This is a genomic window from Streptomyces sp. NPDC001922 (assembly GCF_042891165.1).
Classification (GTDB): Bacteria; Actinomycetota; Actinomycetes; order Streptomycetales; family Streptomycetaceae; genus Streptomyces.
Window position 1 is genome coordinate 1 of the sequence record NZ_JBIASV010000007.1, and the last position, 52,838, is coordinate 52,838.

Annotated in this window: 51 protein-coding genes and 1 riboswitch; of the genes, 24 read left to right on the forward strand and 27 right to left on the reverse strand. The window is 71.8% G+C overall.

The window, feature by feature from the left end:
- The first annotated feature begins 193 nt into the window (after positions 1-193).
- The 10 genes from ACFYYR_RS13815 to ACFYYR_RS13860 all read left to right on the forward strand — a co-directional run bounded on the left by ACFYYR_RS13815 (position 194) and on the right by ACFYYR_RS13860 (position 10,698).
- Positions 194-802 carry a CDP-alcohol phosphatidyltransferase family protein gene (locus tag ACFYYR_RS13815; RefSeq protein WP_388851421.1) on the forward strand — a complete coding sequence of 203 codons (609 nt, stop codon included), beginning with the start codon at positions 194-196 and terminating at the stop codon, positions 800-802.
- A 135-nt stretch (positions 803-937) separates the two neighbouring features.
- Complete coding sequence (locus ACFYYR_RS13820) at positions 938-3,433, forward strand: sugar phosphate nucleotidyltransferase (RefSeq protein WP_388851424.1); 2,496 nt, start codon at positions 938-940, stop codon at positions 3,431-3,433.
- Positions 3,434-3,543: 110 nt separating this feature from the next.
- Complete coding sequence (locus tag ACFYYR_RS13825; protein WP_388851427.1) at positions 3,544-4,464, forward strand: DUF881 domain-containing protein; 921 nt, start codon at positions 3,544-3,546, stop codon at positions 4,462-4,464.
- Positions 4,461-4,793 carry a small basic family protein gene (locus ACFYYR_RS13830; RefSeq protein WP_019708255.1) on the forward strand — a complete coding sequence of 111 codons (333 nt, stop codon included), beginning with the start codon at positions 4,461-4,463 and terminating at the stop codon, positions 4,791-4,793. Before ACFYYR_RS13825 ends, ACFYYR_RS13830 begins: the two co-directional genes overlap by 4 nt.
- 227 nt (positions 4,794-5,020) lie before the next feature.
- On the forward strand, positions 5,021-6,109 hold the full coding sequence (locus tag ACFYYR_RS13835) for a DUF881 domain-containing protein (protein WP_388852485.1): 1,089 nt from the start codon (positions 5,021-5,023) through the stop codon (positions 6,107-6,109).
- A gap of 191 nt (positions 6,110-6,300) precedes the next feature.
- Entirely contained in the window at positions 6,301-7,080 is a 780-nt protein-coding gene (locus ACFYYR_RS13840; RefSeq protein WP_388851430.1) for an FHA domain-containing protein, read from the forward strand.
- Positions 7,081-7,098: 18 nt separating this feature from the next.
- Complete coding sequence (locus ACFYYR_RS13845) at positions 7,099-7,854, forward strand: MerR family transcriptional regulator (RefSeq protein WP_388851433.1); 756 nt, start codon at positions 7,099-7,101, stop codon at positions 7,852-7,854.
- A gap of 52 nt (positions 7,855-7,906) precedes the next feature.
- The gene (locus ACFYYR_RS13850) at positions 7,907-8,380 is read left to right on the forward strand and encodes a bifunctional nuclease family protein (RefSeq protein WP_030364453.1); all 474 of its coding nucleotides are present in this window, start codon (positions 7,907-7,909) and stop codon (positions 8,378-8,380) included.
- 167 nt (positions 8,381-8,547) lie between these two features.
- Entirely contained in the window at positions 8,548-9,156 is a 609-nt protein-coding gene (locus ACFYYR_RS13855) for a MerR family transcriptional regulator (RefSeq protein ID WP_388851436.1), read from the forward strand.
- 66 nt (positions 9,157-9,222) lie between these two features.
- On the forward strand, positions 9,223-10,698 hold the full coding sequence (locus ACFYYR_RS13860) for a DNA polymerase IV (RefSeq protein ID WP_388851439.1): 1,476 nt from the start codon (positions 9,223-9,225) through the stop codon (positions 10,696-10,698).
- Here the strand turns inward: ACFYYR_RS13860 and ACFYYR_RS13865 are convergent.
- Complete coding sequence (locus ACFYYR_RS13865) at positions 10,662-11,039, reverse strand: PRC-barrel domain-containing protein (RefSeq protein ID WP_388851442.1); 378 nt, start codon at positions 11,037-11,039, stop codon at positions 10,662-10,664. The genes ACFYYR_RS13860 and ACFYYR_RS13865 overlap by 37 nt on opposite strands.
- 114 nt (positions 11,040-11,153) lie before the next feature.
- A riboswitch (glycine riboswitch) is annotated at positions 11,154-11,249 on the forward strand.
- A 188-nt stretch (positions 11,250-11,437) separates the two neighbouring features.
- On the opposite strand from ACFYYR_RS13865, the gene gcvP reads away from it, so the two are divergent.
- Positions 11,438-14,323 (forward strand): aminomethyl-transferring glycine dehydrogenase, encoded by a 2,886-nt coding sequence (gene gcvP, locus ACFYYR_RS13870; RefSeq protein WP_388851445.1) that lies wholly within the window; start codon positions 11,438-11,440, stop codon positions 14,321-14,323.
- Positions 14,324-14,493: 170 nt separating this feature from the next.
- On the opposite strand, the gene ACFYYR_RS13875 is transcribed toward gcvP, so the two are convergent.
- Both ACFYYR_RS13875 and ACFYYR_RS13880 read right to left on the reverse strand, forming a co-directional pair.
- A complete protein-coding gene (locus tag ACFYYR_RS13875) occupies positions 14,494-14,700 on the reverse strand; it encodes a DUF5999 family protein (RefSeq protein WP_351512137.1) in 207 nt (68 codons plus the stop codon).
- A gap of 305 nt (positions 14,701-15,005) precedes the next feature.
- The gene (locus tag ACFYYR_RS13880) at positions 15,006-15,599 is read right to left on the reverse strand and encodes a hypothetical protein (RefSeq protein WP_388851449.1); all 594 of its coding nucleotides are present in this window, start codon (positions 15,597-15,599) and stop codon (positions 15,006-15,008) included.
- A gap of 486 nt (positions 15,600-16,085) precedes the next feature.
- Here ACFYYR_RS13880 and ACFYYR_RS13885 point away from each other — a divergent pair, with 486 nt between their 5' ends.
- The gene (locus ACFYYR_RS13885) at positions 16,086-17,588 is read left to right on the forward strand and encodes a glutamate-cysteine ligase family protein (protein ID WP_388851452.1); all 1,503 of its coding nucleotides are present in this window, start codon (positions 16,086-16,088) and stop codon (positions 17,586-17,588) included.
- 379 nt (positions 17,589-17,967) lie between these two features.
- Positions 17,968-18,711: a CPBP family intramembrane glutamic endopeptidase gene (locus tag ACFYYR_RS13890; protein ID WP_388852488.1), complete on the forward strand. Its 744-nt coding sequence runs from the start codon at positions 17,968-17,970 to the stop codon at positions 18,709-18,711.
- Between the two features lie 84 nt (positions 18,712-18,795).
- Here ACFYYR_RS13890 and ACFYYR_RS13895 read toward each other — a convergent pair whose 3' ends face one another.
- A complete protein-coding gene (locus tag ACFYYR_RS13895; protein WP_388851455.1) occupies positions 18,796-19,617 on the reverse strand; it encodes a PhzF family phenazine biosynthesis protein in 822 nt (273 codons plus the stop codon).
- 154 nt (positions 19,618-19,771) lie between these two features.
- Positions 19,772-21,115, reverse strand: coding sequence for an MFS transporter (locus tag ACFYYR_RS13900; protein ID WP_388851458.1), 1,344 nt, complete (start codon positions 21,113-21,115; stop codon positions 19,772-19,774).
- A 38-nt stretch (positions 21,116-21,153) separates the two neighbouring features.
- On the opposite strand from ACFYYR_RS13900, the gene ACFYYR_RS13905 reads away from it, so the two are divergent.
- Complete coding sequence (locus ACFYYR_RS13905) at positions 21,154-21,777, forward strand: CGNR zinc finger domain-containing protein (protein WP_388851461.1); 624 nt, start codon at positions 21,154-21,156, stop codon at positions 21,775-21,777.
- A gap of 207 nt (positions 21,778-21,984) precedes the next feature.
- Here the strand turns inward: ACFYYR_RS13905 and ACFYYR_RS13910 are convergent, their stop codons facing one another.
- The 6 genes from ACFYYR_RS13910 to ACFYYR_RS13935 form a co-directional block, all read right to left on the reverse strand.
- The gene (locus tag ACFYYR_RS13910) at positions 21,985-22,614 is read right to left on the reverse strand and encodes a dihydrofolate reductase family protein (protein WP_388851465.1); all 630 of its coding nucleotides are present in this window, start codon (positions 22,612-22,614) and stop codon (positions 21,985-21,987) included.
- Between the two features lie 347 nt (positions 22,615-22,961).
- Complete coding sequence (locus ACFYYR_RS13915) at positions 22,962-23,753, reverse strand: ABC transporter permease (RefSeq protein ID WP_388851468.1); 792 nt, start codon at positions 23,751-23,753, stop codon at positions 22,962-22,964.
- Complete coding sequence (locus ACFYYR_RS13920; protein WP_388852491.1) at positions 23,750-24,772, reverse strand: ATP-binding cassette domain-containing protein; 1,023 nt, start codon at positions 24,770-24,772, stop codon at positions 23,750-23,752. Before ACFYYR_RS13920 ends, ACFYYR_RS13915 begins: the two co-directional genes overlap by 4 nt.
- Positions 24,773-24,879: 107 nt before the next feature.
- On the reverse strand, positions 24,880-25,728 hold the full coding sequence (locus tag ACFYYR_RS13925; RefSeq protein ID WP_388851471.1) for a DUF4097 domain-containing protein: 849 nt from the start codon (positions 25,726-25,728) through the stop codon (positions 24,880-24,882).
- Positions 25,729-25,838: 110 nt separating this feature from the next.
- A complete protein-coding gene (locus tag ACFYYR_RS13930; protein ID WP_388851474.1) occupies positions 25,839-26,357 on the reverse strand; it encodes a hypothetical protein in 519 nt (172 codons plus the stop codon).
- Positions 26,358-26,909: 552 nt separating this feature from the next.
- Positions 26,910-27,329, reverse strand: a complete 420-nt coding sequence (locus ACFYYR_RS13935) for an SgcJ/EcaC family oxidoreductase (RefSeq protein WP_388851477.1) — start codon at positions 27,327-27,329, stop codon at positions 26,910-26,912.
- Positions 27,330-27,674: 345 nt separating this feature from the next.
- Between ACFYYR_RS13935 and aac(3) the strand changes: the two genes are divergently transcribed.
- Positions 27,675-28,523: an aminoglycoside 3-N-acetyltransferase gene (gene aac(3) / locus ACFYYR_RS13940; RefSeq protein WP_388851480.1), complete on the forward strand. Its 849-nt coding sequence runs from the start codon at positions 27,675-27,677 to the stop codon at positions 28,521-28,523.
- 600 nt (positions 28,524-29,123) lie between these two features.
- On the opposite strand, the gene ACFYYR_RS13945 is transcribed toward aac(3), so the two are convergent.
- The gene (locus ACFYYR_RS13945; RefSeq protein WP_388851482.1) at positions 29,124-29,246 is read right to left on the reverse strand and encodes a hypothetical protein; all 123 of its coding nucleotides are present in this window, start codon (positions 29,244-29,246) and stop codon (positions 29,124-29,126) included.
- A gap of 232 nt (positions 29,247-29,478) precedes the next feature.
- Between ACFYYR_RS13945 and ACFYYR_RS13950 the strand changes: the two genes are divergently transcribed.
- Positions 29,479-30,072, forward strand: a complete 594-nt coding sequence (locus ACFYYR_RS13950; protein ID WP_388851485.1) for a PadR family transcriptional regulator — start codon at positions 29,479-29,481, stop codon at positions 30,070-30,072.
- 278 nt (positions 30,073-30,350) lie between these two features.
- On the opposite strand, the gene ACFYYR_RS13955 is transcribed toward ACFYYR_RS13950, so the two are convergent.
- The gene (locus ACFYYR_RS13955) at positions 30,351-30,785 is read right to left on the reverse strand and encodes an SRPBCC family protein (RefSeq protein WP_388851488.1); all 435 of its coding nucleotides are present in this window, start codon (positions 30,783-30,785) and stop codon (positions 30,351-30,353) included.
- A gap of 232 nt (positions 30,786-31,017) precedes the next feature.
- Between ACFYYR_RS13955 and ACFYYR_RS13960 the strand changes: the two genes are divergently transcribed.
- The 3 genes from ACFYYR_RS13960 (at position 31,018) to ACFYYR_RS13970 (ending at position 33,854) form a co-directional block, all read left to right on the forward strand.
- Positions 31,018-31,548, forward strand: coding sequence for a Clp protease N-terminal domain-containing protein (locus tag ACFYYR_RS13960; RefSeq protein ID WP_388851491.1), 531 nt, complete (start codon positions 31,018-31,020; stop codon positions 31,546-31,548).
- A gap of 211 nt (positions 31,549-31,759) precedes the next feature.
- Positions 31,760-32,740 carry a DMT family transporter gene (locus tag ACFYYR_RS13965; RefSeq protein WP_388851494.1) on the forward strand — a complete coding sequence of 327 codons (981 nt, stop codon included), beginning with the start codon at positions 31,760-31,762 and terminating at the stop codon, positions 32,738-32,740.
- Between the two features lie 157 nt (positions 32,741-32,897).
- Positions 32,898-33,854, forward strand: coding sequence for an EamA family transporter (locus ACFYYR_RS13970; protein WP_388851497.1), 957 nt, complete (start codon positions 32,898-32,900; stop codon positions 33,852-33,854).
- A gap of 54 nt (positions 33,855-33,908) precedes the next feature.
- On the opposite strand, the gene ACFYYR_RS13975 is transcribed toward ACFYYR_RS13970, so the two are convergent.
- Positions 33,909-34,568, reverse strand: a complete 660-nt coding sequence (locus ACFYYR_RS13975; protein WP_388851500.1) for a pyridoxamine 5'-phosphate oxidase family protein — start codon at positions 34,566-34,568, stop codon at positions 33,909-33,911.
- A gap of 34 nt (positions 34,569-34,602) precedes the next feature.
- Between ACFYYR_RS13975 and ACFYYR_RS13980 the strand changes: the two genes are divergently transcribed.
- Entirely contained in the window at positions 34,603-35,934 is a 1,332-nt protein-coding gene (locus ACFYYR_RS13980) for an aminotransferase class I/II-fold pyridoxal phosphate-dependent enzyme (RefSeq protein WP_388851503.1), read from the forward strand.
- On the opposite strand, the gene ACFYYR_RS13985 is transcribed toward ACFYYR_RS13980, so the two are convergent.
- The gene (locus ACFYYR_RS13985; RefSeq protein WP_388852494.1) at positions 35,925-36,908 is read right to left on the reverse strand and encodes a DMT family transporter; all 984 of its coding nucleotides are present in this window, start codon (positions 36,906-36,908) and stop codon (positions 35,925-35,927) included. The two genes, ACFYYR_RS13980 and ACFYYR_RS13985, sit on opposite strands and share 10 nt — an antisense overlap.
- Before the next feature lie 73 nt (positions 36,909-36,981).
- On the opposite strand from ACFYYR_RS13985, the gene ACFYYR_RS13990 reads away from it, so the two are divergent.
- Positions 36,982-37,884, forward strand: a complete 903-nt coding sequence (locus tag ACFYYR_RS13990) for a LysR family transcriptional regulator (RefSeq protein WP_388851506.1) — start codon at positions 36,982-36,984, stop codon at positions 37,882-37,884.
- Between the two features lie 85 nt (positions 37,885-37,969).
- On the opposite strand, the gene ACFYYR_RS13995 is transcribed toward ACFYYR_RS13990, so the two are convergent.
- Complete coding sequence (locus ACFYYR_RS13995) at positions 37,970-38,431, reverse strand: pyridoxamine 5'-phosphate oxidase family protein (RefSeq protein ID WP_388851509.1); 462 nt, start codon at positions 38,429-38,431, stop codon at positions 37,970-37,972.
- A gap of 193 nt (positions 38,432-38,624) precedes the next feature.
- Between ACFYYR_RS13995 and ACFYYR_RS14000 the strand changes: the two genes are divergently transcribed.
- The gene (locus tag ACFYYR_RS14000; protein ID WP_388851512.1) at positions 38,625-39,260 is read left to right on the forward strand and encodes an isochorismatase family protein; all 636 of its coding nucleotides are present in this window, start codon (positions 38,625-38,627) and stop codon (positions 39,258-39,260) included.
- A 25-nt stretch (positions 39,261-39,285) separates the two neighbouring features.
- Here ACFYYR_RS14000 and ACFYYR_RS14005 read toward each other — a convergent pair whose 3' ends face one another.
- Together ACFYYR_RS14005 and ACFYYR_RS14010 are read right to left on the reverse strand one after the other, a co-directional pair.
- Entirely contained in the window at positions 39,286-39,729 is a 444-nt protein-coding gene (locus ACFYYR_RS14005; protein WP_388851515.1) for a Rieske (2Fe-2S) protein, read from the reverse strand.
- Positions 39,730-39,818: 89 nt separating this feature from the next.
- The gene (locus ACFYYR_RS14010; protein WP_388851518.1) at positions 39,819-41,888 is read right to left on the reverse strand and encodes a prolyl oligopeptidase family serine peptidase; all 2,070 of its coding nucleotides are present in this window, start codon (positions 41,886-41,888) and stop codon (positions 39,819-39,821) included.
- A 120-nt stretch (positions 41,889-42,008) separates the two neighbouring features.
- Between ACFYYR_RS14010 and ACFYYR_RS14015 the strand changes: the two genes are divergently transcribed.
- Positions 42,009-42,488, forward strand: a complete 480-nt coding sequence (locus ACFYYR_RS14015; protein ID WP_388851522.1) for a nucleoside deaminase — start codon at positions 42,009-42,011, stop codon at positions 42,486-42,488.
- 53 nt (positions 42,489-42,541) lie between these two features.
- Here ACFYYR_RS14015 and ACFYYR_RS14020 read toward each other — a convergent pair whose 3' ends face one another.
- Positions 42,542-42,964: a RidA family protein gene (locus tag ACFYYR_RS14020; RefSeq protein ID WP_388851525.1), complete on the reverse strand. Its 423-nt coding sequence runs from the start codon at positions 42,962-42,964 to the stop codon at positions 42,542-42,544.
- A 231-nt stretch (positions 42,965-43,195) separates the two neighbouring features.
- Between ACFYYR_RS14020 and ACFYYR_RS14025 the strand changes: the two genes are divergently transcribed.
- Positions 43,196-44,335: a GDSL-type esterase/lipase family protein gene (locus tag ACFYYR_RS14025; RefSeq protein WP_388852497.1), complete on the forward strand. Its 1,140-nt coding sequence runs from the start codon at positions 43,196-43,198 to the stop codon at positions 44,333-44,335.
- Positions 44,336-44,444: 109 nt separating this feature from the next.
- Here the strand turns inward: ACFYYR_RS14025 and ACFYYR_RS14030 are convergent, their stop codons facing one another.
- The 8 genes from ACFYYR_RS14030 to ACFYYR_RS14065 all read right to left on the reverse strand — a co-directional run bounded on the left by ACFYYR_RS14030 (position 44,445) and on the right by ACFYYR_RS14065 (position 52,273).
- The gene (locus tag ACFYYR_RS14030; RefSeq protein WP_388851528.1) at positions 44,445-45,587 is read right to left on the reverse strand and encodes a tetratricopeptide repeat protein; all 1,143 of its coding nucleotides are present in this window, start codon (positions 45,585-45,587) and stop codon (positions 44,445-44,447) included.
- Positions 45,584-46,834, reverse strand: coding sequence for an ATP-binding protein (locus ACFYYR_RS14035; RefSeq protein WP_388851531.1), 1,251 nt, complete (start codon positions 46,832-46,834; stop codon positions 45,584-45,586). The genes ACFYYR_RS14030 and ACFYYR_RS14035 overlap by 4 nt, the downstream gene beginning before the upstream one ends.
- 202 nt (positions 46,835-47,036) lie before the next feature.
- Positions 47,037-47,885 carry a hypothetical protein gene (locus ACFYYR_RS14040; protein ID WP_388851534.1) on the reverse strand — a complete coding sequence of 283 codons (849 nt, stop codon included), beginning with the start codon at positions 47,883-47,885 and terminating at the stop codon, positions 47,037-47,039.
- A complete protein-coding gene (locus ACFYYR_RS14045) occupies positions 47,872-48,219 on the reverse strand; it encodes a hypothetical protein (RefSeq protein ID WP_388851537.1) in 348 nt (115 codons plus the stop codon). The genes ACFYYR_RS14040 and ACFYYR_RS14045 overlap by 14 nt, the downstream gene beginning before the upstream one ends.
- Positions 48,219-48,899, reverse strand: coding sequence for a hypothetical protein (locus ACFYYR_RS14050; RefSeq protein ID WP_388851540.1), 681 nt, complete (start codon positions 48,897-48,899; stop codon positions 48,219-48,221). The genes ACFYYR_RS14045 and ACFYYR_RS14050 overlap by 1 nt, the downstream gene beginning before the upstream one ends.
- A gap of 77 nt (positions 48,900-48,976) precedes the next feature.
- On the reverse strand, positions 48,977-49,738 hold the full coding sequence (locus tag ACFYYR_RS14055) for a methyltransferase domain-containing protein (RefSeq protein WP_388851543.1): 762 nt from the start codon (positions 49,736-49,738) through the stop codon (positions 48,977-48,979).
- Entirely contained in the window at positions 49,728-50,954 is a 1,227-nt protein-coding gene (locus tag ACFYYR_RS14060; protein WP_388851546.1) for a cytochrome P450, read from the reverse strand. Before ACFYYR_RS14060 ends, ACFYYR_RS14055 begins: the two co-directional genes overlap by 11 nt.
- 32 nt (positions 50,955-50,986) lie before the next feature.
- Complete coding sequence (locus ACFYYR_RS14065) at positions 50,987-52,273, reverse strand: MFS transporter (protein WP_388851549.1); 1,287 nt, start codon at positions 52,271-52,273, stop codon at positions 50,987-50,989.
- Positions 52,274-52,838: the final 565 nt, after the last annotated feature.

Sequence of the window (52,838 nt, forward strand, 5' to 3'; positions counted from 1 at the left end):
GTCGGCCCCCCCCTAAAAATTATTTACTACGGCTCCTACCCCCCCGCCGTCATGGTTCCGGGGACCACGACTTTTTTGTGTTTCCGGGGAGTTTTCCGTATTCGGATGCTCAGACCCCCTCTGTGCACTCCACCGAGCCCGACGGGTAAGGTCGGGGGGCATCGTCGGTCCGTTCCCCCCAGGAGGCACCCGGGTGGAGGTTCAGGAGACACGCGTTCAGACGGACCGTGTCCTCACCATCCCGAACATCCTCAGCATGGCGCGGCTGCTCGGCGTACCGCTCTTCCTGTGGTTGATCCTCCGGCCCGAGTTCGGCGGCCCCCAGAGCGACGGCTGGGCCCTGCTCGTGCTGGCCCTGAGTGGCGTCACCGACTACCTGGACGGCAAGCTCGCTCGCCGCTGGAACCAGATCAGCAAACTGGGCCGGCTCCTCGACCCGGCAGCCGACCGGCTCTACATCCTCTCCACCCTGGCCGGGCTCACCTGGCGGGGGATCCTTCCCTGGTGGCTCACCGGCATCCTCCTCGCCCGTGAGCTGATGCTCCTGGTCATGGTCTGGATCCTCCGCCGTCACGGCTACCCGCCGCCCCAGGTGAACTTTCTCGGCAAGGCGGCGACGTTCAACCTCATGTACGCCTTCCCCTTGCTGCTGCTGAGCGACGGGAGCGGCTGGCTGCCCTCACTCGCTGCTGTCTTCGGCTGGGCATTCGCCGGTTGGGGTACAACCCTGTATTGGTGGGCAGGAATCCTCTACGTGGTGCAGGTCCGCCGTCTTGTCCGGGCGGACACCGCGGCCGGCTGAACCGCCTCATTTCGGCACCACTGCTGTGGCGGCGGTCCTGGCCCGTGAACCGGGTGCCCATGTGCGGGGGCAGTGGGTCATCCGGACGGGTGCGGTCGGGGTGACAGTCATCTCTCCGAGGAGGACGCTTCCGACATGAAGGCCGTCGTGATGGCCGGTGGTGAGGGCACCCGCCTTCGCCCCATGACCTCGAGCATGCCCAAGCCGCTCCTGCCGGTGGCCAACCGGCCGATCATGGAGCATGTGCTGAGGCTGCTCAAGCGGCACGGTCTCACCGAGACCGTGGTGACCGTCCAGTTCCTCGCCTCCCTCGTCAAGAACTATTTCGGCGACGGCGAGGAGCTCGGTATGGAGCTCACCTACGCGAATGAGGAAACGCCACTCGGCACCGCCGGGAGCGTCAAGAATGCCGAGGAAGCGCTGAAGGACGACGCTTTCCTCGTCATTTCCGGGGATGCGCTGACCGACTTCGACCTCACTGAGCTGATCAATTTCCACAAGGAAAAGGGTGCGCTCGTCACGGTGTGCCTGACGCGGGTGCCCAATCCGCTGGAATTCGGCATCACCATCGTCGACGAGAACGGCAAGGTCGAGCGCTTCCTGGAGAAGCCGACCTGGGGCCAGGTCTTCTCGGACACCGTCAACACGGGCATCTACGTCATGGAGCCCGAGGTCTTCGACTACTTCGAGCCCGGCGTCTCCGTGGACTGGTCCGGTGACGTCTTCCCTCAGCTGATGAAGGAGGGCAAGCCGATCTACGGCTATGTCGCCGAGGGCTACTGGGAGGACGTCGGCACCCACGAGAGCTACGTCAAGGCGCAGGCCGATGTGCTCGAGGGCAAGGTGGACGTCGAGCTCGACGGGTTCGAGATCTCGCCCGGCGTCTGGGTCGCCGAGGGAGCCGAGGTCCACCCCGACGCCGCCCTCCGCGGACCGCTGTACATCGGTGACTACGCCAAGATCGAGGCCGGTGCGGAGCTGCGGGAGCACACCGTCGTCGGATCCAATGTCGTGGTGAAGAGCGGTGCCTTCCTGCACCGGGCCGTCGTGCACGACAACGTCTACATCGGCCAGCAGAGCAACCTGCGGGGCTGCGTCGTCGGCAAGAACACCGACATCATGCGGGCCGCCCGCATCGAGGACGGGGCCGTCATCGGCGATGAGTGCCTCGTCGGCGAAGAATCGATCATTCAGGGCAATGTGCGGGTCTACCCGTTCAAGACCATCGAGGCCGGCGCCTTCGTCAACACCTCGGTCATCTGGGAGTCCCGCGGCCAGGCCCACCTCTTCGGTACCCGCGGCGTCTCCGGCATCCTCAACGTCGAGATCACTCCCGAGCTCGCGGTGCGTCTGGCGGGTGCCTATGCGACCACGCTGAAGAAGGGCTCGACGGTCACCACGGCGCGTGATCACTCACGTGGTGCCCGGGCCCTGAAACGAGCCGTCATCTCGGCGCTCCAGGCGAGCGCGATCGATGTCCGGGACCTGGAGAACGTGCCGCTGCCCGTGGCCCGGCAGCAGACGGCGCGCGGCAGTGCCGGCGGCATCATGGTCCGGACCTCACCGGGCGTCCCGGACTGCGTCGACATCATGTTCTTCGACGAGCGCGGCGCCGACCTCTCCCAGGCCGGCCAGCGCAAGCTCGACCGGGTCTACGCCCGGCAGGAGTACCGGCGCGCCTTCCCCGGCGAGATCGGCGACCTGCGGTTCCCCGCCAGCGTCTTCGACTCCTACACCGGGACCCTGCTGCGGGACGTGGACACCGCGGGCGTCGAGGAGGCCGGACTCAAGATCGTCGTGGACGCCTCCAACGGCAGCGCGGGCCTCGTCCTGCCCAGCCTGCTCGGAAGGCTGGGCGTGGACTCCCTGACCATCAACCCCGGACTGGACGAGTCCCGGCCCACGGAGACCGCCGAGACCCGGCGGGCCGGGCTGGTGCGGCTGGGCGAGATCGTCGCCTCCGCCCGCGCCGCGTTCGGCGTCCGCTTCGACCCGGTGGGCGAGCGGCTCTCCCTCGTCGACGAGCGCGGCCGGATCATCGAGGACGACCGTGCGCTGCTGGTCATGCTCGACCTGGTCGCCGCCGAGCGGCGGAGCGGCCGGGTGGCGCTGCCGGTGACCACCACCCGGATCGCCGAGCAGGTCGCGGCGTACCACGGCACCCAGGTGGAGTGGACGACCACCTCGCCGGACGACCTGACCCGGGTCGGCCGCGACGAGGCGACGATCTTCGGCGGCGACGGGCGTGGCGGCTTCATCGTGCCCGAGTTCAGCAGCGTCTTCGACGGAACGGCCGCCTTCGTCCGGCTGCTCGGTCTGGTGGCGCGCACCCAGCTGACGCTCAGTCAGATCGATGCCCGGATTCCGCGGGCCCACGTCCAGCGGCGGGACCTGGCCACCCCGTGGGCGGTCAAGGGACTCGTCATGCGCAGTGTGGTCGAGGCGGCGGGTGACCGGTCCGTCGACACCACGGACGGCGTCCGGGTCGTCGAGGCGGACGGGCGCTGGGTGATGGTGCTGCCCGATCCGTCGGAGGCCGTCACCCATCTGTGGGCCGAGGGCCCCGACGCCACCTCCGCCGAGGCGCTGCTCGACGAGTGGGCCGCGGTCGTCGAGGGCGCCGGCCGCTGAGCCGTTACCGGCCGCCGGCCGCTGTGGGGTACCGTGCCCGCGGTGCCCCACAGCGGCGCGCCGGTGGGGCCATTCGGCGGTAGCAGCCGCGACGTGCGACGATGTGCGGCATGTCGCAGCAGCACCCCGTTCGGAGCACCGCTTCGCCGCCTTCGCGCCCCGACGCCTCGATGTCGCTGCTGACCAACGTGATGGACCACAGCCTCGACGACGGATACGCCGAGGCGGCGGCCCGGCGCAGCGCCGGCAGCGGCAAGGGACTCCCGAAGACACTCCGTGCCAAGCTGGGCCTCGCCGCGGGGCTGGTCCTGGCGGCGGCCGTGGTGACCGTCGGAGCGGCGCAGGCGCAGATATCGGCACCCGCCATCGCCAAGGAACGGCAGGAACTGATCGACCGGATCGAGGCGGAGAACTCGTCCGTCGACAGTCTCCAGAAGAGCGTGGACCGGCTGCGCGACGACGTGGGGGACCGCCAGCGCGAGGCCCTGCTGAAGCACGGTGGGGAGAAGGGCCGGCAGCTCGGTCTGCTGGCCGCCGCCACCCCGGTCCACGGCCCCGGTGTGAAGCTGGTGGTCAACGACGCCAAGAAGGCGGAGTCGAGCGGCGGCGGCCCGCGGGAGAGCAGCGGCTTCTCCGACACGGGGCGGGTGCGCGACCGGGACCTCCAGCGGGTGGTCAACGGCCTCTGGGAGTCCGGGGCGGAGGCGATCGCGGTCAACGGCCAGCGGCTGACCGCCCTCTCGGCGATCCGGGCGGCGGGCGACGCCATACTGGTCGACAACAAGCCGCTGGTGCCGCCGTACACGGTGCTCGCGGTGGGGGACGGGCAGCGCCTGGCGACCACGTTCCAGGACAGTGCCGACGGGCAGTACCTGCACGTGCTGCAGGAGAACTACGGGATCCGGACCAGCATTTCCGCGCAGGAAGAGGTGCGGCTCCCCGCCGCGCCGAGCCTGATCGTGCGTTACGCGGAGCCGGTTGCCGGGGGCGCGGGCAGAAGCGCCGATGACACAGGGAAGGGCACATCGTGATCGCCGTACTGGGCCTCGTCGTAGGAGTCGTGGTGGGACTGCTCGTCCGACCCGAAGTTCCGGCGGTGGTCGAGCCCTATCTGCCCATCGCCGTCGTCGCTGCGCTCGACGCGGTCTTCGGCGGTCTGCGGGCCATGCTGGACGGCATCTTCGACGACAAGGTGTTCGTCGTGTCGTTCCTCTCCAATGTGGTCGTCGCCGCGCTGATCGTGTTCCTCGGTGACAAGCTCGGGGTCGGCGCGCAGCTGTCCACCGGTGTCGTCGTGGTGCTGGGCATCCGCATCTTCTCCAACGCCGCGGCGATCCGCCGGCACGTGTTCCGGGCGTGAGGCCGATGAGCAACGACGAGACGCCGGAGAACCCGAGGACGCCGGACTCCCCGGAGGAGCCCGGAGAGCCGAGGGAGCCGGAGCAGTCGGGTCCGCATGAGGCCGGGGAGACCCAGGAGCCCACCGGGGCCCAGGAGTCCACCGGCGCCCAGGAGCCCACCGGGGCCCAGGAGTCGGAAGAGACTCCGGAGCCGGAGGGGACCCCGCAGGAGCGGGAGACGCCTGAGGTGCCTGAGGCCCCGGAGACGCCGGGAGCGGCGGCCGGGCCGCACCCTCCGGCCCGGGATGCGAAGGACGGCACCGCCGAGGGAGCCGACGCAGGCGCGTCGGAGCCCCCGCGGCGCCCTGGTCCCTCGGAGAGGGGCGACGCGGACCGGCCGCAGCCGAAGCCCCGGCCGACGCCGCAGCCGCGGTCCGGGCCTGGTCCGCAGCCTGCGGAGGGGCCGGCAGCGGGGCCGCAGGGCGGCCCCGGGAGAAGCGGTCCGGGCCCACGCCCGCAGGACGCGTGGGCCGCGGAGCCGGCTGCACCCGAACCAGGCCCCGAACGAGGCTCAGAACCAGGCCCCGAGCCGGGTCGGGAGCAGGGCGAGGAGCCGCTCACCGGCCGCCGGCGGCTGGTCGCGGGGCTCTGGCCGCCGCGGGTCACCCGGGCCCAACTGACCGTCGCCCTGCTGCTGTTCGTCCTCGGGCTGGGTCTGGCCATCCAGGTGAGTTCCACCAGCGACAACAGCGCGCTGCGGGGAGCCCGCCAGGAGGACCTGGTGCGCATCCTGGACGAACTCGACGACCGGACCCAGCGTCTGGAGGACGAGAAACGCCGCCTGGAGAACCAGCGCACCGAGCTGGAGAACAGCTCGGACCAGGCGGAGGAGGCCCGCAAGCAGACGGTCCAGAAGGAGCAGCAGCTCGGCATTCTGGCCGGTACGGTGCGGGCTCAGGGTCCGGGGATCACGGTCACCGTGCGCGACAGCAAGCGTGCGGTGCAGGCGGACATGCTGCTCGACGCGATCCAGGAACTGCGCGCCGCCGGGGCGGAGGCCATCCAGATCAACGGAGTCCGGGTGGTCGCCGACACCTATGTCTCGGATGCCGTGGGAGGGGTGCGGATCGACGGGAAGAGAATCGCCCAGCCGTACCGTTTCAAGGTCATCGGGAAGCCGCAGGATCTCGAACCGGCGCTGAACATCCCCGGTGGGGTGGTGCAGACGCTGGAGAAGGAGCAGGCCACGGTGTCCGTCGAGGCTTCCAGCAAGGTCACGGTGGACGCCTTGCGGCCGGCGAAGCGGCCTGACTACGCTCGGTCGTCCTCGCAGTGACATGTCCGCGCATGGCGGGCACAGGGCGGGGCAAGAGGTTGCGGGGGGTCGGCGTACCAGTGGTGTGGTGTGTGGTGGAAACTGTCTGACGGTCACGGACGTTGTGTGGATGTCCGGGTCGGCCGGTGTGTGCAGCGAGGTTGTTCATCCTGCCCCACGGGCGGGTCTGTTTCGGTCAAGGGGAATCGCCCGTGAAGTTGTTTGGAAAGTTGTTCGGTAAGAGCGCACGTGAGGACGGCGGCAGCGAGGCACGCCACCGCGCGGGGCGCACCGCGGACGAGAGCGCCGCGGGTGAGGAGCGCCCGCTGTTCCGCGACGAGGTCGCGGGCGCCGAGGGCGGTATTTCCGGAGGGCACGGCGCGTCTGCTGTTGACCCTGCGGGTGCGGGCCGCATAGGTTCCCAGGAACCAGCAACCTCAAGTACGGGTGGAGGGTTTGCCGCTTTGCCTGTTTGTGCGAGGTGTGGTCACCGGAACGCGGAGTCCAGCCGGTTCTGCTCCAACTGTGGCGCTCCGCTGCGTGCCGGCGCCCAGCCCGAGCGGCCGTCGGAGACGACGTCCACCATTTCGATCTCGGGCCTGGAGGCCTACGAGTCCGAGAGCACGGGGCAGACGGCGCCGCCGCTCTCCCCCGAGGCGCAGGCCGCGGTCGACGCGCTGCCGATGGGCTCGGCGCTGCTCGTGGTCCGCCGCGGGCCGAATTCGGGCAGCCGCTTCCTGCTGGACGGCGACCTGACCACGGCCGGGCGTCATCCGCAGAGCGACATCTTCCTGGACGACGTGACGGTCTCACGTCGGCACGTGGAGTTCCGCCGCGGTCCGGAGGGCGGGTTCACCGTCTCCGACGTCGGCAGCCTGAACGGCACGTACGTCAACCGGGAGCGGATCGACTCGCTTCCGCTGGCCAACGGCGACGAGGTGCAGATCGGCAAGTACCGTCTCGTCTTCTACGCGAGCCAGCGGGGCGTCTGACCCGTCAGGGAAGGAGCCATGGCGCAGACACCGTCGGGCGGTGCCGGTGCCGGTACCGGCACCGCCACAGCGGCAGGCAGGCTCATGAGCATCGGCGCGGTGCTGAACCGGCTGCGCGAGGAGTTCCCCGAGATCACCATCTCCAAGATCCGTTTCTTGGAGTCGGAGGGGCTCGTCGAGCCGCGCCGCACGCCCTCCGGGTACCGAAAATTCACCCCGGAGGACGTGGAGCGGCTCGGGTACGTCCTGCGCATGCAGCGGGATCTCTACCTGCCGCTGAAGGTCATCCGGGAGCAGCTCGACGCGCTGGCCCGGGGCGAGCGCGTCGAGCTCCCGGCCCCCTCCCGGCCCCGTGAGCTGCTCGACGGGGCGCTGGAGGACTCCGAGGCGGAGAGCACCGCCACCGCGGCCCGTATCGGCCGTGCGGAGCTCCTGGCGGCCGCCGAGGTGGACGAGGGGCGGCTCGCGGAGTGGGAGTCCTACGGCCTGATCGGGCCGGCCGAGGACGGTGTATACGACATCGAGGCGGTCCAGGTCGCCAGGCTCGTCGGCGACCTGGGCCGTTTCGGGCTGGAGCCGCGGCATCTGCGGGTCATGAAGGCCGCCGCCGACCGGGAGGCGGATCTGGTGGAACAGGTGGTGGCGCCGTTGCGGCGGCACCGCAATCCGCAGACGAGGAACCACGCCGAGCAGACCGCGCGGGAGCTGGCGACCCTGTCGGTGCGGCTCCACGCGGCGCTCGTCCAGGCCGCGCTGCGGACCCGTCTGCACTGATGAAGCGGTGCCCGACTACCCAAACCGGCCGGGCACGTCCTAGGGTTACTGTGTGAACGAGCTCGACGTCGTGGGTGTCCGGGTGGAAATGCCCTCCAACCAGCCGATCGTGCTCCTGCGTGAAGTGGGAGGCGATCGGTACCTCCCCATCTGGATCGGTCCCGGGGAGGCCACCGCCATCGCCTTTGCCCAGCAGGGCATGGCCCCGGCCAGGCCGCTGACGCACGACCTGTTCAAGGACGTGCTCGAGGCGGTCGGCCAGCAGCTGACCGAGGTCCGGATCACGGACCTGCGGGAAGGTGTCTTCTACGCCGAACTGGTCTTCGCCAGTGGTGTCGAGGTGAGTGCCAGGCCCTCCGACGCCATAGCGCTGGCGCTGCGCACCGGAACGCCGATCTACGGCAGCGACGGTGTGCTGGACGACGCGGGGATCGCGATCCCGGACGAGCAGGAGGACGAGGTGGAGAAGTTCCGCGAATTCCTCGACCAGATCTCGCCCGAGGACTTCGGATCCAGCAGCCAGTAGCGGCCGTGCGCCGGCGCTTCCGGGCCATCCGGTCAGCCTTTCCCCGAAGAGGGCACGGAAAACCACTCTCAGGGTGATTATCACTCGGCGTGCCGAGTGTGGCGATCGTTGACGCACCCGGGGTCACTGCCTACCGTCGAGAAGGCAGGTCAAGGACGGAGGTCGGCGTGAGAAGCACCGGCGACGGTACAGCGGCGGGCGGCCCTTTTCCGCTCCACGGAGGTGCGGTCGACCCCGCCACCGGGCACACCGCCGCGGCAGCCGCCGTGCCGGGTGAGCCGTCCGACGAGGTCGGTTATCGCGGCCCGACCGCCTGCGCGGCGGCCGGCATCACCTACCGCCAGCTGGACTACTGGGCGCGCACCGGGCTCGTCGAGCCGAGCGTGCGGCCCGCCTACGGCTCCGGCACCCAGCGGTTGTACAGCTTCCGGGACGTCGTCGTCCTGAAGATCGTGAAGCGTTTCCTGGACACCGGCGTCTCGCTGCAGAACATCCGCGCCGCCGTCCAGCACCTGCGGGCCCGTGAGCGGTCCGATCTCGCGCAGATGACGCTGATGAGCGATGGCGCGACGGTCTACGAGTGCTCGTCCCCGGACGAGGTCGTGGACCTGCTCCAGGGCGGTCAGGGCATCTTCGGCATCGCCGTGGGGGTGGTGTGGCGGGACGTGGAGAGCGCCCTGTCCCAGCTCCACGGAGAGCGGATCGACACCGGCGAGACCCTGATCGGGCACAACCCCGCGGACGAGCTCGCCCGCCGCCGGAACCGCGCCGGCTGATCCCGCGGACGCGCCGCGCCGCCCGCCCGTGGGCCGTTGTCAGTGCCGTACGGCAGCATCAGGGGTGTGAGAGGCGCACCGACCATCCTCCATCTCGACATGGATGCCTTCTACGCCGCGGTCGAACAGGCGGCGAAGCCGAGCCTGCGCGGGAAGCCGGTGGTCGTCGGCGGGCTCGGGCCGCGGGGTGTGGTCGCCACCGCGTCCTACGAGGCGCGGGTCTTCGGGGTGCACTCGGCCATGGCGACGGCCCAGGCCCGGCGGCTCTGCCCGAACGCGGCCTATCTGACGCCGCGCTTCTCGCTGTACCGCCAGGTCAGCGACGCCGTCATGGAGCTGCTGCACGGCCTCTCGCCCCTGGTGGAGCCCCTCAGCCTGGACGAGGCGTTCGTCGACCTGGAGGCGGAGGGGGCGGCGGACTCGGAGGCCTCCGCGCGGGCCGTGGGCGAGCGGCTGCGGGCCGACATCAGGGCCGCCACCGGGCTAAGCGGCTCGGTGGGCCTGGCGGGGTCCAAGATGCTGGCCAAGATCGCCTCCGAGCAGGCCAAGCCGGACGGACTGACACTGATAGCCCCGGGCACCGAACGCGAACTGCTGGCACCGCTGACGGTGCGTACCCTGCCGGGCGTCGGCCCGGCCACTGCCGAACACCTGCGCCGGTCCGGCATCCACACGGTCGGGGAGATCGTGGAAGCCGGTGAGGAGGAGATGGTGCGGCTGCTGGGGCGGGCGCACGGCAGCTCGCTCCACACGATGGCGAGCGGGCGGGACGACCGTCCCGTGATCGCCGAGCGGGACGCCAAGTCCGTGTCCGTCGAGGACACCTTCGACGTCGACCTCCACGACCGGGCACAGGTGAGGGCCGAGGTGGTGCGCCTGGCGGAGCGCTGTGTGCAGCGGCTGCGCGCGGCCGGGCGGTCCGGCCGCACGGTCGTCCTCAAGGTGCGGCGGTACGACTTCTCCACGCTGACCCGGTCCGAGACCCAGCGCGGCCCCACCGACGACCCCGCGGTCATCCGGGACGCCGCCGCGCGGCTCCTGGAGCTCGTGGACACCACCGGGGGCGTGCGGCTGCTGGGTGTCGGGGTCACGGGGCTGGCCGACTTCACGCAGGAGGACCTGTTCGCCCAGGCAGCCACGGCCGAGGCCGCCGCTGCGCTGGAGGCGGCCGCGGCCGCCGCGGACGCGGAGCGGGCCGAGGAGTCGCCGACGGGGCCCGCCCCGGTGGCACCGGAGGCCGGGGAGACCGCGGTGGAGCAGACGCGTCGCTGGGCGCCGGGGCACGATGTGCGCCATGCGGAGCTGGGGCCCGGCTGGGTGCAGGGCAGCGGCGTGGGCCGGGTCACCGTGCGGTTCGAACAGCCCTGGTCGGCGCCCGGCCGGGTGCGGACCTTCCCGGTCGACGACCCGGCCCTGGAGCCGTCCGAGCCACTGCCGCTGAAGCCCGGCGGCCCGGGGGAGACCGGTGCCGGGGAGGGCCGGCCGGAGGCGACCGGTGCGGGCGGTCAGTCGTCGTTGCCCGCCAGCCGCCCGAAGTCCTGATCGTCGGGGTCGGGCCCGTCCTCCGGGGACGTGGCGTCGAGCCCGTAGTGGTGGTAGAGCTGCAGCTCCTGCTCCGGCGAGAGGTGGCGGCCGACGCCGAAGTCGGGTGCGCGCTTGATCAGCGCGCGGCGGTAGGGGACGCGCAGGGTGTCGTCGACGATCTCGCTGGGCTCCAGCGGGACGAAGGCGTCACGCCCGAACAGGCCGGTGCGCACCGCGGCCCATTCCGGGAGGCCGGTCGCGTCGTCCAGATACACCTCGTCCACGGTGCCGATTTTCGCTCCGTCGAGGTCGAATGCCTTGCGGCCGATCAGGCTCCGCGGATCGATATCGGTCTGCACGGTCCCTCCCGCTGTTCGCAGATCCTCTACGAGAACTACGAAAGGGCACATTCCGCCCCTCGGCCACTCGAGCGACCGGCCCTGAGAGCCACTGGTACGCTGGCAAATGGCTGCAGACCCCGTGCGGGAGAGTCCTCCAGCAGCAATAGGAGGCGCCGAAGGAGCAAATCCTCCCCGGAATCTCTCAGGCACACGTACCGCACGGACGAGGTCACTCTGGAAAGCAGGGCGGGCATCGGCCGTGTATTGCGCCGGAACCCCTCCTCACCGACGGTGAAAACCGGACCGCCCCGGCGGACCGGTGAAGCTCTCAGGTCGAGATGACAGAGGGGGAGGCCGTCCGGGCACCCGTGCCGTGGTGCCCCTCGCAGGTCGCGTCGACCAGGAGGCCTCCGCAGATGACCGCCGATCGCATCCCACTCTCCCAGCTGGAACGTGGCACTCCCTTCGAGCAGCGCCACATCGGACCCGACAGCGCGGCGCAGGCGAAGATGCTCGCCCAGGTGGGCTACGGCTCCCTGGACGAGCTCACCGCCGCCGCCGTCCCCGACGTGATCAAGAACGCCGGGGAGCTGGACCTGCCGGACGCCCGCACCGAGGCGGAGGTCCTCGCCGAGCTGCGCGGCCTCGCCGAGCGCAACGAGGTGCTGGCGCCGATGATCGGTCTCGGCTACCACGGCACCTTCACCCCGCCGGTGATCCTCCGCAACGTGATGGAGAACCCCGCCTGGTACACGGCGTACACGCCGTACCAGCCGGAGATCTCGCAGGGCCGCCTCGAGGCGCTGCTGAACTTCCAGACCGTCGTCGCGGACCTGACCGGGCTCCCCACCTCGGGCGCCTCGCTGCTCGACGAGGGCACCGCCGCCGCCGAGGCCATGGCGCTGTCCCGCCGGGTCGGCAAGGTGAAGAACGGCGTCTTCCTCATCGACGCCGACTGCCTGCCGCAGACCATCGCCGTCATCGAGACCCGCGCCGAGCCGACGGGTGTCGAGGTCGTCGTCGCCAACCTCTCCGAGGGCATCCCGGCGGACGTCGCCGAGCGCGGTGTCTTCGGTGTGCTGCTCCAGTACCCGGGCGCTTCCGGGCAGGTGCGCGACCTGCGCCCGGTCATCGAGCGGGCCCATGAGCTGGGCGCGATCGTCACGGTCGCCGCCGACCTCCTCGCCCTCACCGTGCTCACCTCGCCCGGCGAGCTCGGCGCGGACATCGCGGTCGGCAACAGCCAGCGGTTCGGCGTTCCCATGGGCTTCGGCGGCCCGCACGCCGGCTTCATGGCGGTGCGCGACACGTTCGCCCGCAGCCTCCCCGGCCGACTGGTCGGGGTCTCCGTCGACGCCGACGGCACCAAGGCGTACCGGCTGGCGCTGCAGACCCGTGAGCAGCACATCCGCCGGGAGAAGGCGACGAGCAACATCTGCACCGCGCAGGTCCTGCTCGCCGTCATGGCCGGGCTGTACGCCGTCTACCACGGTCCGGACGGGCTCGCGGGCATCGCCCGCCGTACCCACCGCTACGCCACGCTGCTCGCGGCGGGCCTGCGGGCCGGGGGTGTGGAGATCGTGCACGGCGCGTACTTCGACACCGTGACCGCCCGGGTGCCGGGCCGCGCCGCCGAGGTCGTGGCCGCTGCCCGCAAGGCCGGGGTCAACCTGCGGCAGGTCGACGCCGACCTCGTCGGCATCGCCTGTGACGAGACCACCCTCCGTGACCAGGTGGCGGCCGTCTGGGGCGCCTTCGGCGTCGAGGCGGACATCGAGGCCCTGGACGCCACGGCGGAGGACACCCTCCCCGCGGCCCTGCTCCGCCGGGACGAGTACCTCACCCACCCGGTGTTCCACCAGCACCGCTCCGAGACCGCGATGCTGCGCTACCTGCGCCGCCTCTCCGACCGGGACTACGCGCTGGACCGCGGAATGATCCCGCTCGGCTCCTGCACCATGAAGCTCAACGCGACCACGGAGATGGAGCCGGTCACCTGGCCGCAGTTCGGGGCGCTGCACCCGTTCGCGCCGGTCGAGCAGGCCGGGGGCTATCTGACCCTCATCCGTGAGCTGGAGGAGCGGCTCGCCGAGGTCACCGGGTACGACAAGGTCTCCCTGCAGCCCAACGCGGGCTCCCAGGGCGAGCTGGCCGGTCTGCTGGCCGTCCGGGCGTACCACCGGGCCAACGGCGATGATCAGCGCACCGTCTGCCTGATCCCCTCCTCGGCGCACGGCACCAATGCCGCCAGCGCCGTGATGGCCGGGATGAAGGTCGTGGTCGTCAAGACCCGCGAGGACGGCGACGTCGACGTCGAGGACCTGCACGCCAAGATCGAGAAGCACGGCGACGAGCTCGCGGTGCTGATGGTGACCTACCCGTCGACGCACGGCGTGTTCGAGGAGCACATCACCGACATCTGCGCGGCCGTGCACGACGCGGGCGGCCAGGTCTACGTGGACGGCGCCAACCTCAACGCGCTGGTGGGCCTCGCCAAGCCGGGCCGGTTCGGCTCGGACGTCTCGCACCTGAACCTGCACAAGACGTTCTGCATCCCGCACGGCGGCGGCGGTCCGGGCGTCGGCCCGGTCGGCGTGCGCGCGCATCTGGCGCCGTACCTGCCGAACCACCCGCTCCAGCCGGCCGCCGGACCGGAGACCGGGGTCGGCCCGATCTCCGCCGCGCCGTGGGGCTCCGCCGGAATCCTGCCGATCTCCTGGGCGTACGTCCGGCTGATGGGTGCCGAGGGGCTGCGGCGGGCCACTCAGGTGGCGGTGCTCGGTGCCAACTACATCGCCAAGCGGCTGGAGCCGCACTACCCGGTGCTCTACACCGGTCCGCACGGCCTGGTCGCCCACGAGTGCATCGTGGACCTGCGCCCGCTGACCAAGGCGACCGGGGTCACCGTCGACGACGTCGCCAAGCGGCTCATCGACTACGGCTTCCACGCGCCGACCATGTCGTTCCCGGTGGCCGGGACGCTGATGATCGAGCCGACGGAGAGCGAGGACCTCGTCGAGCTGGACCGCTTCTGCGAGGCGATGATCGCGATCCGCGCGGAGATCGAGCGGGTCGGCTCCGGCGAGTGGCCGGCGGACGACAACCCGCTGCGCAATGCCCCGCACCCGGCGTCCACGCTGGGCGGGGAGTGGGAGCGTCCGTACAGCCGGGAGACGGCGGTCTTCCCGGAGGGTGTCTCGGCGGCGGACAAGTACTGGCCGCCGGTGCGGCGGATCGACGGCGCCTTCGGCGACCGGAACCTGGTCTGCTCGTGCCCGCCGCTGGACGAGTACGACCAGTGAGGCGCTGAACCCCGGGGACGGCTGCCCTGAGAAGGGGCCGTGCCTCGACGGGACTGTGCCGGGGCCGGTTCGGCGGTGAGCGCCGGGCCGGCCCCTTGGTGTCCCCGGAGCGGTGTCCTGGGAGTGGTGCGGGTGGAGCGGTGACGGTGGTGTGCCGGGACCGGTGAAGGTCAGGCGGCCGTCGCCACCCGCCCCGTGCCGAGCGGCCGGCGCGGGCCGATGATCCGGCCGTCCGGCAGCAGCTCGCCCGTGTCCTCGAAGAGCAGGACGCCATTGCACAGCAGGCTCCAGCCCTGCTCCGGGTGGTGCGCCACGGGATGGGCGGCCTCCCGGTCGGCGGAGTCGGCGGTCGGGCAGGGAGGCTGGTGCTGGCACATGGTCGGGATCTTTCGCTGAGATGGGGCGGGTGTCCTGCGGCTCGGAGCAGAGTTCATGGTGCCGTCCCCCGTATCGGATCGGTCGGTCCCAGTGTTGCCCCACGCGTGGAATTCCGCAGGGATTTCCCGGGAGCTGTCGTCACTGCTTGATGACGCGTCACTCGTGCGGACGGTTCACCGCAACGGGACCGTCACTTCGGGTGGTTGAGGAATGGCCGGAGTGGGCCATGGCCCGCTCCCGGGCAGGGGAGCGCCCCGCGGCCCCCGGGCCGCGGGGCGCACACATGCCGTGCGTCCCGGAGCGGTCAGGCCGGCGTGCCCATGCCCATCAACGGGGTCGGCGCGACCCGGAGGGTGAGCACCGGCAGCAGATCGGCGACCCGGTGTGCGCGATGCGCCGCGATGCCCGGAGGGGCCGGCGCGAGCGGCACCAGAAGGTCACTCGGCGCGGGACGGCCCTTGGTGGCGTCCGCGCCGGCGTCCCCGTGCAGCCACAGCGTGAGCATGTAGAGCTCCGGCACGGAGAGCAGGCGCGGCTGGTACGGCGCGGTCAGTGCCTCCGCCTGCCGCAGCGCCAGTTCCGTGGAGGCCACGTACGGGCCCTCGAAGAAATGGGAGAACGCCCAGCCGTCCGGGGTGAGCATGGTCTCGGCCGCCGCCACGGCGCGGTCGCCGCTGCGGATCAGGAAGCGCCACCCGGCGAGCCGGGTGCGCGGAGTGCCGCCCCGTGAGGTGACGCGGTCCAGGACGTGGACGGGCAGCGGAAGATCCGGGGTCAGCGGGCCGGTGACGGTGCGCAGGGCCGGGGTGCGCGGATCGCGGACCGCGGTGGGGGAACCGAGGGCCGTGAGCGCGCTGCGCAGGGCGGGCTGGGGTGCCGGGGGGACATGCAGCGGCATGGTGGGTCGCCTCTCACTTCGGAGACACGTGGAGCGGGGCTGTGCGGACGGCGGTGTCAGCAGCGGGGTCAGAGGGGGCCGGGAATCCGTTTGTCCGGCGGCGCACACTCTCTGCCTCGTTCGCGAAGTTTATACGACGGGTGTTCACGCAGTGTTTCGCCTAGCCGACCCGGGCATTGCGGGCAAGTCCGTATTCGGTCTTTACTGCGAGTGGGTTGTACCCATTCTGTCCGCATGGCCCGGCCCGCGGCCTTGCGTTATGTCCCGGGAACGGTAGGCCGATTTCCGTCGGCGTTTCCCACGTGCGCAATGCATCCGGACCGGGACACCACGTTATGCCCATGGAATGTGCCGCATGGTGTGTACGGAGGAGCTTACTGGGCATGCGGTGTCCGCCGGGCGTTATCGATCACATTGCCTGGGCATCATCGACCGTGACACCGGCGGCCGGCGCCGTCGGCGACCCACTCGAGGAGGGACCCTTCGATGGGGGAGAAGGTCGAGGCAGGCGGGTTCGACCTGTCCGATCGGCAGCACTACCGCCGCAAGCTGCAGCGGTGCCTCCAAGCGCTGGACAGGCTGCTGGAGGAGAGGCGGTTCGACCGCCCGAAGAATTTGATGGGCCTGGAGATCGAGCTGAATCTCGCCGGGGCCGACGGGATGCCGCGCATGATGAATGCGGAAGTCCTGGACCGGATCTCCAGCGGGGATTTCCAGACCGAGCTCGGTCAGTTCAACCTGGAAGTGAACATCGTGCCGCACCGGCTGTCCGGGCGGGTTCTGGACCAGCTCGCGGAAGAGCTGCGGACCGGGCTCGGGTATGCCGACCGCAAGGCCCGGGAAGTCTCCGCGGAGATCGTGATGATCGGCATCCTGCCCACCCTGGGGCCGGACGATCTGGTGTCCGGGAACCTCTCCGAGGTCGACCGCTACATGCTGCTCAACGATCAGATTCTCGCCGCCCGCGGCGAGGAGATCGACCTCGACATCGAAGGGGTGGAGCGGCTGCGGTACAGCAGCCGGTCCATTGCGCCCGAAGCCGCCTGCACCTCGGTGCAGCTCCATCTCCAGGTGACCCCCAACCGGTTCGCCGCCGTCTGGAACGCCGCGCAGGCGGTGGCCGCCGTGCAGATCGCCATGGGCGCCAACTCCCCGTTCCTCTTCGGCCACGAACTCTGGCGGGAGTCCCGGCCGCCGCTCTTCCAGCAGGCCACGGACACCCGCCCGCCGGAGCTCCGGGCGCAGGGGGTCCGGCCCCGCACCTGGTTCGGCGAGCGCTGGATCGACTCCGTGCAGGATCTCTTCGAGGAGAACGTGCGCTACTTCCCCTCGCTCCTGCCGATCTGCGGCGAGGACGACCCGCTGCGGGTGCTCGACGAGGGCGGCATTCCCAAGCTGCAGGAGCTCGTGCTGCACAACGGGACCGTCTACCGCTGGAACCGGCCCGTCTACGAGGTGGCCGACGGGGCCCCGCACCTCCGGGTGGAGAACCGGGTGCTGCCGGCCGGCCCCACCGTCACCGATGTCATCGCCAACACCGCCTTCTACTACGGACTCGTCCGCGCCCTCGCCGAGGAGCCGCGCCCCGTCTGGTCCCGGCTGTCGTTCGAGGAGGCGGCGGCCAACTTCGACGCGGCCTGCCGCCACGGCATCGAGGCCCGGCTGCGCTGGCCCCGGCCCGGCCGGTCGGGCACGGTGGCCGAGCAGCCGGCCGTACGGCTCGTCCGGGAGGAACTGCTGCCGATGGCCGCGGCCGGGCTGGACTCCTGGGGCGTCGAACCGGCGGACCGGGACTTCTACCTGGGCGTCATCGAGGAGCGCTGCCGGCGGGGGGTGAACGGTGCCTCGTGGCAGGCGGAGACCTTCCACCGCGCCCTGGAGGGCGGCCTCGACCGGGAGGCGGCGCTGGCCGCGACCACGCGCCGGTACGGCGCGTTGATGCGCGGCGGCGACCCGGTCCACACCTGGCCTCTGGGCTTCCCGGGCTGAATCGTTCCGCCCCGGGCCCTCGGCCGTTCCCGGCCCCCCTTCGTACCGCCGTACCGCCCCCACCGTCGCGACCCGTCTCTCCCCGGAGAGGCGGGTCGCGGCGTTCGGCGGTGGCGGCGGTGCCCTCGTGGTGGCGTTGCCGGTGGGGACGGCGTGCCGGGGAACCGCCCCCGTGCCCGGCGCGGGGGAGCCGTCGGGCAAGCTAAGACGTCCCAGGGTGGTGGACGCGTTCCGTGGCCTGTTGCCGGGCGGACCACCTGTGCCGCGGGAGCGGAACGGTCCGGGGACGGGCCTGGGACGGGACGAACGGGAGGCATGTGTGCAGTCGGAGCCGGGCCGGGTGGCCGAATCGCCGTCCGGGGAGCGCCTGTCGCCACGGATGCTGCGCAGCGAGACGCTGCTGGTCCTCGCGCTGTCGGTGGGCGCCAGCGCGCTGTCGTCGCTCATCAGCTTCCTCGGCTCGGTCACCAAGGAGGGCGGGCTGAAGGACCAGGCCGCCAACCTCAACGCCTCCGCAGCCCCGGGACGTCCCTGGCTCGACCTCGCCTGGCAGCTGTTCGACATCGCGACGGCGCTGGTGCCGGTCGCCCTGGTGGCCCATCTGCTGCTGCGGGAGGGCGCCGGAGGGCTGCGGGCCATCGGACTCGACCGGCGCCGGCCCCGCTTCGACCTGGGGGCGGGCGCCGGGGTCGCGGCCGCGATCGGCGGCACCGGGCTGCTGTTCTACCTCGGGGTGCGCGCCGCCGGCTTCAACCTCACCGTCGTGCCGGAGTCCCTGCCCGACGTCTGGTGGAAGCTGCCGGTCCTGATCGCCTCCGCGGTGCAGAACGCGCTGCTGGAAGAGGTGGTCGTGGTCGGCTATCTGCTGCGCAGGCTCGGGCAGGTGGGCTGGACGCCGATGGCCGCCCTGGTGGCGAGCTCCGCACTGCGCGGCACCTATCACCTGTACCAGGGCATCGGCGGACTGGTCGGCAACATGGTGATGGGCGCGGTCTTCGTGCTGCTGTACCGCAGGTGGGGGCGGGTGGGGCCGTTGGTGGCCGCCCATGCGCTCATCGACATCGTGGCGTTCGTCGGATACGCGCTGCTGGCGGGCAAGGTGGGCTGGCTGCCCACCGGGTGACCCCGGTCGGTGCCCTGAGTGCCCTGCCGCCGCCCCGGCCGGATGCCCGGCCGGGGCAGCGACGGAAGGGCTGCCGTGGCGCGGTCAGCCGGTGGCGAGGAGTTCGCCGTCGATCACCGTGACGGCGTCGCCGGTCAGCAGTGTGCGGTCGCCGCGGAGCTCGGTGCGCACGATGCCGGTACGGGCCGAGGCCTGCAGGCCGGTGACGTCGGTACGGCCGATCCGGGGTGCCCAGAAGGGTGCGAGGGCGGTGTGGGCGCTGCCGGTCACCGGGTCCTCGTCGATCCCCGAGGCGGGGGCGAAGAAGCGGGAGACCACGTCGTGGCCGAGGGACGGGTCGTCCGCGCGTGCCGTGACGATGATCCCGCGGTGACTCAGCCGGGCGATGGCCGCGAGGTCCGGGGCGAGGGAGCGGACGGCCGTCTCGTCGGCCAGTTCGACCAGGAGGTCGCCGACCACCGGGCCGGTGTCGTGGGCGGACACGACGTCCGCGCCGAGCGCCGCGGGGACGGCGTCCGGCACCTCGACCTCGGTCAGCGGTGCGGTGGGGAAGTCCAGCGTGATCGAGCCGTCGTCGGCGGCGGTCGCGGTGAGGGGACCGCCCCGGGAGGTGAACCGGATGGTGCCCGTCGCCGCCCCGGTGATCCGCAGGACGTGCGCGGTGGCCAGGGTGGCGTGACCGCACAGATCGACCTCGGTGGTGGGGGTGAACCAGCGCAGTGCCCAGTCGGCGGCGCCGCCCTCCGGCAGCGGATGCGCGAAGGCCGTCTCCGGGAGGTTGACCTCGGCCGCGACGCGCATCAGCCAGGCGTCGTCGGGGAACGCGTCGCCGTCCAGGAGGAGGACGGCGGCCGGGTTGCCGGTGAAGGGGCGGTCGGTGAAGGCGTCGACGATCCGAATTCTCATGATCGTGAGCGTAGGGCGGGGTGGCCGCCGGGGGACACGGCCAATCCCGTGTCCCTGGCCCGGTGCGGCGGCTGCTTCGAGGGGAGGCGGGCGGCCGTCGGATGCGCCGGAGCTTCCGGACCGCTGCGGAAGGCGGCGCCGCGGGCGGCATCGGTCATGGGCGGGGCGACGTGTCGGCAGGGGGATGCGGGGCTTCCGTCTCCTTGGCCGTCCCGGCCCCGGCCCCGGTCCCGCCTCCGGCCCCGGTCCCGCCTCCGGCTCTGGTCCCGGCTCCGGCCCCGGGCGTTCGGGACTGCGGATGACGCCCGGCGGTGGTGATCCAGGCGAAGGCCAGGGCCGCCGCCAGGTGGCAGCCGGCCGCGGTGCACAGGGCGCCGGGCAGCGACCACTCGGCGAGCGGCCCGGCGGCACCCGCCCCGAGGGCGAATCCGGTGATCTTGAGGCTGGCCCCCGTGGTGAAGACCCGGCCGCGCAGCGGCTCCGGTGCCTCCCGGTGGCGGATGGCGAAGAGGGCGGTCAGCTGCGGGCCTTCGGCGAGGCCCGCGACGGCCATCGCCGTGACGATGAGAGCGGGCCGGCCGGTTGTCGCGAGGAGAGCGCCGGCGGCGAGGGCGAGGGCGCTCCAGCAGAGAACGGCGTCCGGCGACAGCACCGAGGGGCGGCGGGCCAGCAGGGTGTTGGCCGTGAGCGCCGCCGCGGCCACGACGGAGAGCAGGGCCGTACCGAGGCCGGCGCTTCCCAGCGACCGGGTGCCCAGCAGCGGCGCGCAGGTGATCAGCATGCCGCTGCCGACGCAGCAGATCACCGAGGTCACCGTGGCACGGGCCAGCGACCGGGGCCGCACGAGCGCCCGGAAACCGGCGCCCACCTCGCCGAGGAGCTGCCGCGTCGCCGGGCGGAACGGATTCCGGGGCGCGCTCCCCGAGGCCGTGGGGTGGTGTCCCGCCGGCAGCGTCCAGGCGCAGGGGAACGCAGCACAGATCAGTACCGCGGCCACCAGGACACCGGACGGGGCACCGGCCAGGCCGGCCAGCGCCCCGGCGCCTGCCGGGCCGATCAGGCTCGCGGCGTCGTAGGTCATCGCGTCGAGCGCGGTCCCGCGGGGTAGTCGGGCCGCCGGGACGACGCGGGGCAGTTGGGCGGTCCACCCGCCCGAGAGGGCCGGCCCCAGCAGCCCGGCGAGCACCGCGATCAGCACCAGAGGGAGGAGGGGGAGGCGGCCGAGGCCCGCCAGGATCGCGGCCAGTGCGCCTGCGTGGAGGACGAGTGCCCAGGCCAGCAGGTGTCCCGGTCGCCCGGCCCGGTCGAGCAGAGCGCCGAGGACGGGACCGCCGACCGCCGCCGAGACGGTCAGCCCGGCGAGCAGACAGGCCGCCGAGGAGGCCGACCCGGTCGCCGCGAGCCCGGCGAGCAACAGGGCCGGTCCGGACATCTCGTCGCCCAGGCGGGCCAGGGTGGCGCCGACGAGGAAGGAACGGAAGGGGGAACGCGTGGTCATGGCGGGCACGGTACGGAGGTAACGCAGAACATGGCCATATGCGTTACAGTCGCTCGATGCTCTCCCGCAACGAGGACTGGTCCGCCCGGCATTCGGTACGGATGAACGCCCGGCGCACCGCGGCGCTGGTCAATGCCCTGACCGCCGAGGAACCGACGGCCGGTGAGACGGCCGAGGACGTGGCCGCTGCGGTGGCCGAGGTGCTCCGGGCGTACGGGGAGACCGGATCCCTGGAACTCCCGGCGGGCGATGTCGCGGAGCTGCGCACCGTGGCCGTCATGCTGCGGGACGTCTTCGTGGCGGACGGGACCGGTGCCGCCGCCGCTGTGCTGAACCGGCTGCTGGCACGCAGTCCCGGCCCATTGCGCCTCACCGCACACGACGGCGGGGGCCCCTGGCACCCGCACCTGGACAGCGACGACGACGCGCCCTGGGGTGAGTGGTTCCTCGCCTCGTCCTGCCTGGCGCTGATGGTGCTCGTCTGGGACCGGCAGCGTGCGCCCGGTGGTGTCTGTGCCTCGGCCGGCTGCCATCGCGTCTTCGTCACCGAGGGGAGCGGCCCGGCGCGCCGCTACTGTTCGCGGCGGTGTGCCACCCGCGAGCGGGTGGCGGCGCACCGGCGCGCCCGACAGGGTTCACAGGGCTCAGCGGAGAGGCCGTAGTCCGGGGGCTCAATTTCCCTCCCGGGCGCGCCACCGGCGGAGCGCCCGGGAGGCGGTGGCCGGCGTCATGGAAGCGGTCGTGCCCCGGACGCCGGGACGGGGTGGGGACGGTGCCTCGGTGGGGACGGCTCCGGCCGGGCGAGTACGCCGGGGGCTTCGGTCCGGTCCGTGCCCGGTCCCGTCGGACGGCCCTGCTCGCCCCGGTTCTCAGCCCTGCTCGTCCAGCGAGAAGGTCCCGTACTCGGGCTTTCCCGCTCGTTCGTAGGCGCAGTACTGCACGCCCACGCTGCTGGTGCGGGACTCCCTGAGCGTCCAGGCGGACGGGGCGGCGCCCTCGGCGAAGAGCCGTTTGCCGGTGCCGAGGATCACGGGGTTGATGAGCAGCCGGTACTCGTCGACGAGGTCGTGCTGCTGCAGGGTGCGGATGAGGACGCTGCTGCCCTGCGTCATGAGCACGCCGTCGAGTTGCTGCTTGAGCCGTGCGACGGCCTCCGCGGCATCGCCTTGCAGCAGTTGGGAGTTGTGCCACTCCAGGTTGTTCCGGGTCCGTGAGGCGACGTACTTGGGCATGCTGTTGAGCTTCACGGCGATCGAGTTGTTCTCATCGGTGACGCGGGGCCAGTAGGCGGCGAAGATGTCGTAGGTCTTCCGGCCGAGCAGGAGATGGTCGGCAGTGTCCTCGAAAACCCCCGTCATGAGGTCCATGAAGTCGTCGTCGACATAGGGGACCTGCCAGCCGCCGTGCTCGAAGCCGCCGTCGACGTCCTCCTCCGGGCCGCCGGGGGCCTGCATGACGCCGTCCAGGGTGACGAACGCGGTGACGATCAGTCTGCTCATGGTGCTGCCTTTCGGGTGCGGATTCTGCCTGCCCCCGTATTGACTCCCGGGCCGGCGGGAAATCCTCGCCCGCCGCGCGGACCCGGCCGGCCCTGAACCCGTTTCCCCGTTCCCTGTCTGTGGCCCGCGCCGTACTGCCCTGACCGCGCGTCCGGGGCGGAAGCCCGGCTCCGGCCAGGAGCGGATCCGCTCGTGAGGGCTGCGGGAGTGCCGGCCGAAGAGCTCGGCGGTCCGGGCGCGGCGGGCGGCCGTGGACGCTGACGGGGCGGCGTACTCCGACGCGGTGCCGGAGTACGCCGCCCTGGGGCGGGAGGAGTTGCGGGGGGCGGCCTGCGCCCTCCTGCCGGCTATTTCGGGTCGCGGTTGAAGGCCGTGGTCGACCAGAGGTATCCGAGTGCGGTCAGGCCGAGGCACCAGGCGACGGCGAGCCATCCGTTGGCGCCGATTTCGGTGCCGAGCAGCAGGCCGCGCAGGGTTTCGATGGCGGGGGTGAAGGGCTGGTACTCGGCGATCGGCTGGAACCAGCCGGGCATCGCGTCGACGGGGACGAAGGCGCTGGAGACGAACGGGAGGAGGATCAGCGGCATGGCGTTGTTGCTGGCCGCTTCGGCGTTCGGGCTGACCATGCCCATCCCGACCGCGATCCAGGTGAGCGCCAGGGCGACCAGGACGAGCAGCCCGAAGGCGGCCAGCCACTCCAGGGCCGTGGCGTCGTGGGAGCGGAAGCCGATGGCCACGGCGACGGCGCCGACGAGGGCCACGCTGGCGACCGACTGCAGCACGCTGCCCACGACGTGTCCGACGAGCACCGAGCCGCGGTGGATCGCCATGGTGCGGAAGCGGGCGATGATGCCCTCGGACATGTCGGTGGAGACCGACACCGCGGCGCCGACCACGGTGCCGCCGATGGTCATCAGCAGGATGCCCGGCACGAGATAGGCGATGTAGTCGGCGCGGTCGGCGCCGCTGCCGCCGATGCCTGCACTCATCGCGTCGCCGAAGATGTAGACGAAGAGCAGCAGCAGGATGATCGGGGTGAGCAGCAGGTTCAGGGTCAGGGACGGGTAGCGGCGCGCGTGCAGCAGGTTGCGGCGCAGCATCGTGGACGAATCCCGCACGGCGAGGGAGAGGGAGCTCATCGGACAGCCTCCTTGGGCTGGTGGGGCGTGCTGGTGCCGCCGGTCAGGGCGAAGAACACGTCGTCGAGGTCGGGGGTGTGCACGGTCAGTTCGTCCGCCTCGACACCGGCCGAGTCCAGCCGGTCCAGGATCGAGCGCAGCTCCCGCTGACTGCCGTCGCTGGGGATCCGCAGCGACAGCGCCTCGTCGGCGGGGGCATCCTCTGCTGCGAGGCCGGGTGCTTGGGGGAGGGGGGCCTCGCGCAGCGCGGAGGCGGCCCTTCGGTGGGCGGCCGGGTCGGTGAAGCGGAGCCGGACGTGGCCGCCGGGGATGAGCCGCTTGAGCTCGTCCGCGGTGCCCTGGGCGGCGATCCTTCCGTCGTTCAGCACCGCGATGCGGTCGGCGAGTTCGTCGGCCTCCTCCAGGTACTGGGTGGTGAGGAAGACGGTGACGCCGCCGGAGACCAGCTCGCGGATGATCTGCCACATGTTGTGGCGGGAGCGCGGGTCGAGACCGGTGGTCGGCTCGTCCAGGAAGATGATCCGCGGGTCACCGACCAGGGTCATGGCGATGTCCAGTCGCCGCCGCATGCCGCCGGAGTAGGTGCCGGCGGGCTTCTTCGCGGCCTCCGTCAGAGCGAAGCGCTCCAGCAACTCCGCGGCGATACGGCGGCCCTCACGCTTGGACAGATGGTGCAGATCCGCCATGAGGAGCATGTTCTCCTCCCCGGTGATCAGCCCGTCGACAGCGGAGAACTGCCCGGTCACACCGATGGCGGCGCGCACTCCGTCCGGCGACGTGGCGACATCGTGGCCCGCGACCCGGGCCTGCCCGCCGTCGGCGGCGATGAGCGTGGACAGGATCTGCACGGTGGTGGTCTTGCCTGCACCGTTCGGCCCGAGCAGCGCGAAGACCGAGCCGGCCGGGATGGTCAGATCGATGCCGGCGAGGACGGTCTTGTCGCCGTAGGACTTGCGCAGGCCGACGGCGGAGACGGCGGCCTGTGGCGCGTGACCGTCGGACTGGCTGTACGTGGGCATGCTGTACGTGGGCATGCTGGACGTGGGCATGACATGCGAACCCATGGCGTCCTCCGTTTCGAAGGCTGGAGTGGGTGGGGCGGAGCCGGTTGCGGAGAGCTGCGCGCTCAGGCCTTGGCGCGGAGGATGTCGATGTTGCCGTACCGGGTGCGGGCGCGGACCTTGACGGTGTCCTCGGCCTGCTCCGGGCTCTCGGACGCGGTGAGCGTGTTGCGCACCTGGCCGGAGCCCGAGCTGACGTCGAGCCAGGCGGCCGTGCCCTCGCGGACGCCGACCTCGATGGCGCCGTAGGAGGTCTCCAGCTGGACGGTGCCGCGGGCCACTTCGCCGACGCGCAGGGTGCCGTGTGCGGTGGTGGCGGTGACCGAGTCCTCGGCGCGCCGGATGTCGATGTCGCCGTTGGCGCCGCTCACCCGCAGCTCGCCCGTCGCGGCGCCGACCGTCGTGGTGCCGTGCGAGTTCTTCAGGACGGCGGGGCCGTCGACGAGGCCGACGCGCAGGCTGCCGGAGCTGGTGGTGATCTCGGCCGCGCCCTCGACACGATCCACAGTGATGGAGCCGTGGGAGGCGGTCAGCTGCAGCGGGCCGGTCGTGTCGAGGCGGACGTCGCCGGACGAGGTCTTCACGCGGACCTCTCCGAGCCGGCCCTCGCCGAGCACCTGGGTCCAGGCGCCGGTGGTGTCGACGCGTGAGCCGGTGGGCAGTTCGACGGTCACGTCGACGGTGCCGGTGCGGCCGAGGCCGAACGGGTGGGGCTTGGGCGTCCTGACGGTCAGTACGCCGTTCGCGTACGTGACCTCGGTCTGGTCGGCCGTCCGCACGTCCAGGTCCTTCTTCGGCTCGCGGGGCCGCACCTCGACGACGGTGTCGGGGCGGTCGCCCGCGGTGAACTGGAGGGAACCGGCGTCCACGTGCGCGGTGACCGAGATGGCTGCGGGCGTGTCGAAAGAAGGCATGGCTGTCCCGTCCTTGTGAGTCTGTGGGGTGTCCCTGCTGGTGGGACGTGGTGCGGGTGAAGCGGTGTCGGTGACGTGGTGCGGGTGACGTGGTGCGGGCGGGGGCGCGGCTAGCGCACCCAGCCCGTGAAGCTCTGTCCGAGGGTCTGGCTCTTCGCCGTCGTACGCGTCCGGGTGCCGCCGTCGACCGCGGCCGACACGGCGCGCACCAGCCACGCGTTGACCGACAGGCCCTCGCGGTTCGCGGCCTCCTCGGCGCGCGCCTTGAGGTGGGCCGGCAGGCGCAGATTGACGCGGGCGGTGCCGCCCTCGTCGCCGTCTGCCGGGGCCGGGGGTGTGAGCGGCTCGACGGGTCCGGCGGGCTCCGCGGGAGCGCCGTCCTCGGCGGGCGGCGGTGTCACCACGAAGTCGGGGTCGAGCCCGCGCAGCCGTACGTCGACCGAGCCGGGGGCGAGTTCGCGGGTGATCTCGTCCATCGCCGCGGAGAGCACGTTGAGCATGGTCAGCCGGGTCGCCGACTCCAGGGGAGCGGTGAGCCGCTCGGCCAGCTCGCGTGCTTCCTCGCCGCCGGCTTCGGCGGCCACCGCGAGTTCACGGCGGAGGGTGTCGACATACGGGGTGAGGTCCATGGCGTCACTATGGCATCATTTTGGCGCCATGTGCAAGGCCGGGTGGCGTCCGGGTGGGGGCGCGCTTCGGGTGAGGTGTTCTGAGCTGCGGAAACGTGAAGAGGGTGCCTCGAGTCGTGGCGATGTCACGCGTGGTCAGGTGCTCTTTTGAGTGAGGAGTGGCGTCGGGTGACACCGGGTGGTGTCAGGTGGCGCCATGCGGTGCCATCTGGTGTCACCTGGCGTCATCGCGTCTCATCTGTGCCGCTCGAACGCCTCGGCAGGGGCCCGCGTGATCAGGGTCCGCCGGTGTGTCCTCGGGGTCCGGCGGCGCGGCGCGGGGCCGTCCTGGCGCGCAGGATCCGGCTCGCGGGCGATTGCTGTGACCTGCGGCGACCGGATCGGCGGAGGCGCCGGATTGCCGGCAGCCTCAGTCGATCCGGTTCGGCCCCGCAGTGTCGAACTGGTGCTACGCCTGGTGGGGTACGAGGGCCGGCTCGATCCGCGCGCCGGACGGGCGTCCTGCTTCGTCAGGGGTCGCGGCCTCGTTCGCCGGTCGCTGTCAGCAGGCGCTCAGACGATCGGTGTCGTCTGCGACAGGGCGATGCGCCAGTCGTCGCCCGCGCGGGTCATGACGTAGGTCAGGACGCCGGTCAAGGGGGGCTCGGATGCGTCCGCCTCGGATCGTTCGTCGTGGATTGTTTTGGTCAGGCTCACGATGGCGACGTCGGGCGTGGCGAATCGGATGTCGTTGACCTCCAGTGCGGTCCGGATGTCCTTGAGCGGGGAGGAGAGTGCTGCGGCCATGGCGGAGGCGAAGGTCTCACGCCCGAAGAGGCGTCGCCCGCCGAAGTTGATGAGCACAAGGCCGGAGGTGTGGAGTGCCGGCAGCACGTCCGGGTCGATCTGCGCCTTCTCGGTTCGCGCAACGAGCTCGCGGATCCGCTTCTCGTCGACGTCACGGGTGGAGTGAGTGGAGTTCGAGGTGTCCATGGGGGAAACCTAGAACCTCTAGTTAAGTTGAGGTCAACGCTGCGACCGCTGCGGCGCCGGAACTGGCTTTTCGCCACCGGCGCCGCAGCTGAGCAGGTGAATCGCCGACCGGTGTCGGGCGTTCGCGCTGGCTGCACAACAGTCCGCATCACCCGGGGCCGAGTTCGGCTCCCTCGATCTGGACACCAAGGGAGCGAAGCTGCTGTTCCGGATTTTCATCGAGCGGGAGGAACGCAAGGCGACCGCGGCTCGTGGAAGCTCGACTCCGACGACATCGAGAACCGCTGGTCAAAAGGCATCAATTCAGTTGCCCAGGATGCGTGGCTCAGGGATAGGTTCGCGAGCGTGGATGAAATGGACTTACTGCAGCGTGCCGGCGGTCCCGTGGTCCGGAGCCGGATCAGCCGTGACCTGACCGCGCTCGGCCTCGCGGACGGCGACATCGTCATGTTCCACACCCGCATGTCCGCCATCGGGTACGTGGCCGGAGGGCCGCAGACCATCATCGGCGCTCTCCGTGACGTGGTCGGAACGCAGGGAACCCTCATGGTGACCTGCGGCTGGAATGACGCGCCCCCCTATGACTTCGTCACATGGCCACAGGGTTGGCAGTCCGCCCTGCGTGCGGAACATCCTGCTTACGACCCTGACCTCAGCGAGGCGGACCACAACAACGGCCGCCTCCCCGAAGCGCTGCGCCGCTGGCCCGGAGCCGTTCGCAGCCGTCATCCGGATGCCGGTTTCGCGGCCTTGGGGGCGGCGGCAGCCGAGCTGATGGCCGACCACCCCTGGGACGATCCCCATGGCCCGGACAGCCCCCTTGCACGTTTGGTCGGCCGCAGCGGCCGGCTCCTTCTGATCGGCGCTCCTTTGGACACCATGACGCTGCTGCACCACGCCGAGGCGCTCGCCAAGGCCCCCGGCAAGCGGTTCGTGGACTACGAACAGCCCATCCTCGTGCAAGGGCAGCGGGTCTGGCGCCGCTTCCACGACATCGACTCGGAGGACGGGGCCTTCGACTACTCGGCAGTGGTGCCCGAAGGGCAAGAGCCGTTCGAAGCGATCGGCCGGGACATGCTCGCGGCGGGAATCGGCCGGCAGGGCAGGGTCGGCGCTGCCGAAAGCCATCTGTTCGAGGCCGCTGAAGTCATCGACTTCGCCACTGCCTGGATCGAACAAAAACTGAACAGGTAGAGGCGTAGTAACGGTATCCGCCCCGTCTCCGGGCCCGCTGTGATCAAGAGGGGCGGCCAGGACATCCAGAGCCCTTCAGCCCGCTCGAAAGGGGCCGGCGAACCCCGCCTGTACGTCCGACGCGCACTTCGAGGCGGCTCCCGACTGCGCAGGCTCGCCCGGGCTTCCACGGCATGCGGGTCGCGGTCCCGCGTGACATGAGCGGCGTCAGCGGGCCGGATCATCCGGGACGGCGAGCGAATCGGACCGGATCACCTGAGGCGGGGCCAATGCGCAGGAGACGGGACACGGGAGCTGATCTGTCTCACCGGAGTTGGGCCGTGTCTCACTGAAGATGGACAGATGCATCGAAGGTGGACAGCAGGCGCGCGACCGGCTCAAAAGTGGAGCCGGAGTCGGAACTTACCGTCGATGGTGCGCCGACCTCCGACACCGGAGAGGCGCCTGCCGGTGAGACGACCGTAGCCTCGCGCTGACGCCGAGGCCCTGGCCAAGTACTCGATGGATCAGGCGTGACCAGCGCTACCGCGCCTCGGTACACCTTCGGTGAGACGGGTCGGCTGCGCACCTATGCCGAGAGGATCAACTGCGGACCGGGCATCACTCCTGGGCGGAGGCGGTCAACTCCATCATCGCCTGGGCGTAGGTTGCGCCGTCGATCTCCTCGTCGTCGTACTGGCGCATCAGCTCGTCGATCTTGGCCTTGAGCTCTGTCCGGTCCATCGCAATCTCCCAACATGTCAGTGCCGCAAGGTGGGGACAGTAGCGCGACACGTACCGCACGGACGGCGCTTTCCCCAGATCGAGGGCATTTTGCCCTTCCACTCTCGAGCTGGTCGCGCGCCTGCTCCGGTGAGACAGCTCAGGAGCGCATCAGTCGGAGGGCTTGTCGAAAGAATAGTCCCGATATATCGTTGAGGCATCGCGACAGATCAACGATGGAAGGAGCGACATCATGCGTTCCCATGGACACGGACACTGTGGACCCGGCCATCGAGGCCATCGGGGTCAGGGTGACTACGAGGCGCGGCGCGAGGCCTTCGGGCCGTTCGGTCCGCCCTTCGGGGGGCCGCCGTTCGGCGGGCGCGGGCGCGGCGGACCACGCGGCAGGGCCCGGCGCGGCGATGTGCGCGCGTCGATCCTGACGCTGCTCAAGGACCGGCCGATGCACGGCTACGAGATGATCCAGGAGATCGCCGAGCGGAGCGGCGGCGCGTGGAAGCCGAGCCCCGGCTCGGTCTACCCCACGCTGCAGCTCCTCGAGGACGAGGGTCTGATCAGCAGCGCCACCGACGGTGGCAAGAAGCTGTTCGAGCTCACGGAGGCCGGCCGCGCCGAGGCCGACTCCGCGCCGGAGGCCCCCTGGGAGGAGGCCGGACGCGGCGTCGACCGGGAGTCCATGAACGAGATCCGGAAGGCCGGGGGCGGGCTCGTCGAGGCCTTCCGGCAGGTCTGGGCCACCGGTACGCCCGAACAGCGGGAGAAGGCCATCGCCGTGGTCAACAAGGCACGCAAGGAGCTGTATCTGATCCTCGCCGAAGAGGACTGAGCGGCGTCCGTGCCGTTTGGCCGTCGGCGTTCCCGGGACGTCGGCCGGAGAGCCGGTGCCCGGGAACGCCGGCGCGGGCGGCCGTGGCCGCCCGCCCGGATCGCACGACTCGGATCGCACGACTCGGATCGCACGACTCGGATCGCACGGCTCGGGTCGCACGGCTCGGGTCGCACGACTCGGGTCGCACGGGCCGGTGCGGACTCCGGTCGCCTGCGTCGCGTCGGGCGGCGGCCGGGAGGCTGTCGGTGAGCCCGGACGGCCGGGCAGGGGGGGGCTCAGGGTGAGGTGGCCAGCGCGCCGAGCCTGCGCAGCGACTCGGTGAGGGCCGCGGTCGCCGACTCCCGGAGTCGGCCCGCCATCAGGGACACCGCCGCCCCGCTGAACGTCCCTTCGATGCGCATGCGGGTCCCGGTGCCGTCCGGGGCGAGCAGATAGCGCATGGCGAGGTCGACGCCCATTGGCCCCTTGCCCGTGGTGTGCAGCAGCCGGGGGGCCTCGCACGCCGCCACGGTCCAGGTCACATCGGCGGGGAACCCCATGAGCTTCATCTGTTCCGCGTAGCTGGTGCCCGGTTCCAGTGTCGTCGGGGGGCCGGCCGGGAACGCGGTGTGCGTCGCGTTCCAGCGGCCGTACGCGGTGAAGTCCGTCAGGCGGGCCCAGACCTCGTCCGCCGTTGCCTCGACATGTGATTCCGCACTGACCTCGGCCATCGGTCCACCCTCCGTCGTCGGCGCCGTGCCGGGCGCTCGCGGACGGTAGCTCCCCGCCCTGGAACAAGCAAGCTTGACGACGCGTCAGTTGTCGGCAGCGGCTGGTGGGGGCGTGCGCGCCGGTTGTGCGCTCTCCTCCGCAAGGATGAGAAGGCACTCAACCGTCCGCAACCATGGTGGGAGCCGCAAATGGTGCCTGCCGGGGATGCCTGGTCAACGGCGCACTGATGGGATGGGAGATGTGCAAAACGGTAGACCATGCTCCGGTTCCCTCGGCCCCCTCGGGCCGGACTCCGACGTCCGGCTCGGTCTGGTGCTGGAATCGGTGGTCAGCGGTGCCCGGCGGCGTGCCGTGCGGGACGGCGACAGCCAGGTCGACACCGCACATCTGCTGCACACGCTCCTGGAGTCGGATCCCGATGTCCTGGCCGTGTTCGACGGCGGCTCGTCCCAGGTGGCCCGGCTGCTCGGCTATCTCGTGCAGCGCAGCATCGGCTACGGCCTCCGGTGGCGCGGTTCCGTGGAGGACTCCGGAGCCGTCCCCGCCGTGCGGGACGCGTACACCCTCGGCTGGTCCCCGGCCGCGGCCCAGGCCATGGACGCGGCCCGCGGCTGTGCCCGCGCACGGGGCGCGGAGTGCGCCGAAGGGGCCGATCTGCTCGCCGCGCTGGCCGCCGACCGGGAGTCCCGGGCCGTCGAGGTGCTGCGCTGGGCGGGCGTCGATCCGGAACGTCTCGCGGCCCGCCTCGGCGGCCGCCCCTGAGCGCACCGTGCGTGCCCGATGAGGTCGCGTGGTCCGGTGCCGTGCAGCCCACGGAGCGGGAGAGCCCTGGTGGCGGAGAGCTGCCAGGGCTGTTCGGCAACACGGCCGGGTGCGGGGCCGGACCACGCGCCCCGGGCAAGCGTGACGCAAGGACCTCAAGTCAGGGGTCACCCGGGATGATGCTCCTGTCGTCACCTGACATCATGGCCCGATGCACGCGTCTCAGGGGAGGAGCGTCGGCCTGGGACTCGCCCTGGCGTCGGCGCTGTCGTTCGGTGGATCCGGTGTCGCGGCCAAGCCGCTGATCGAAGCGGGGCTCGACCCGCTGCACGTGGTCTGGCTGCGGGCCGCCGGGGCCGCTGTCGTGCTGCTCCCCGTGGCCTGGCGGCACCGGGGGCTGCTGCGCAGCCGGCCCGCGCTGCTGCTCGGCTTCGGCCTGTTCGCGGTGGCCGGAGTGCAGGCCTGCTACTTCGCTGCGATCTCCCGCATTCCGGTCGGCGTGGCGCTGCTCGTCGAATACCTCGGCCCGGCGCTGCTGCTGGGGTGGGTGCGGTTCGTCCAGCGACGGCCGGTGACCCGCGCCGCGGCCGTCGGCGTCGTCCTCGCGGTCACGGGTCTCGCCTGTGTCGTCGAAGTCTGGGCGGGGCTGGGCTTCGACGCCCTGGGGCTGCTCCTCGCCCTGGGTGCGGCCTGCTGCCAGGTCGCCTACTTCGTGCTCTCCGACCACGGGAGCAAGGGCGAGGACGCCGCGGATCCCCTGGGCGTGATCGCCTACGGGCTGCTGATCGGCGCCGCCCTCCTGACACCCGTGGCCCGCCCCTGGCAGCTGGACTGGACGGTCCTCGCCGGCGAGGCGCGGATGGACGGCGTCCCGGTCTCCGCCGTGCTGCTGCTCGCCTGGGTGGTGCTCATCGCCACGGTGGCCGCCTATCTCACCGGTGTGCTGGCGGTGCGCCGGCTGTCGCCCCAGGTCGCGGGGGTGGTGGCATGTCTGGAGGCGGTGGTGGCCACCGTGCTCGCCTGGGTGCTGCTCGGTGAGCATCTGTCCGCGCCTCAGATCGTCGGCGGAGCACTGGTGCTGGCCGGGGCCTTCATCGCGCAGACCTCGACGCCGAAGGCGCCCTCCGCGGGCCCGGTGGCGGGAAGCGTGCCGGAGAGTTCGGAGTTGCCCGTCTCTTCGCCGGCGGCATAGGGTCCCGATCATGCATTCGACCGCTCGCGTTCTCCGGCCGCCCGCCGCGTAGCGCGGGCCGCCGACACCACGGAAGACGGACCCGGGGCGTTCCCGGGCCGGTCGCCGCTGCCCGCAGAAGCAGCCCACGACCCTCCTTCCGCGGAGAACGATGCACGTGTCGCATTCTGCTGTCGGCCTGCCCGTCGGGCGAGGCCTGTTCTGTCTGATCGTCGCCGGTGCCGCCTGGGGCACCGCGGGTGCGACGGCCGCCCTGCTCCACCGGACCGGTGGCCTCGGTCCGGTCACCGTCTCGTTCTGGCGCTATGCCGGCGGCCTCGCCCTGCTGCTCGGTGTCCGTCTGCTGCGCGGTTCCGGCCCGCGGCGGACGGCCGACGCCGCCGCCGGTCCGTCCCGCCGCCGGGTCCTGACCGTCCTCGGCACCGGTCTCGGCATGACGGTCTACCAGACCTCCTACTTCGCCGCCGTGCAGGAGACCGGCCTCGCCGTGGGCACGGTGGTCACCATGGGTGCCGGGCCGGTGCTCATCGCCCTGGGAGCGCGACTGCTCCTGGGGGAGCGGCTGGGTGGCGGCGGAACGGCGGCCGTCGCCGGCGCGCTGGGCGGGCTCGCCGTGCTCTGCCTCGACTCCGGCGGGACCGTACGGCCCGCCGGAGTCGCCCTGGCCCTGCTCTCCGCCACCGCTTACGCCGGGCTCGCCCTGTTCACCCGGTGGCGCGGCCGGGCCGGTACGGGGGCGGACCCGCTGGCCACCACGGCCTGGTCCTGCGCCGTGGGCCTGGTCGCGCTGCTGCCGTTCGGCGCGGCCGAGGGGCTGGTGCCGCACGGCACCGACCCGACGGCGGTGGCCGGGCTCCTGCTCTACCTCGCCGCGGTACCGACAGCCCTCGCTTATGCCCTGTACTTCGCCGGTGCGGCCGTCGTCCGGGCCGCCACCGCGTCCGTGATCATGCTGATCGAGCCGGTGGCCGCCGCGGTCATCGCGGTCGTCGTGCTGGGGGAGCGGCTGACGGCCGCGACCGTGTACGGCACGGCGCTGCTGCTGGCGGCGGTCGCCGGCCTCGCCGTGGCGGAGGCCAGGCTCGCGGCGGCCCGCCGGACCGCGCGGGCCTGATGCGGCGGGCCGGGTGCGGTCGCCCGCGCGGGCCCGCCGTCCCTCGCCCGGCGTTCAGCGGCTGAGGTATCCGGGGAGTGGTGCGGCGGGGTCCTGGTCGTCGGCCGGGACCGGCGTGCCGTACCGCACCGAGACCGGCAGCACGCCGCTCCAGTGCGGCAGGTCCGCGTCCGCCGGATCGTCGTTGGGGCCGCCGGTGCGCACCTTCGCCGAGACCTCGTCCAGGTCGAGGCGGAGCACCGCGGTGGCGGCCAGCTCCTTCTCGTTCGCCCGGCGGGAGTCCTCGGCCCGGCCCGGGAGCACCTGCTCGACCAGCGCGTCCAGTGCCTCCGCGCGCTCCTCGGCCCCCGTCACCGAGTACGCGGTGCCGTGCACCACGACGGAGCGGTAGTTGAGGGTGTGGTGGAACGCGGAGCGCGCGAGGACCAGACCGTCGAGATGGGTGACGGTCAGACACACCGGCAGCCCCGCGTCGGCCGCGCCCGCCATCCGCAGCGGCCGGGACCCGGTGGACCCGTGGACGTACAGCCGGCGGCCGACCCGCCCGTAGAGCGTGGGGAGCACCACCGGCGCGCCGTCCCGGACGAAGCCGAGGTGGCACACGTAGCCCTCGTCGAGGATGGCGTGCACCAGGTCGTGGTCGTACGCGGCCCGCTCGCGGGCCCGGGTCGGGACGGTGCGGTCGGTCGGTATGTACGCGGCGGTGTCCGGCATGACATCTCCATTGCACTAGTGCATAATGTGCTTTGTGCTAGGAGAGTATCGGATCGAGGGTCGGCGCGCAGCCGACATCGCGGCGAGTGTGGAACGGGCCGTCGGCGCCGGGCATCTGAGTCCGGGCCAGTCGCTGCCGCCGCTGCGGGAGCTGGCCGGGGAGCTGGGCGTCAACCCCAACACCGTCGCCGCCGCCTACCGGACCCTGCGGGACCGCGGGGTCATCGAGACCGCGGGCCGCCGGGGCAGTCGGGTCCGGGCCCGGCCCGCCACCACGCCACGGGAGTCGGTGCGGGTGGAGGCGCCCCCGGGCGTCCTCGACGCGGGGTCCGGCAACCCGGACCCGCGGCTGCTGCCGGCGCTCGCCGACGCGCTCGCCGCCGCCGCGGCCCGCAGCGCCCGGCGGCCGGCGCTCTACGGTGACGCCTCGGTCGGACCGGAGCTGGAGCGGCTGGCGCGGGCCTCGTTCGCCGCGGACGGGGTGCCCGACGGCCCGGTCGCCGTGACCTCCGGCTCGCTGGACGCCATCGAGCGGGTGCTCGCGGTCCACCTCCGGCCGGGGGACGCGGTCGCCGTCGAGGACCCCGGATGGGGGAGTCTGCTGGATCTGATTCCCGCGCTCGGGCTGCGCGCCGTCCCGGTCGCCGTGGACGACGAGGGCCCGCTGCCCGCAGATGTCGCCCGCGCCCTGGAGGCGGGGGCGCGGGCGCTCGTCGTCACCGACCGGGCGCAGAACCCCACCGGCGCGGCCGTCGGTGCGCGGCGCGCCGCGGAGCTGCGGGGCGTGCTGGCGGACCGGCCGGACGTCCTGCTGATCGAGGACGACCACGGCCACGGCATCGTCGATCTGCCGCTGCACCCCCTGGCGGGGACGTCGGCGCACTGGGTGCTGGTCCGTTCCACCGCCAAGGCGTACGGGCCCGATCTGCGGCTGGCGGTGCTGACCGGGGACGCCGTGACGATCGACCGGGTGCTCGGCCGGCAGCGCCTCGGGCCGGGCTGGGTCAGCCATCTGCTCCAGGAGGCCGTGGTGCACCTGTGGCGGACGGCCGCGGTGGATCACCGGGCCGTGGCCGCGGACTACGGCGCGCGGCGGGACGCCCTGGTGGCCGCGCTGCGGCGGCGCGGCCTCGCGGCGCACGGCCGGAGCGGCATGAACGTGTGGGTGCCGGTGCCGGACGAAACGGGCGCGGTGGCACGGCTGTTGCAGGCCGGCTGGGCCGTGGCCCCGGGAGCCCGCTTCCGGGTGGCCTCGCCGCCCGCGGTGCGCGTCACCGTCTCACCGCTGTCCGCCGACGACATCGAGCCGGTGGCGGACGCACTGCTGTCCGCCACCGGCACGGCTTCCGTGGGGCGCTACGACTGACGCGCCGCCCGGGGGCGGTGCTGCGTCAGCGCGGCTCCGGCCAGCACGATCAGGGCGCCCGCCGGGGTGTTCCAGCTCAGCCGCTCGCCGAGCAGCAGGACGCCCGCCGCGGTGGCGATGACCGGGATGAAGTAGGTGACCGTGGTGGCCGTCGTCGGGCCCACCTCGGCGACCAGCCCGTACTGCAGCAGGAACGCCAGCCCCGTGCCCAGGGCGCCCAGCGCCACCACCGCCAGTAGCGGCACCACCGGGAAGGCGGTCGGCAGGGTGGTGAACAGCGGGGTGACCACGGCCAGTTGGGCGGTGCCGAGCAGCAACTGGGCGCCCGACATCGACAGGTGCGAGCCCCCGGAGGCGGCGAGCGTGCGGCGGACGTACACCCAGCCGACGGCGTAGCTGAGCGAGGCGGTCAGAGCCATCGCGGTCCCCGCGGGGTCCTGGCCGGAGAAGCCCTGCCAGGCGCCGAGCACGGTCAGCACACCGACGAATCCCAGCCCCAGCCCGGCGACCCGGCGCCGCGTCGGCCGGTCCTCGGACAGGGCGACCACCGAGAGCGCCATGCCCCACAGCGGGGTGGTGGCGTTGCAGATGCCGGCGAGTGTGGAGGGGATGGTCAGCTCGGCGTAGGCGAACAGCGTGAACGGGAGCGCGTTGAGGAAGAAGGCGGAGACGGCCAGATGACCCCACGTGCGGGTGCCGCGCGGCAGTCGCTGCCGCTTCACGGCGAGCACCGTCAGCAGCACCGCCGTGCCGAACACCATCCTCCCGAGGGTGACCTGGAGTGGCGCGTAGGCCTCGGTGCCGACCTTGATCAGCAGGAAGCTGAAGCCCCAGATCAGGGACAGCAGGGCGAACCGGATCCGCCAGTCCACGGCGGAGCGGCGGGGACCGGGCTCCGGCGGGGCGGACGGGACGGCGGATGACGGGGTCGTGGTCGACGGGGACGAGGGCCGGGAGGCGGCGACTGCGCTCATGGCCTCCACGATGATGCGTTGAACGTCGTAGGACAAGCGAGAATTTGTGGCGCCATAGATTAGTATCGCTTACATGAATCTCGACCGCCTCCGGACCCTCGACGCCGTCGCCCGCCATGGCTCGGTGAGCGCGGCCGCCGACGGGCTCCACGTCACCACCTCGGCCGTCTCCCAGCAGCTCGCCAAGCTCGAGCGGGAGGCGGGGCAGCAGCTGCTCGCGAAGAACGGGCGCGGCATCCGCCTCACCGACGCCGGCCGGCTGCTCGCCGAGCACGCGGCGCGGATCCTCTCCCAGGTCGAGCTGGCCCAGTCCGACCTGGAGGCGCACCGCGGCCAGGCGGTGGGCGAGCTGTTCCTGGGCGCCTTCCCGACGTCCGCCCGCGGTCTCTTCCCGCAGGCGCTGGCGGCGCTGCGCGCCGATCACCCGCAACTGCGCGTCCGGCTCCAGGAGATGGAGCCCGATGTGTCGGTGACCCGGCTGGCGCGGGGCGAGATCGACCTCGCCGTCGTCCTCGACTGGCACAACAAGCCCCTCTCGCTTCCGGACGGGCTCGCCAAGGCCCCGCTGCTGGACGACCCCGCCGATGTGGCCATGCCCGCCTTTCACCCCCTCGCCGACCGCACGGCGGTCGACCTCGAGGAGTTCGCCGACGACGAGTGGATCTCCTGGCCCGAGGGCGAGTTCTGCCACGACTGGCTGATGTTCACCCTCCGCGGCAAGGGCGTCGAACCCCGCATCTCCCATCTGGCCGAGGAGCACCACACCCAGCTCGCCCTGGTCGCCGCCGGCCTCGGGGTCGCCATCGCGCCGCGCCTCGGCCGCGGCCCCGTACCGGCCGGGGTCCGGGTGGTGCCCGTCCGGCACACCATGCGGCGCCACATCTACGCGGTGTGGCGGGACGACGCCGACCGTCGGCCGTCCATCCGGGCCGCGGTGGACGCCCTCCGCGGAGCCGCCCGGAACGTCGAGAGCTGACCGCCCGGCGGTTCCTCCCGGAGGCGCCCCCTGCGGGCCGTCTCCCGCGGCGGGCGGTCCTCCGGGGCGTCCGCCGCGCTGCGCGTCAGGCCATTTTGCGGAAGTCCCAGGACACGACGGTGTCCGGGGCGAGCCGCAGCCAGGCGTGGCGCCCGTCGTGCGGCATCCGGTCCACCCCGAAGTACTTCGCGGCGAACAGCCGCTCCGGAGCGTCGAGTTCGGGGCACTTCTCCCCGGTGCGCGGCGCCTCGCCGACGAACACCCCCGTGCCGGACAGCTCCACGCCCCGGAGCTCGCCGTACGCGTCGCCGTCGTCGACCACCACCGCCAGCCGCGGATCGTTCCGCAGCTGCGCCCAGCGGCGGCTGCGGGTGAGGGAGTAGAGCCAGAGCGCGGTCCCGTCCCAGCCGAACCAGAGGGCGCCGACATGGGGGCGCCCGTCCCGGCCGACCGTCGCCACCCGGCAGGTGCGCCGGCCGGCGAGATATGCGTCGAGTTCCTGCGGCGTCATCATGATCCGGCGGCCCCGGCGCTGTGTGGCGGACAACCCTCCACCTCCCATGGCTGACGATGTGTCAGAAAAGCATGGGTTGCTCTTCCCCGGCAGCGCAAGGGTGGCTAGGGTCCGGCCACGGACTTCCGGGGGGACCGGAAGCCGCCCCGGCACCCCGCTCGTCCGGGCGGCGTCGGGCCGAGCCCTGCGGCGCCCGCGGTCCGGGGCCGCCGGCGAAGGAGGCGTCATGGTGACGCGGGAACAGCTCACCGAACAGCTCGACCCGGCGACCACCGCGCTGCTCACGGTGGAGTGCCAGGAGGGGGTCGTCGGCGATCGCAGCGCGCTGCCCGAACTGGCCCGGGAGGCCCGCGCGTCGGGCGCCCTCGCCCGGGTCGCCGCACTGGTCGCGGCGGCCCATGACGCGGGGGTGCAGGTGCTGCACGCCGTCGCCGAGCGGCGCCCGGACGGGCGCGGCGCCAATCACAACGCCCGCCTCTTCCGGGCCGCCGGGCGGCTGCCCGTCCAGCAGCTCGCCGGTTCGGCGGCCGTGCGGATCGCCGCCCCGGTCCCGGTCCACGACGAGGACCTCGTCGTCCGCCGGCTGCACGGCCTCTCGCCGCTCGCCGGCACCGAGGTGGACGCCCTGCTGCGCAACCTCGGCAGCCGCACCCTGGTGGTGACCGGGGTGTCGGCGAACGTCGCCGTCCCCAACGCCGTGTTCGACGCGGTCAACCTCGGCTACACCGCGGTCGTGCCGGCGGACGCCATCGCGGGCGTGCCCGCCGAGTACACGCCCGCCATGGTCCGCAACACCCTGGCCCTGGTGGCCACCGTCACCACCGCCGACGAGATCGCCGCCTGCTGGAAGCGGGCGCGCTGACGGGGCGAGAGCGGTCCGGCAGTCGTCAGGCCAGCTTGATCGAGTCGCCCTCGACCTTGATCTCCTTCTTCGGCAGCGGCTTCGTGGCCGGGCCCTCCTTCACACTGCCGTCCGCGACGTCGAACCGGCTGTGGTGCAGCGGGCAGCCGACCGTGCCGCCGGAGACCTCGTTCAGCAGACTGCCCTGGTGGGTGCAGACCGCCGAGAACGCCCTGAAGTCGCCCTTGGTGGGCTGGGTCACCACGACCTTCTGGGCCGCGAAGACCTTGCCGCCGCCCACCGGGACGTCGGCGGTCGAGCCCAGCGTGGCACCTCCGCCCCCGCCGCCCGACTCGGTGGCGGCGCCCTGCTCCTCGGTGTCGCCGCCCGCGCCGCACGCGGTGAGCGCGGCGGCGAAACAGACGGCGCCGGCCGCGGCGACGACATGGCGGCGGCTCGCGGTACGGCTCGTCCCCTCGGTTCCGGTCATGGTGCTGGTCCCCTTCGCTCTGGCCTTCTCGGTGCTCCGGTCCTCCCGACGACCGGTGGTGATCTGTACGGAGCGCCCGGCGCGGACGTTCAGATCCCCAGCGCCCGACGGAGAAAGTCGAGCTGGAACCGGAGCAGGTCCCCGGCCACGTCCTGCCGCACCGCCCGGTGCGTCACCCCGGACAGCGGAAGCACACTGTGCGGGCGGCCGGCGGCGAGCAGCGCCGCCGACAACCGAAGAGTATGCGCCACCGCGACATTGTCGTCGGCCAGGCCGTGCATCAGCAGCAGCGGACGCCGGAGCCCGGGCGCGTCCGCCAGCAGCGAGGACCGGTCGTAGTTCTCCGGCTCCCGGTCCGGATGCCCGAGGAAGCGCTCCTTCCAGTGCGTGTCGTAGAGCCGCTGGTCGGCCGGGACGGCACCCGCGGCGGCCGCGTGGAAGACGTCCGGGCGCCGCAGCACCGCCCCGGCCGCCAGATACCCGCCGAAGGACCAGCCGCGGATCGCCACCCGGCCGGTGTCCAGGTCCGGGAACTGCTCCGCGGCGGCCCGCAGGGCGTCGACCTGGTCCTCCAGCGCGGGCCCGAGCGCGTCGCCCCGCACCTCCTTCTCCCAGGCGGGGCCGCGGCCGGGGGTGCCGCGGCCGTCGGCCACCAGCACCGCGAAGCCCTGTTCCGCGAACCACTGCGACACGGACGCGAACCAGGTGCGGGCCCGCACCGCGACCCGCAGGGCCGGGCCGCCGTACGGGTCCAGCAGCACCGGCAGCTTCCCGCTGCCCGGCTCGTACCAGGACGGCAGGTACAGCGCGGTGCGCAGCCGGCGGCGGCCCAGGCTCAGCAGCCGCGGCCGGACGGCCACCGCCGGCTCCTCGGCGAGACAGGCGATGGGGGCCGGCGGCCGGCCCTCGCGCAGCACGGTGGCGTACGGGCCCTCGGGGGTGGTGCCGGTGAGGAGCACCGTGCCCCCGCCGGCCGCGGCCGAGTGCAGCCCCGGGCCCGCACTCAGCCGGACGCAGCCGCCGTCCGGTTCGTACGCCCAGACGTGCTCCTCGGACGGGTCCTCGTTCGCCAGGAAGAGCACCCGTTCGCCGGTCACCGCGAGCACCGCACGCACCTGGAGCCCGGGCGGTGTGCGGCCCTCCGCGCCGATCCGCAGCCCCCGTGTGCCGTCCGCTTCGCAGGGGCGCACGAGAGCCCCCGCGTCCGTCCGGGCCGGGGCGCCCGGCACCAGCTGGACCCAGGCCGGATCGCGCTGCTCGTGCAGGACCTGAGTGGCACCGGAGCCGGGATCGGCGGCCAGCACCCGCACCGTCCGCTGGTCCCGGCTCTGCACGGTGATCAGCGGCCCGTGGCGGTCCCATTGGGCGTCGGCGACGTACTCGAACCGTTCCCGGTCCGTGTCCACGGCGGTGCGGCTGCCGTCCAGCCGGAGGATGTGCAGCGAGACCTCCGCGTTGGCGGTTCCCGCCGCCGGATAGGGAACGGACCGCGGCGGCCGCTCCGGGTGGGCCGGGTCGGCGATGTACCACCGCTGCACCGGTGCGGTGTCGACCCGGGCGACGAGCAGTGCGCTGCCGTCCGGTGCCCACCAGTGGCCGCGCAGCCGGCCCATCGACTCGGCCGACACGTGGTCCGAGAGCCCGTAGCCGGCCTCCGGTCCCTCCGGCTCCGCCAGTGACCGGTCCTCTCCGGACGCCACGTCCACCACGTGCAGGGCGCTGCCGGTGACGTACGCGATGTGCCGTCCGTCGGGGGAGGGGCGCGGGTCGACCACCGGCCCGGCCGCCGGGACCCGGAAGGGTTTCCCGTCCGCGGTGCGTACCGCCCACAGCGATCCGTCCAGCGCGAAGACCGCCGACTCGGCCCGGCGGTCGGTGGCGTACGCCGTCACCCCGTCCGAGGCCTCCCCGGCCCGCTCCCGCCGGACGAGCTCCTCCTCCGGTGTTTCCGCGCCGCCGTCCAGGGCGAGCGGATCGGCGAGCAGCCGTTCGCTCCCGTCCTCCTCCTGCACCCGGAGCCGGCCGACCGGGTCACGACCGCCCGAGGTCCGGAGGAACAGCACCCGGCGCCCGTCCGGGGAGACGGTGAACTCCCGTGGCACACCGAGGGAGAAGCGGCGGGTACGGGCCAACTGGCGGGGAAAGTCGTGGAGATCCATTTCGACACTGTGACAGGGTGGCGGAGCGGGTACGGACCGGCCCGGGTCGCAGCCGCACCGGCCGCAGTACCGAACGGATCGGACGTCCGGCGTCACAAGACGTCGCAGGCTGGGGGAATCATGGTGAACGACTCCGAACTGGTGCACCTGCGCCGGTGTGTGGAACTCGCGACCGAGGCGCTGGAGGCGGGGGACGAACCGTTCGGCTCCGTGCTCGTCGCCGCGGACGGCACCGCCCTCGCCGAGGGACACAACCAGGTGGCCTCGGGTGACCGTACGCGCCACCCCGAGTTCGAGCTGGCCCGCTGGGCGGCCGCGCACCTGTCTCCCGAGGAGCGGGCGGCGGCGACCGTCTTCACCTCCGGTGAGCACTGCCCGATGTGTGCCGCCGCGCACGGCTGGGTGGGGCTGGGGCGCATCGTGTATGTGAGCTCGTCCGAGCAACTGGCGTCCTGGCTTGCCGAGCTGGAGGTTCCCGCACCTCCCGTGCGCACCCTCCCGGTCCGGGACATCGTTCCCGGTCTCGTGGTGGAGGGGCCGGTGCCGGGCCTTGCGGAGCAGGTACGCGACCTGCACCGCCGCTTCCACCGCCCGGCCTGACCGCGGGGAACTCCGTCGCGCGCCGCGCCCTTCCCCACGGTCGGCGGACCGAGCTAAGCCCTGCCTGCTCCGGACGCGGGGCTCTCAGGGAGAATCGCGTCGCACTCCACCTCGACCAGCCAGGCAGGGTCGATGAAGCGGGACACCTCAACGAACGTGCAGGCCGGCTGGACGGACGCGAATCGCTCACCGTGCGCTCGCGCGGCCTCCTTCCAGCGCGTCACGTCGGTGAGCATCATGCGCGTCCGCATGACGTCGTCCAACGACGCCCCCGCCGCGTTGAGCGCCTGCTCGGCAATGTCCAGACAGCGCACTGTCTGGGCGTAGACGTCGTCAGGTCCGACCGTTGAGCCGTCGTCTGCGATCGGGGCCGTGCCGGCGACGACCACGTGGTTGCCCTGTCGCACCGCTCGCGAAAAGCCGATCTGCGGTTCCAGGGGTGAGCCCGAACTGACGAGCTGTCGATTGCGTTCCATGGCGCCATGCTGTCAGACGATCTTCGATGAACAGCGAGCGCCCGGAGCCGCGGCAGATCCGGTATCCCCGAAGCGGAACCATTGTCATCGCAGGTTGTGGATCATTAGGTTCGTGCCAGTGAAGTCCGAGTGGTGGGAAGTGCGGGGGCGGCAGGGGAGCGGATGCCTGCGGTTGCGCCCACATCCGTTCCTCGGAGCGTTCGATCGGGGACAGGAGCGGTGACGATGGCGATGCGGGCGGTTCCGCTGGTGGGCGGTCCGGTGGAGTTACGGGGTGCGCTGGACCTGGAGGTCACGCCGGCCGGGGTGATGCCGCGCCGACTTCCGGCGTGGACCCAGCAGCAGTACCAGAACCCGTCGGTCCACGGGGTGACGGTGATGCCGTCCGGCGTACGGCTGGTGTTCCGCACCGATGCGCGAGAGCTGGAATGCGAGGTGCTCACCTCCACCGGGCAGTTCGACACCGACCCTCAGCCGCGCCCGACCGGGATGCTGGAACTGCTGGTCGACGGTGTCCCCGCCGGGCGGCAACAAGCCCCCCTCGGGAACGTCGTGCGGATGGCGGGCCCCGGCGCCGAGCAGCGACTGATCCCCGGCAAGCCGGGCACCGTACGGTTCACCGGGCTCCCGGGCGGCATGAAGACCGTGGAGCTGTGGCTGCCCCAGCAGACCCCCACGGAACTGGTGGCCCTGCGCGCCGACGGTGAAGTCCTGGCGCCGCTGCCGGACGGACGGCGCCGCTGGGTGCACCACGGCAGTTCCCTCAGCCACTGCATCGAGGCCGACGGGCCGACCGGCACGTGGCCGGTGGTGGCCGCCGCGCTCGGGGGAGTTGAGGTCATCAACCTCAGCCAGGCGGGCAACGCGGTGCTGGACCCCTACGTCGCCCGGACGATCCGCGACATGCCCGCCGACCTGATCAGTCTCAAGACCGGCATCAACATCGTGAGCCTGGCCGCCTTCCGGCGGCGGACCTTCGGCCCGGCGGTCCACGGCTTCCTCGACACGATCCGGGACGGACACCCGGACACTCCGCTGCTGATGGTGTCCCCGGTGAGCTGCCCGGCGCTCGAAGAGGTTCCCGGCCCGACCACGACTGGCCCGGACGGCAAGGTCAGAGCTCTGGGCGCACCGGCCGACGTGGCCGGTGGCGCCCTGACGCTGACGGTGGTCCGCGCCGAGCTGGCCCGCATCGTCGCGGACCGGCAGGCCCGCGATCCCCACCTCCACTACCTCGACGGACGCGACCTGCTCGGCCCGGACGAGGTCGACGACCTGCCCGACGGCCTCCACCCCACCGCTGCCGCATACCGCCGCATGGGCAGGCGCTTCGCGGACCACGCTTTCGCGGACGACGGTCCTTTCCGCTGAAGGAGCCGGGTGAAGGAGCCGGGTGTCCCACGACGGTTCCCTCACCGTGGGACACCCGTGCTCAGCGCACCGAAGGCCGCAGCCCGCAGTGCCTCGTGCCCGCTGCCGCTCAGCGTCCGCGGCCGGCCCGGTACGCCTGCCGCACCTGGGGACGGTCGACCCACATCGTCAGCAGCGTCGTCACCAGGACGATCCAGAAGACCGTCCGCGGAATCTCCCGGCCGGTCCACGGGACCATCACCATGACCAGCGAGCACGCCGTCACCGCCGTGGCCTGGCCGAAGGCCAGCCGTGCCCAGCCGTCGCGGCGCAGGAGGGACCGCACAGTGAGCCGGACCCCCTTGCGCCGCTTGCGGTAGCGCAGCAGTGCACCCAGGGCCCAGACCGCGGCGAGCACCAGCACGTCCCACAGCCGCTGTCCGAGGGGCAGCGGCAGTTGTCGCGGGGCCTGGTCCGGCCACAGGTCGAGGCCGACCGCGGTGAAGAGCAGGCACAGCAGGGCGAGCCAGCGGGTGCCGCGGAGCAGCCGATAGGTGGCGGCATCCAGGTCCGCCGCCATCGCCGCGGAGTCCGGGGTGACGCCAAGGGCGTCGGCGAGCGCGTCCGCGGCCTCGGACGCCCGTACGCCGGGGGCCTGCACGGCCTTCCGGGTGTGGCTGCTCAGCGCCTCGCTGTGCGTGGGGTCGATGCGCAGGATGGCGCGGTCCATCTCGTGGAGTGCTGTGTCGTCCCCGGTCAGGTCGGCGATGAACCGGCGGACCTCGTACGGACGCACCTCTTCGGGCGCGAGCCGTATCGCCTCCTCCGCCAGTTCGACGGCCTCGCCGGCCACGGCGGCGACGTCCTCGTGGGTGAGGTCGTTCTGCCCGTTGGTCCGCGCCCGGTGGATGATGGCCTGCCGCAGCACGTAGTCGGCGAGCATGGACCAGCAGCCCCAGAACTGCGGTCGTACCCGCACCGCCTCGCGCAGCGTCTCCACCGCCTTGTCGATGCCCACGCCACCGGCGACCAGCAACTGCCCGTGCAGCAGGAGAGCGTTGACGTTCTCGGGGTCCTGACGCAGAGCCTCCCCCGTGGCCGCGAGGCCTTCCTGCGGACTGCCCGATTTATGGTGACAGCGAGCGAGTTCGGTCCATGCCGTCACATCGTCGGGGGCCTCGGCGACACGGCGCGCGAGGAGTTCACGTGCCTCCTCGTACCGCTGGAACGACACGAGCGCTTCGGCGCGCTCGACCGCCTGATCCGTACTCACAGCTTGCGCTTCCTCTTCAGATGGGCGACGAGGTCGTCGTACTGGCCGCCGTCGTTCGCGTACATCGCCACGTTGCGGGCGGAGGCGAACCACGGCTCGGTGGACGGCACGATCTGCCGGGCCGCACCGAGCAGGTCGGGCATCCCGATCATGCGTACGGTTCCGGTACGGGCCGAGTCGAGAAGCGCCGACTCGGCCGCGCTCTCGCAGACGTGGGCGAGGTCGGCGCCGGAGAAGCCGTCGGTCAGCTTCACCAGCTTGCCCAACTCGACTTTTTCGATGGGGCGTTCACGCAGGTGATAGCGGAGGATGGCCTCCCGGGCCGGGGCGTCGGGCGGCAGGACGAGCAGGGTGCGGTCGAAGCGGCCCGGGCGGCGCAGGGCGAGGTCCACGTCCCAGGGCACGTTGGTGGCGGCGAGCACGAAGACACCCTCGTTGGCGGCGGCGTCGATACCGTCCAGCTCGGTGAGGAGCTGGTTCACGGTGTTGCGCATACCGCTGGACTGCGTCCGGGAGCGCTTGCCGCCCAGCGCGTCCAGCTCGTCGAGGAACACGACACAGGGAGCCTGGCGCCGGGCCTCCTCGAAGACCTCGTGCATGTTGCGCTCGGAGTTGCCGATCCACATGTCGAGCACGTCGTTGACGGACACGGAGAGGAAACCCGCGCCGAGTTCACCGGCGACCGCCCGCGCCACGAACGTCTTGCCGCAGCCCGGGGGACCGTAGAGGAGGAGTCCGCCGCGCAGGCTCTTTCCGTAGAGCCTGCGCAGTTCCGGGTTGCGCAGCGGGGCGAGGAACGCGGCCTCCAGGCGGTCCTTGACCTCCTGCATGCCACCGACGTCCGCGAGGCGTACGGCGCCGGGCACCTCCACGTCCCAGGCAGCGGCATCGCCGGGGTCGCCACTGCCGTCCTCCGTGAGCGGTGCCTCCTTGAGTGGGGCCGCCACCTGCGGGGCCTCCACGAAGCGCGGCGGCACGGCGTCGCCGATCTCGTCCTCGGCGGCCTTCCAGTCGAAACCCTGCCGTGGCGGCGGAGGTGCCGGAACTCCCATCGCCCGCGACATCAACTGGCGCGCCTGCGCGTCGCCCGGAGCGTGCTGGAGCGCGACGGCCACCTCGGCGACGGCGGCGTCAGCGGCCCCCGCGTCCAGGAGCAGTTCGGCGAGGTGCAGTCGCAGCGGCACGTCCTGGGGTGCGGCGGCGACGGCCGTCCTCAGACTCTGGATCAAGGGGGAATCAGCCGACATGGCGCCCACTCTACGAAGCGGGCGCCGGGGCCCGGCAGATGGGCCTCGCCTCGATGGGACAGCCTCCCCTGTGGGTGCCGGCCGGCTCCTGCCGCGTGCTGCCGGACGCGACCGGCCCTGACGCACCGAGCGCCGGGGTGCTGTCGGGGCGTACCGGTGCGCTCAGCCCGTCCGTTGTCCCCGTCGTGAAGAAGCCGCTGCGTCAACCGGTGAAGAGGACATAGGTCGCCATCGTCGCCACGGAGAAACCGGCGAGTTGAACGGGAAGCAGGGCCCAGAAGGACAGATGCATGGTCATGCCGAGGGCAAGGGCGTAGGGACGCGTTGCCGGGATGAGGAGTCCGGCCGGCAGAAGCGCCTCTGTGGCAATGACGAGGCCGGCCATCGGACGGCCGATGCGGAGGGCATACGGTGAGGAACTTCCCAGCGTTCGCACGATCGGGGCAGGGTAGAAATACTCCCGGCGTGGCAGCAAGGGACGGATCACGGCGCCTGCCTCGAGCCACTGCGCAACGCGCAGTCCGGAACGAAAGTGCGGCGAACGGGCCTTGAGCCAGGCGCTGTTGAGGTACATGTGCGCAGTGATGAGAACGATCAGAACCTGCGCGAAGGTGTTCGAGGCCGTGTGGGCGTGCGAGAGCGTCACACCGGTGCCCGGTGCGCCGGCGAACACCAGACAGGCAGTGCACAGCATCAGGTAGACGGTGTTGAACCGGAACAGGTAGGACAGCTCGAAGGCGAGCCCGAGCGATACCACTGCGGCGGCCGTATGCGGAAGGAAGCCGGCCGTCAGGGCGAGCGCCCCCGCGAGACGCACCACGGTCACGGGGCGGTGCAGAGCAGAGATGAGATTCTCGGCGTCGGCACCCCGGTGCTGACGCAGTTCGAAGCGGGAGTAGGTGCCGGGCGCGAGGAAGCTCCACATGCCCTGCACCAGGGCGCCGGCGAATTTCGCGATGCAGGCGATGCCGAGGAGTATGCGAAAGAGTTGGAGACGGGATTCGTCGGTGGTCTCTCGAAAGAGGGAAGTGAGCGACTCATACAACCACATGACCGTTCACCACCTTCAGCGGCACATTTCCCTCCGCGAACATCATGCGTCCCTCTCCGTCCACGCTGTCGTACGTGGTCATGAGGTAGTCGCAGACGGACTGGAGGTCGGTGGTGGTCAGGCCGAGGGTATCTCCCGTCGGAAAGAGGTCGAAGATGTTGATGGGTTCCCTCTCTCCGTCCCGCGTGCCGTGCAATTCGATGACGATGGAGCATCCATTGCTGAACATGGGCCAGCTGAAGATCTTCCCGGGGTGTCGGAAGTATCCGGCCACGATCATGCGTGCGACGAGGGCCACCACGACGAGGAGTTCGGACCACCCCCTCCAGTCCATCAGCGGGCCGTCCGCTCGTGGGGCACGTGGGGGTGTTCCGCGGCGCCGTGGGCGGAGTGGGCCCAGTCGGTCAGGGTGACCTCATCGAGCCGGACGACGGCCTGTGTGGCGAGGACGGAGCCGATGCGGGGGTCGTCGTAAGGGATGTGGCGGGCCGCACCGCTGCGTGGACGGACACCTCGCCAGGTGCGGGTGAACCGGATGCCACGGACGCCGTACGGGGTGACCTTGCCGACGGAGAGGACCGCGAAGCCCTTGCGCAGGACGGGGCATCGTTCCACCGCCAGTTCAAGGCACGGTGTGCAGACGGGCGGATAGCTGGTGGTGGTCCAGGACCGGCTGTAGCGGACGACGTCCGCGGATTCGGCCAGTTCCACCAGCCACGTCCACCGGCCGGACGGTGTGCGTTGTGCGGTGTTTCCGCAGACCTGGCAATCGAGAGCCGCCATGGCCGTGCGCTGGCGGCCCGAGTGGACGCGGCCGAAGGCGGGGCGCCCTGCACCCGGGGCATCGGTGTGCCGGGCCCAGAGGACGCCGTACTCATCACGGTCGCCGGGCTCTTCGTCGCTGAGGCGCAGGACGCCCCGGCTCCACCGCATCTCCAGACGCGGTGCTGCTTCGCCGTCCCACGCCGTCATGAAGGGGACGGAGAGAACGGACCGAGGGTCCTGCTGGGTCATGGTCCTCCTTGGTACGAGCAGCGGATCGGGACAGCAGGCCGGCCGGGCCCGGAGGGGCGGGACTTTCGAAACACGCCCTAGAGGAGAGTGAGCTCCGCGGAGTAGCCGCCGTCGCCCTCCTGGACACGGGTCAGCTGCCAGCCCGTGCCGGCGATCAGGCCTTCGATCTCGTCGGGGGCGAGCGATAGGTAGTCGAACCAGGGGGAGGCCGTCCTCTGGTAGCGCAGCCGGATGCGATCCTGTCCGGGCATGCGGCCTGAGGCGACGTTCAGGCGCGCGTACTCGTGGTGCACGGGATTGGCCGTGTCGAGCGGGTCGCTGCTGACGCCGAGCAGCCGGGCGCCGGGATTGGCGACTCGCCGCAGACGCCTCAGCAGTTCCCGCCCGCGCTCGCGCGACCCGAGGATGCCCAGGTTGGCACCGCCCATGAGGAAGGTGTCGAACGGCTGGTCCGGGCAGTCGTCGAGGTAGTCGAAGACGTCCGCACACCGCGCACGGGCGCCGCGCCGTCGCGCGATGTCCGCGACGGTCGGGGAGACGTCGATGCCGGTGACGTCCGAACCCCGTCGCGCGAGTTCCAGGACGTGGCGCCCCGCTCCGCAGCCGATGTCCAGGACACGGCCCTTCGCCCAGTCGGCGAGGAGACGCTCGGGCAGGTCCCAGTCATCGTACGAGGCGAAGTAGCGGCTGGGGTCGGACCAGCCGATGAAGCCGTCCTCGCGTTCGACGATCTCCGCGGCGGTGCCGCGGGCGCCGTGCGCACGCCAGCAGCGCAACAGGATGGCCCCGAAGGCGTCGTCACTCGTGGGTGGGGCAACGTCGCATCTCTCATCGGTCATGGCGGGCCCTGCCTTGGCTGAGGGGGAGGAGTCGGACGTCGAGGCGGACCAGTTCGCGGTGTCGGTACGTGCCCTGCCAGACGGGCCCCCTGTCGTTCGCGAGGTGGATGTCGGCGAACCGGCGGGCGAGTTCATCGAGCGTGACAGCGATCTGTGTGCGAGCCAGAGCGGCACCGAGGCAGAAGTGCGCGCCCTTGCCGAAAGACAGGTGATCGGGGGCATTCCGACGCGGTGCCACCCACGCGGGGTCCGGGTAGCGCCGTTCGTCGTGGTTGGCGGCGCCGAAGGCGAACATCACCCTTTCCCCGGTCCGGATGACATGGTCGCCGACCTGCACGGGCCGTGCGGCGACGCGGACGGAGGAGAGCGGCTCGGGAAGGCTCACGCGGATCAGGTCTTCCAGCAGAACGTGACGTTCGGCAGGGTCCGTCGTGGCGTAGCGGGAGAACTCGCCGGGATGCCGCACGAACCGGTGCACCGCGTTGGCGATCGTCCGGCCGGTGTTCTCGAAGCTCGCGATCACGAGCATGCCGCACAAGGAGACGATGTCGTTCTCGGTGACGTCGTCCGGGCATTCAGCCGAGCTGATGGCGGACAGCACATCGTCCTGGGGAAGCTCGCGACGCTTCCGGACGAGATCGCGCAGGTAGGGCTCGAGGGCTTCGAGTGCTGTCTCGACGTTCATGGCCCCCTGCCGCGGGGACAGCAGGGCGCGGACCCATCCTTCGACCGCGGGCCGGTCGGCTTCCGGCAAGCCCAGGACGGTGCAGGTCGAAGCGAGCGTGGCCGGACGGATGAACGTGGTGATGAGCTCAATGGGCTCGGCTACGGGCAGGCGTTCGGCGTGCGTTGCGATGATGCGGGTGATGAGGTCGCGATGCCGGCTGACGGCGCGTGCCGACAGCGCCCCCGCCGCCAGTCTGCGGACCGCCGTGTGCTCGGCTCCGTCCAGATCGAGGAGATTGCGGTCCAGCGCGTTGCGCGTGCCCGACGCCCCGGCCCCGTAGGCCCCGGTCATGATCAGGTGCTCATCGCCCAGAAGCGCGCGGACATCCTCATCGCGGCTGATGAGCCAGACCTGCCTGCCGCTGCTCGTGCGCACGGGGCACACGGGGTGGTGGGTCCGCAGCGGGGCGAAGAGCGACTCCGGGTCGTCGATGAACTGCTGCGAGTGCAGGATCCTGTTGGCCTCGCGCGGGGCGTCGTCGATGGGCATACCGGCCTTTCCGTTCGGGGGTGGACAGGCCTTCAAGCCGAGACCCCTTCCCAGCTGTCGGTGGGCTGAACAGGCGTCTTCCAGGGCAGGCCGAACATGAGGATCAGCGGGGGCAGGAGCAGACCTGCGACGGCCAGCAGCATGGTCTGGTACACGCCGATCGCGGAGCCGACGAGCCCGCCTGCGAAGGCCCCGACCGGCCGCCCGCCCCAGGACAGCCACCGGCTGGTCATCATGACGCGGCCGAGCATGCCCGAGGGGCACGACAGCTGACGGTAGGAGCGTGCGGCCGTCGTGTAGAGGAAGACGAAGAACATGACCACCATGAAGGAGGCCAGTACCGCGATCTGACCCGCCGGTCCCGGGTTCACGAGCAGTGTGACGGCTTCGCAGGGGGCTGTGGCGAACGCGCTGACCAGGAGTACGCGGCTCATGCCGAAGCGGCGCGTGGCACGCTGCGCCGCCAGGGAACCGAGGATGCCGCCCGCCGCGCTGATTCCGAGGACGAGTCCGGCGGCCTGGGGTGTCCAGTGCAGGTGCCGGACCACGTACAGGAGCCAAAGGGTGTTCCATGCGGCAAGGAAGAACGAGTCGACTCCGTTGGCCAAGGCGATGGAGCGGAACTCCGCATGTGTGAAGACGTACTTCAGCCCTTCCTTCTGAGTGGTGAGGAAGCCTGCCTTGCTGCTTCCCTGCCGGGTCTTCTGCCGCACCTGCGTCTCCGGCCGCTCGACCGTGATGCGCAGCAGCAGGAGGAAGCTGACGGCGTACGAGACGGCGTCGCCCACCATGGCCGTGGAGGCGTCGGAGACCGCGATGAAAAGACCGGCCAGTGACGGTCCCACGAGCAGGGCTGTGCTGTATGAGGCGTTCAGCTTTCCGAGGGCCTCTTCGAGCCGTGGCCCCTTGCCGAAGAGCTGGGGCGGGAAGCTGGAGTAGGCGGCGTCGAAGAACAGGGTGATCGACGCCTCCAGCAGGGCCACCAGGAAAAGGTGCGCCAAGGTGAGGACATGCGCCGCCGAGGCCAGCGGGATCGAGACGACCAGCAGGCAGCGTACGGCGTCGGCGCACACCATCATCCTGCGCTTGTCCCCGCGGTCGGCCACGGCGCCGGCCCAGAGGCTCATCAGCAGTTGAGGAAGGGTCGAGGCGGCACCCAATAAGCCAAGTGTGAAAGGTGAGGCGTGCAGAGTGTCGAGTGCTATCAGGGGGAGGGCCAGCGCAGTGACCGCGGTTCCGGTGTCACTGATGAACTGGGCGGCTATCAGCCGGCTGAAGTTCCTGTCGCGAAAGATCGACGCGGATTTCCCCGAAGGCACGAGAGATGTTTCCTTGTGTGAGTTCTCAGTGAGGCTGCTGAGACGACCGCTGCCGGGCCGGGATCAAGGCCCCGACCCGGCGCAGAATCAGGACTTGTACTGGAAGGCGTGCGACGCGAGCTTCTGCGGGTCGACCTTCGCCGTTCCCGAGAACGCGCCGATCACCATTCGAACGATGCGCTGCATAGTGCGTCTCCCCTGTTCGTGCGACTGGCTGCCGCTGACTGGGGGAATGTCATCACTCATGGCGGAAATCAGCAATGTGCCGAAATGAAGTTGGCCGGTTAGTGATGACATGTCAAGCGGAATGCGCAGGCGGCGGAGGGCGTTGCGGTTTCCTTAGCGCACCGTCCAGGCGGGAAATCTCCTGTCTGAATGCGTCGCTCCGTCTGCGGGCCGGTTGAAGCGGTGTCCCAGAGACGCCCGACGGGCGCGGGGGCGGCGGGGGGGGGGCCCCCCCCCCCCCCCCCCCCCCGGGTGGGGGGCCCCCCCGGGACGCGGGGGGAACCCCCGGGCGGGGGGTTCGCGGGGGGGTTCGCGCCACGGGGCGCGCAACCCCCCCCCC

Coding starts and splice junctions, on each gene's coding strand:
- ACFYYR_RS13875 (WP_351512137.1), bottom strand. CDS start 14,700: ATGTGCCAGCACCAGCCTCCCTGCCCGACCGCCGACTCCGCCGACCGG.
- ACFYYR_RS13845 (WP_388851433.1), top strand. CDS start 7,099: ATGGCGCAGACACCGTCGGGCGGTGCCGGTGCCGGTACCGGCACCGCC.
- ACFYYR_RS13965 (WP_388851494.1), top strand. CDS start 31,760: ATGCACGCGTCTCAGGGGAGGAGCGTCGGCCTGGGACTCGCCCTGGCG.
- ACFYYR_RS14040 (WP_388851534.1), bottom strand. CDS start 47,885: ATGTGGTTGTATGAGTCGCTCACTTCCCTCTTTCGAGAGACCACCGAC.
- ACFYYR_RS14035 (WP_388851531.1), bottom strand. CDS start 46,834: ATGTCGGCTGATTCCCCCTTGATCCAGAGTCTGAGGACGGCCGTCGCC.
- ACFYYR_RS13950 (WP_388851485.1), top strand. CDS start 29,479: ATGCGTTCCCATGGACACGGACACTGTGGACCCGGCCATCGAGGCCAT.
- ACFYYR_RS13930 (WP_388851474.1), bottom strand. CDS start 26,357: ATGGACCTCACCCCGTATGTCGACACCCTCCGCCGTGAACTCGCGGTG.
- ACFYYR_RS13955 (WP_388851488.1), bottom strand. CDS start 30,785: ATGGCCGAGGTCAGTGCGGAATCACATGTCGAGGCAACGGCGGACGAG.
- ACFYYR_RS14045 (WP_388851537.1), bottom strand. CDS start 48,219: ATGGACTGGAGGGGGTGGTCCGAACTCCTCGTCGTGGTGGCCCTCGTC.
- ACFYYR_RS13945 (WP_388851482.1), bottom strand. CDS start 29,246: ATGGACCGGACAGAGCTCAAGGCCAAGATCGACGAGCTGATGCGCCAG.
- ACFYYR_RS13825 (WP_388851427.1), top strand. CDS start 3,544: ATGTCGCAGCAGCACCCCGTTCGGAGCACCGCTTCGCCGCCTTCGCGC.
- ACFYYR_RS13915 (WP_388851468.1), bottom strand. CDS start 23,753: ATGAGCTCCCTCTCCCTCGCCGTGCGGGATTCGTCCACGATGCTGCGC.
- ACFYYR_RS13990 (WP_388851506.1), top strand. CDS start 36,982: ATGAATCTCGACCGCCTCCGGACCCTCGACGCCGTCGCCCGCCATGGC.
- ACFYYR_RS13905 (WP_388851461.1), top strand. CDS start 21,154: ATGCGTTACAGTCGCTCGATGCTCTCCCGCAACGAGGACTGGTCCGCC.
- ACFYYR_RS13885 (WP_388851452.1), top strand. CDS start 16,086: ATGGGGGAGAAGGTCGAGGCAGGCGGGTTCGACCTGTCCGATCGGCAG.
- ACFYYR_RS13960 (WP_388851491.1), top strand. CDS start 31,018: ATGGGAGATGTGCAAAACGGTAGACCATGCTCCGGTTCCCTCGGCCCC.
- ACFYYR_RS13920 (WP_388852491.1), bottom strand. CDS start 24,772: ATGCCCACGTACAGCCAGTCCGACGGTCACGCGCCACAGGCCGCCGTC.
- ACFYYR_RS13895 (WP_388851455.1), bottom strand. CDS start 19,617: ATGAGAATTCGGATCGTCGACGCCTTCACCGACCGCCCCTTCACCGGC.
- ACFYYR_RS13925 (WP_388851471.1), bottom strand. CDS start 25,728: ATGCCTTCTTTCGACACGCCCGCAGCCATCTCGGTCACCGCGCACGTG.
- ACFYYR_RS14060 (WP_388851546.1), bottom strand. CDS start 50,954: ATGCCCATCGACGACGCCCCGCGCGAGGCCAACAGGATCCTGCACTCG.
- ACFYYR_RS14005 (WP_388851515.1), bottom strand. CDS start 39,729: ATGACCGGAACCGAGGGGACGAGCCGTACCGCGAGCCGCCGCCATGTC.
- ACFYYR_RS14015 (WP_388851522.1), top strand. CDS start 42,009: ATGGTGAACGACTCCGAACTGGTGCACCTGCGCCGGTGTGTGGAACTC.
- ACFYYR_RS14050 (WP_388851540.1), bottom strand. CDS start 48,899: ATGACCCAGCAGGACCCTCGGTCCGTTCTCTCCGTCCCCTTCATGACG.
- ACFYYR_RS13985 (WP_388852494.1), bottom strand. CDS start 36,908: ATGAGCGCAGTCGCCGCCTCCCGGCCCTCGTCCCCGTCGACCACGACC.
- ACFYYR_RS14025 (WP_388852497.1), top strand. CDS start 43,196: ATGCGGGCGGTTCCGCTGGTGGGCGGTCCGGTGGAGTTACGGGGTGCG.
- ACFYYR_RS14000 (WP_388851512.1), top strand. CDS start 38,625: ATGGTGACGCGGGAACAGCTCACCGAACAGCTCGACCCGGCGACCACC.
- ACFYYR_RS14055 (WP_388851543.1), bottom strand. CDS start 49,738: ATGACCGATGAGAGATGCGACGTTGCCCCACCCACGAGTGACGACGCC.
- ACFYYR_RS13935 (WP_388851477.1), bottom strand. CDS start 27,329: ATGGACACCTCGAACTCCACTCACTCCACCCGTGACGTCGACGAGAAG.
- ACFYYR_RS14010 (WP_388851518.1), bottom strand. CDS start 41,888: ATGGATCTCCACGACTTTCCCCGCCAGTTGGCCCGTACCCGCCGCTTC.
- ACFYYR_RS14020 (WP_388851525.1), bottom strand. CDS start 42,964: ATGGAACGCAATCGACAGCTCGTCAGTTCGGGCTCACCCCTGGAACCG.
- ACFYYR_RS13820 (WP_388851424.1), top strand. CDS start 938: ATGAAGGCCGTCGTGATGGCCGGTGGTGAGGGCACCCGCCTTCGCCCC.
- gcvP (WP_388851445.1), top strand. CDS start 11,438: ATGACCGCCGATCGCATCCCACTCTCCCAGCTGGAACGTGGCACTCCC.
- ACFYYR_RS13880 (WP_388851449.1), bottom strand. CDS start 15,599: ATGCCGCTGCATGTCCCCCCGGCACCCCAGCCCGCCCTGCGCAGCGCG.
- ACFYYR_RS13975 (WP_388851500.1), bottom strand. CDS start 34,568: ATGCCGGACACCGCCGCGTACATACCGACCGACCGCACCGTCCCGACC.
- ACFYYR_RS13910 (WP_388851465.1), bottom strand. CDS start 22,614: ATGAGCAGACTGATCGTCACCGCGTTCGTCACCCTGGACGGCGTCATG.
- ACFYYR_RS13890 (WP_388852488.1), top strand. CDS start 17,968: ATGCTGCGCAGCGAGACGCTGCTGGTCCTCGCGCTGTCGGTGGGCGCC.
- ACFYYR_RS13900 (WP_388851458.1), bottom strand. CDS start 21,115: ATGACCACGCGTTCCCCCTTCCGTTCCTTCCTCGTCGGCGCCACCCTG.